Below are 57,671 nucleotides of genomic sequence, written 5' to 3'. Positions count from 1 at the left end.
TGGTCGGGGTCGCCGGTGCCGGGGATCGCCAGCACGTGCGGCCCGCGGTGCAAGGTCCACGCCAGCCGTACCTGCGCCGCGCTGACCCCGAGCTCGCGGGCGACGTGCAGCACCGCGTCGCTGTCGGCGCCGCTCGCACCCGCCTCCCGTCCGGCGGCGGCGATCGCGAAGAACGGCACGAAGGCCACTCCCTGCTCGCCGCAGGCGCGCACGAAGTCGTCCTGGCCGGGCCGGACGCCGATGCCGTAGGAGTTCTGGACGCACACCACCGGGGCGATGGCCTGGGCCTCGGCGAGCTGATCCGGGCCGACGGCGGACAGGCCCAGGTGGCGGATCAACCCGGCCTCGCGGAGCTCGGCCAGCGCGCCGAAGTGCTCGGCGATGGAGCCAGGACCGGTCACGCGCAGGTTGACCACGTCGAGGTGGTCGCGGCCGAGCTGGCGGAGGTTCTCCTCGACCTGGCCGCGCAGCTGTCCGGGGGTGGCGGGCGGCAGCCACTCGCCGGAGGAGTCCCGGGCGGGTCCGACCTTGGTGGCGATGACCAGATTGTCGGGGTACGGGGCGAGCGCGTGGTTGATGAGCTCGTTGGCCGAGCGCAGCGGCGAGAAGTAGAACGCCGCGGTGTCGATGTGGTTGACGCCCAGCTCCACCGCACGCCGCAGCACGGCGATCGCACGGGCGCGGTCCATCGGGACGGCGTCGGCCGTGAGCGCCTGGCCGTGCTGGGCCAGCCGCATGGCGCCCAGGCCGACGCGGTTGACCGTCAGGTCGCCCAGTTGCCAGGAGCCCGACGCCGCCGCGGTGATCTGTTCTGAGGACATCCAGGGATTATGGCCGCCCGGTGGCGGGTGTCGTCAGGCGGCGGGCGATGACGCGCAGGGCGAGCACCTCGTCGGCACCTTCGAAGATGGAGAGCACCCGGGCGTCCACGAACAGCCGCGAGACGCTGTACTCCTCCGCGTACCCGTAGCCGCCGTGCAGCTGCTGCGCCTCCCTGGTGACCCATTCGGCCGCCCGGCAGGCGAGCTGCTTCACCTGCGCGGCCTCCAGCTGGCCGTCGCCGTCCGCCACGGCGCGGGCCGCCGCGTACGTGAAGGCGCGGCAGGCGGCGATCGACGCGGCCATCCTGGCGATCTTGGCGCGGGTCAGCTGGTAGCCGGCGAGGGGGCGGCCGAAGACCGGCCGCTGCCGCGCGTAGCCGACGGCGAGCTCGAGCGCCGCCTGCATGACCCCCACGGCCCGGGCCGCGGTCTGCAGCCGCGCGTTGGCGAACGCCTGCATCTGCAGGTAGAACCCGCGCCCGAGGCCCTCCTCCAGGCCGATCAGGCCGGCGGCGGGGACGCGCCAGCGGTCGAAGCGGACCTCGAACGAGTGCATGCCCCGGTAGCCGAGGGTACGGATCGCGCGCCCCTCGACGGCTCCGCCGCCCTCCTGGGTGAGCCGCCATTCGTGACCGGTGAAGGACGGCTTCTCCACCACGAAGAGCGACAGGCCGCGGTGTCCGGACGGATCGGTACGGGCCAGGACCAGGAGGTAGTGCGCGCGGCCGGCGAAGGTGCACCAGGTCTTGACGCCGCTCAGCAGCCACTCGTCGCCGTCCCTGGTCGCGGCGGTGGTGATCGCGGCGACGTCGGAGCCGTGGTCCGGCTCGGTCACCGCGACCGCGCAGAGCCTCTCCCCCGAGGCGATCAGCGGCAGCCAGCGCCGCTTCTGCTCCTCGGTGCCGCCCCGGACGATCGCGGTGGCGATGATCTCGGGACGGGTGATGAGCGAGCCGGCGGCGCCGAGCGAGGCGCGGGAGAGCTCCTCGGTCACCACGACCATGCCGAGCAGGTCGCCGCCCTCGGCGGCGCCGCCGTACGCGGCCGGGACGGACAGCCCGAAGCACCCCATGTCCGCGAGCCCGTCGATGATGTCGGCAGGAATGTCCTCGTCGTCGCGGTGGATCCGGTCCGCGACCGGGACCACCCGGTCCTCGGCGAACGCGCGGCAGGCCGAGCGGAGCAGCCGCAGCTCGTCGGGCAGGTGCCGCGGCCCCGCCTCGCCGGTGGCCATGACCCGCTCGGCCACGCGTTCGAGGAAGGCGGGGTCGCGTCCGGCGGCGAGGTGGGCCTGCACGCCGTCCAGCGCCGTCCTGTCCACCCCCCACTGGGACTCCCGGCCGCTCATCCGGCCGGCGAGGTCCGCGGCGACGTCGGCGGCGTACAGCAGCGCCAGGTCCGCGTCGTGCTCCAGGAGTTCGGCGGCCGCCGCGACCGCCGACGAGATCGACGCCACGTCGTACGCCACGGCCTGATCCTGGTCCCCTGAGCTGAGGCGCGCCGCCGCCCCGGCGACGACGGAGCGCAGCACGTCGACGACGGCCCGCGCGCCGGTGGCCGCGTCAGCCATGGCCGGTGCCCTCCCGGTCGATCATCAAGGTGCTGTGGGGCTCGGGGTCCGGGCCGAACACGCCGAGGGTGAGGGGTTCGGCGTCCTCGACCCGTCGCAGCCGCGCGGGCCGACCGCAGAAGAGCGGCTTGCGGTGCCTGTGGCGCATGCGCCGGACCTGCCCGGCGTACCCCTCCAGGCGCAGCACCTCCGCCAGGGCGAGCGTCATCAGCGGGCCGTGCACCACCAGGCCCGGGTAGCCCTCCACGCGGGTGGCGTACGGCCAGTCGTAGTGGATGCGGTGCGGGTTGCACGTCGCCGCGCTGAACCGCAGCAACAGCGTGGGATCCGTGGCGAGATCCCAGGCCCACTCCCCGGCCCGGGTGAGGGGCGCGCCGGCCGGGTCCAGGACAGCCGGCTCCGCGGCGGGGGCGACGGCTCCGGCGTCGCGGTAGACGAGGTCCTGCCGCTCCTCGATCGCCAGCCGGCCGCTCTCGTCGTACAGGCTGGTGGCGACCACCACGACGACCAGCTTGCCCGAGCGCCCCGACTTCTCGGTGACCGACTCCACGGACGACTCGCGGCGTACCGTGCTCCCCACCGTGAGCGGCGCGTGGAAGACGACCTCGCCGCCCGCGAACATCCGCCGCGGCAGCTCCACCGGAGGCAGGAACGACCCGCGCGCCGGATGGCCGTCCACTCCGAGCGCGGACGAGAGCGGCCAGCGGGCCGACGCGAGCCAGTGCCACAGCGGCGGCAGGGCGTCCCCCGGGCCGGGCGCGGGCGTGCCGTCGTCGAAGAGGGCCGACAGCGCCGCGACGGGATGGGGGTCGAGCGTCTCGGTCGTGACGACGGTGTGCGGCGCCCAGCTCACATGAACCGCCCGCCGGTGACCTCCAGCACGGTGCCCGTCATGTAGGAGGACAGGCTGGAGGCCAGGAACAGCGCGACGGTGGCGACCTCGTGCGTCTCGCCCGCGCGCCGCATCGGGATCTCGGCCATCTTCTGATCCCACGCCTTCTGCGGCATCGCCTCGGTCATGGCCGTACGGATCAGGCCCGGCTGGATGACGTTGACCCGCACGCCGTGGTGCGCCAGCTCCTTGGCGGCGGCCTTGGACAGGCCGACGATGCCGGCCTTGGCGGCGGAGTAGTTGGTCTGGCCCACCAGGCCGACCTTGCCCGACAGGGAGGAGATGTTCACGATCGCGCCGCTGCCCTGCTCGCGCATGATCGCGGCCGCCTTGCGCGTGCCGTTCCAGGTGCCCTTGAGGTGTACGTCGATGACCTGGTCGAACTGCTCCTCGGTCATCGTCCGCATCGTCGCGTCGCGGGTGATCCCGGCGTTGTTGACCATGACGTCCAGCGAGCCGAAGGCCTCCAGCGCGGTCCCGATCAGGGCGTCCACGTCGGAGGCGTGCGTGACGTCGCACCGCACCGCGCGGGCCACCGCGGGACCGCCGAGCTCCTTGGCCGCCGCCTGCGCGGCGTCCAGGTTCAGGTCGCCGAGCACGACCTTCGCGCCTTCCTTGACGAAGACTTCCGCGATGGCCAGGCCGATGCCCTGGGCGCCGCCGGTGACGACCGCGGTCTTGTCGGCGAGTAGCGTCATGGATGATCAGCTTCTCTCGTTCGTGGGTCGCGATCCCGTTGATGCCCGTCTGGGTCCCCGATGACGCCGTTCTCGCGCAGCTTCGCGAGCTCGGCGGCGGAGAGCCCGAGCTCGGCGCGGAGCACCTCGCCGGTGTGCTCGCCGACCCGCGGTGACATCTCGGGCAGCGCCTGCTCCCCGTCCAGCACCACGGGCGATCCCGGCGCCCAGTGCTCGCCGACCCCGGGCTGCGTGACCTTCCCCATCAGCGGGCTCTCGGGCAGCAGGGCCGCCAGCTCGGCGAAGCTCCGGTACGCCGACCAGAGCACGCGGGTGGCGCGCAGCGCCGACTCGGCCTCGGCGCGCGTACGCGTCCCGAACCAGCCCGCGAGCAGGTCCCCGAGCAGCTTGCGGTGCCGGTGGCGGACCGACTCCTCGGCGAAGTCCACCCCGAGCGCGGCGGCCAGCGCGGCGACCACCTCGGTGAGGCCGGTCGCGGCGAGGAGGTCCTGCCAGTGCCGGGCGGTGAGCGCCACGACCATCAGCCGCCCGCCGTCGGCGGTGGCGAAGTCGCGGCCGAAGGTGCCGTAGACGTAGTTGCCGCAGCGCTCGCGCGGGGTGCCGCTCAGCTGCGCCTCGGCGAGGTAGCCGAGGTTCCCGGCGGTGGCCAGCGCGACGTCCTCCAGCGCGACGCGCACCTGCTGTCCCTCGCCCGTCAGCAGGCGGTGCCGCTCGGCGGCCAGCAGGCCGACCGTCACGTAGAGGCCGGCGGCCAGGTCCCAGGCGGGCACCACGCTGTTCACCGGCTGCGCCGCCTCCTCCGGGCCGGTCAGCAGGGGGAATCCGGTGGCCGCCTGTACGGTGTAGTCCACGGCGGTTTCGCCGTTCCTGCGGCCGGTGAGCAGCACGTGGATCACGTCGGGGCGGCGCTCGCGCAGCGCCTCGAAGGTCAGCTCAGGGTGCCGTGCGGAGTTGGTGACCACGATCCCGCCGCGCCGCCCTCCGCTGACGACCAGGTCGGCGACGAGCCGGCGGCCCCGCTCTGACGACAGGTCCACCTCGATGGCGCGCTTGCCCTTGTTGAGCCCGGACCAGTACAGGCTCGTCCCGCTCTCGGCCAGCGGCCACCGGGTGCGGTCGGGGGCGCCGCCGACGGGCTCGATCCGGATCACGTCCGCGCCCAGCTGCGCCAGGGTCATCCCGCTCAGCGGGGTGGCCACGTACGTCGAGATCTCGACGATCCGCAGGCCGCGCAGCGGCCGGGAGCGCCGCGGGCCGGTCGCATCCGCCACCGGCCCGGTCTCCTCCCCGAAGGCTTCGCTCTCCACCGTCGCTCTCCTGGCGTGGTCGTGGGCCGGTCAGCGGTCCCATCCGGGCGCGCGGCCCGGATCGGTGACCAATGCCATGATCCACCCGTATCCGGGGCTCAGGCCAGACCATGCCTCCGACGTGTGTCGGGCCTGCAGGAGAGGCCGGAGGCGGGTGGGAGCGCCTCCGGCCTGCGGTCCGGGTCGAGGTCAGAACGGCTGGTTGTCCAGCGTGTTGACCTTGACCGCGGTGATCTTCACCTGCTGCATCCGCACCTGCGCCGTGCCCGCGGGCTTGGTGCAGGCGAAGGTGAGCTGGCCCGTGCTCGTGAAGTTGTGCACGACGTTGACGAAGACGCCCTGCTTGCCGTTGGGCGGCAGGGTGACCTCGGCGACGTCGGTGTCGGCGCCGCCGGCCGCGCTGATCAGGCACGTGTAGGCGATCGCGGCGGAGCCGGTGTTCTGCGCGGTCAGCTTCGCGGTGATCGTGTACGCGCCCGAGGCCAGGAACATGCTGAAGCCGGGGCTGAGGGAGTTGGCGTGGATCAGCTCGTTGTTCCAGCGGCTGATCACCTCCGGCGGCACCGCCTCGGCCGACGTGGCGTTCCCCGCCAGCAGCGCGCCCGCCGCCATGGTAGCCACGGCGGCCAGCGCGGACAGGCGCAGGCCCGTGCGGCGGCGGACCGGAGTGGTCGATGGCATGGTCATACGGATCTCCAAGGTGTGAATCCGGCTCCCCGCGCGGGACTGCGCGGGGAGTGGCACGCCTGTCGCCGGCCGAGGCGGCGTGCGCCGGCTCACGTGCACCCGAGGAAGGTAGCTCCCGGCCGTCCTACGGCACCGCGCAGAAATACCGGCACCGGCTGTGCCCCGCGTCATCGCCCCCGGGCACGGGGGTCCCACGCCACCGCCGTGTCACGGTCGGGCACTCTGTCTCTCATGATTCAAGCCATCGCGAAGGTACGTGGCCTGCCGACGGCACTGGCCGCCTGCTCGTACGGGGCGGCGGTGCTGACGCTGACGTGGCTCACCCAGGAGGGTCACCTCGGCGATGCGATGTACGGGGGAATGAGCATGATCCTCATGGCCTTCCCTCTCGCCCTCCTCGGCGGCGGTGGCGGGGTGGACGCCGGCTGGGATTACGTCCTCATGGCGTGGCCGGGGATCGTCATGGCGCTCTTGCTGGCGTTCCTGACGGCATGGCGGCGCACTCGTACGGCGGGGCGGGTCTTGGGGTGGTTCCTGGCCGGGGCCGTCATCGTGGTGGGGGTGGCGACGGTCTCCGACGGCTGGGGGCCGCGCCGGCCGTACGGCTGGCCGTTCCTCGTCTACGGGCTGATCATGATCATCGCTTTGATCGCCGGCCGACGCCGCCGGCCCCTGGTGTGAGGCCGGCGCGGACGCCCGCACCGGCCTCATGACGTCACCAGGCGACCCAGACGTCCTGGAGCCCGCCCGACAGCAGTCCGGTGCGCAGGCGCAGCTCGTCGGCGCTGTCCCGCAGGCGCAGGGTGGGCAGCCGGCGCGTGAGCGTGCCGAGCACGACCTGCAGCTCCAGGCGGGCCAGCGGCTGGCCGAGGCAGTAGTGCGCGCCGACGCCGAAGCTCAGGTGCTGGGCGGCGTTCTCGCGGCGCGGGTCGAAGCGTTCGGGGTCGTCGAACTTGCGCGGGTCCCGGTTGGCCGCCGGCCGGCACGGGATCACGGTGCCGCCCGCGGGCACGACGGTGCCGCTGAGCTCGGTGTCCTCGGTGGCGACCCGGGGGAAGCCGATCACGCTGAGCGTGGTGTCGAGCCGCAGGACCTCCTCGACGGTGCCCGGGATGAGCTCGGGGTCGTCGATGACGGCCTGGTAGCGCTCCGGCTCCGCCAGGAGCATCGCCGCCATGATGGCGATCATGTTGGAGGTGGTCTCGTGCCCGGCCAGCAGGAGCGCCATCACGGTGGTGATGAGCTCTTCGTGGCTGAGCCTGCCGTCCTCGCTGTCGGAGATCTGGGTCAGCTCGCTGAGGAGGTCGTCGCCCGGGTTCGCCCGCTTCTCCTCGACCAGGGCCGAGACGTACGCGCCGAACTCCTCGTACGTCTGCCGCACCTCCTCCTGCGTGTAGCGCGTCAGCGTCAGCATGACCTGCGACCAGTGCGCGAACTTGTCCTGGTCCCGGCTGGGGGCGCCGACCAGGGCGCAGATGACCCGCACCGGCAGTGGCAGGCCCAGCTGGGCCGACAGGTTGGCCGGCGAGCCGGACTTCACCAGGTCGTCCACCAGCTCGTCGGCCATCTGCTGCACCCGGGGCCGCCAGGTCTCCATCTTCCGGATGGTGAAGGACTTGTTGAGCAGCCGCCGCCACCGCAGGTGGCCCTCGCCCTCCCTCATCCTCGAGTCGCTGTTGCGGGCGAAGATGCCGCCGTCCTCCGTCGTGGAGATCCGCGCCGCGCCCTCGCCGCCCCGCCGGAAGCGAGGGTCCGCGAGCACCGAACGGACGTCCTCGTAGCGGGTCAGCAGCTGGGCCGTGTCGCCGCTCGGCAGCCGGATGTGGGCCACGGGACAGCGCTCCTGTAACTCGGCCCACTCCTGCGGCGGCTCCAGGGCCTTGGCCCGGGAGAAGGGGTAATCGGGCATGGTCTCGGTCATGACGCCCCCTATGTAGTTGACAAGTCACCGCCAACCCTAAGGAGGCCGCCTTAGTAAGGCAAGGACCTTAAACCTGCCCGGCGCGGTAGTCGAACCAGTCGAAATCGGCGCTCCCTTCGGTGACGTACATGCCGATCACCCGTCCCGTGAAACCGGTCGCCACCTCCGTGGACAGGTACCGGCCGTCCAGCGAGGCCAGCAGGGCGCCGTCGGCGGAGAAGGCGATGGTGTCGGGTCCCCTGGCACCGACGCCGGTCGGCCCAGTAGTCGACTCCGCGACCGGCTCGATCACCGAGGGCGGCAGGACGTCGCGGGTGCGGATGTCGAGGGTGAGGGTGAGCGGCCCGGGCGGCACCGCCCGCTCGGCCACGCACTGACGCAGCGGGCCGATGCGCGCGATCACCCGTGCCCGCCCCTCGCTCACCTCCAGGTCGTAGTGGTGCGCCTCGTCCATGCGTACGGACAGCCCGGCCGTGCCGGAGCCGGGATCGAGGCGGGCGGCGACCCGGCAGTCGTGGTGCTGCTGGCGGCGCCCCACGAAGGTGTGGCCCGGCCGGTCGAGGGTCGGGCCGGTGGCGCGCAGGGTCAGCCAGCCGGGACGCTCGCCCAGCGACCAGGACCCGTCCGGGCGGCTGCGCGGCGAGATCCAGCACGGCGCGAGCGCGTCGGCGTCGAAGTCGTCGCGGTACGGCTCTTCGGGCAGCGGATGCCAGGCGGCGGGCGCGGGGTGGCGCTCCTCGACGGGACCCACGACGGGCCAGCCGTCCTCCCATCGCACGGGAGTGAGGAAGGTCTCCCGCCCGAGAACCTGGTACTCGGGCGAGTAGCCGCGCGGGCGGGCGCCGAGCAGCACCATCCACCAGGAGCCGTCCGCGGCCTGGACGAGGTCGGCGTGGCCGGTGCTCTGGATCGGCCGGTCCGTGCCGCGGTGCGTCAGGATGGGGTTGACCGGCCCGGGCTCGAAGGGACCGCGCGGCGAGCGGCCGCGGGCGATCGACACGGCGTGGGCGCGCTCGGTGCCGCCTTCGGACATGAGCAGGTACCACCAGCCGTCCACCTGATAGAGGTGCGGCGCCTCCGGATATTTCCCGCCGGTGCCCGACCAGATCGGGTACGGCCCCTCCAGGATCTTGCCGGTCGCCGGGTCGATGCGCGCCACCTGGTTGCCCGAGGTGGTGCACCAGCACGAGCCGTCCTCGTCCCAGGCCAGGTCGGGGTCGACGCCGGGCAGGTCGATCCAGACCGGGTCGGACCAGGGGCCTTCCGGGCGTTCGGCGGTGACGACGAAGTGGCCGCCCGCGCTCACACTGGTGGTGATCATGTAGAAGCGGCCGTCGTGATGGCGGATCGTCGGCGCGAAGACGCCGTCCGAGGCGACCACGTCCGCCGGCAGCTCCAGCTGCGAGGGCCGGTCGAGCACGTTGCCGATCTGGCGCCAGTGCACGAGGTCCCGGCTGTGGAAGATCGGCACGCCGGGGACGTACTCGAAGCTGGAGCAGACGAGGTAGTAGTCCTCGCCGACCCGGCACACGCTGGGGTCCGGGTGGAACCCGGGCACGACCGGGTTGTCGTAGACGTTCACGTTGAGCCTTTTCGAAAGGTCAGCCCTTGAAGGCGCCGTCCATGATGCCGGCCACCATCCTGCGGCCGACGAAGATGAACAGCACCAGCAGCGGCAGCGTGGCCAGGAACGAGCCCGACATGGCCAGACCGAGGTCGATGTCCAAGCTGTTCTGCAGGGCCTTGATGGCGATCTGCGCGGTGTACATCTCCGGCGACTTCAGCACGATGAACGGCCACAGGAAGTCGTTCCACGAGTAGACGAAGCCGAGCAGCCCGAGCACGAAGGCGGCCGGCCGCACCAGCGGGAACGCGATGCGCCAGTAGATCTGCCAGCTGTTCGCCCCGTCGATGCGGGCGGCCTGCAGGATCTCGTCACTGATCGTCGAGGACAGGTGCTGGCGCATCCAGAAGATGCCGAACGCGCTGGCCAGACCCGGGACGATGAGCGCCTGCAGGGTGTCCACCCAGTTCAGCGAGGAGATGATCATGTACTGCGGGATGACCGCGAGCTGCGTCGGCACGGTCATGGTCAGCACCACGATCAGGAAGAGCACGTTCCGGCCCGGGAAGCGCAGCTTGGCGAAGGCGAAGCCGGCCAGCGTGCAGAGCACCGCGTGCCCGACGCCGATCGTCCCGGCCACGATCAGGCTGTTGATGATCGAGCGCACGAACGGCACGGTCGAGAACACCAGCCCCGCCAGCTCGAAGAAGTTGCCGCCGGGCACGATCTCGGGCGGCAGCTGGGTGGCCGTCGCCGAGTCGGTGGTGGCCACCACGAACATCCAGTACAGCGGGAACAGGCAGACGAGCGTGGCCAGGCCGATCAGCAGGTAGGTCCACCAGCGGATCCGATCGTTCATGACTTCCCCGGGCGCATGCGGGTGGACAGGACGTAGTTGAGCGCGGCGAACAGGATGATCAGGACGAACAGCGCCACGCCGATGGCGGCGCCGTAGCCGAACTGGAACTGGCCGAACGCCTGCTCGTAGAGGAACAACGTGAGCGTCTGGCACTGCCGGATCGCCCCGCAGGTCGTGGAGCGGGACATCAGCAGGGGCTCGGTGAAGATCTGCAGGCCGCCGATCGTCGAGGTCACGATCGTGAAGACGATGACCGGGCGCAGCGACGGGAGGGAGATGTGGCGGAACTGCTTCCACCCGCCCGCGCCGTCCACCGCCGCCGCCTCGTAGATCGCCCGCGGGATCGCCTGCAGCGAGGCCAGGTAGAGCAGCGTCGTGTAGCCGAACCAGCGCCACGTCACCATGACGGCGATCATCAGGTGGCTGCCCCACACCGTCTGCTTGAAGTCGATCGGCCCGATGCCCGCGAAGCCCAGCAGCCAGTTGAGCAGGCCGTAGTCACGGTCGAACATCTGGGCGAAGACGATCGCGGTGGCCGCCACCGAGGTGATGTACGGCACCAGCATCGACATCCGGAAGAACACCGCCAGCCGCAGCCGGGCGTGGTTGAGCAGGTGCGCCACGCCCAGCGCGAGCACCAGCTGCGGGAGAGTGGACAGCAGCCAGATGCTGAGGGTGTTCCACAGGGCGTTCGTGAACCGGGCATCCCCGAACAGGCGGGTGAAGTTGTCGAAGCCGACGAAGACGTGCTCGCCGATGGGGTTCCAGTCGAACAGCGCCACGTAGAACGTGAACAGCAGGGGGACGAGCCCGAACACCGCGAAGATCAGGAAGAACGGCGCGATGTAGACGTAGGGGGCGATGCGCTCGCCGACGCTCTGGCGGACCCGTGTCGTGATGGGGGGCGCGTCCGCGACCCTGTCGAGAGTCGCGGTCACTTGCCGATCGCCGTCTTGATGTTGGCCAGCGCCGTGTCCCAAGCCTTGGCGGGGTCACCCTTGCCCTGCTCGACGCTGGTGATGGCGTTCAGGAACTCCTGGCCGATGGCCGCGCTGTCCGGGCCGATGTAGAACGGCTTGAGCCCGAGCAGCGACTCGGTGTAGATCTTCCCGATCGGCGCGTCGGAGAAGAACTCGTCCTTCTTCGCAATGAGCTTGGGGTCCTGGTAGACCGACGGGGTCGTGGGCAGCGAGCCGGAGTCCAGGAAGTGCGTGAGCTGGCCCTGCGGCGACTGCATCTTGCTGATGTAGTCCCAGGCGGCCTTGGCGTTCTTGGCGCCCTTGGGGATGGCCAGGTAGCTGCCGCCCCAGTTGCCGGCTCCGCCGGGGATCTTGGCGATGTCCCACTTGCCCTTGGTGTCGGGGGCGTTCCTGCGGATCTGGCCCAGGAGCCACGACGGCGCGGAGATCACCGCGAACTGCCCCTTGCCCATGCCCGCGCTCCAGCCCTCGGTGAACGAGGTCTGCTTGGCGCTGATCCCGGCCGCCACGGCCTTGAGCGACAGGTCGAAGGCCGTCTTGACCTGCGGGCTGGTGCTGTAGACGACGTTGCCCTGGGGGTCGTAGTACTTCTGCGGACCCTGGTTGACCGCCTGGTAGAACACGCTGGTCTCGGCGTTGTCGATGAACGCCTTGCCGGTCTTTTCGACGTACTTCTTGCCGGTCTCGATGAACGCGTCCCACGTGGGCCAGAGCTTGCCGACCTCCTCCCGGTCGGTCGGCAGCCCGGCCTCCTTGAACAGGTCCGTCCGGTACGCGATGGCCATGCCGCCCACGTCGGTCGGGATGCCGATGATCGAGCCGTCCTTGGCAGTGCTCTGGCTCATGACCCAGTCGAGGTAGTCGCCCTTGATCTTGTCCGCGCCGAGCTGCCGCAGATCGTAGAAGTTCTGCGGCTGCTGCACGAACTTGGGCAGGTCGTCGCCCTGGATGAGCACCAGGTCGGGCACCTTGCCGCCGGCCAGCGCCGTCGTCAGCGCCTGCGCCGTCTCGGTCGAGCCGCCCACCTCGGTGAGCTTCACCTGCACGTTCGGGTTGACCTTGTGGTACTCGTCGACCGAGGCCTTCTGGTTGATCCCGGAGAAGGACCAGAACTCGAACGACTTGCCGTCACCCGACGGCTGCGACGGCGTGCTGCCGGAGCCGCCTCCGCAGGCGGTGGCGGTCAGGGCGATGGCCGCGAGGAGCGCGGCTGGGGTTGCGATACGGAAATTCACGGCTGTTCTCTTCCGGGGTGGGGGTCAGGAGCGGAGCGCGGTGGCGGGCGGGGTGCACGCTGCGCTCCTTGGGTAGGGTCCGCAGCTTGCCTGAAACTTTCGGTTCCAGGCCCGATCGTTAATCGGGGACTCTAAGCAGGCATGAGGAAACCCGTCAAGAACACAGGCGTAAGATCCCCGAAATCAATCGGGCTAGACTGCGCCCCATGACCGCGACCGAGCAGCCGTTCGACGCCGACACCCCGCCCGCCCGGCCGCTGACCATCACCGAGCTGGCCGAGCTGGCCGGCGTGTCCACCGCGACCGTCTCCAAAGTGGTCAACGGCCGCTCCGAGGTCGCCCCCGAGACGCGCGCCCTCGTCGAGGGGCTCATCCGCCGGCACGGCTACCGCAGGCAGCGGCGGCGCGTCAGCCCCGCCGCCCTGGTGGAGGTGGTCTTCCACGCGCTGGGAGGCGACTACACGGTCGAGATCATCAAGGGGGTCGGGCAGGTCGCGCGCGAGCACAACCTGGCCGTGGTGATCTCCGACGCACCGGACCGCGAAACCCCGGGTCGCGGTTGGATCGAGGGCGTGCTGAGCCGCCGCCCCAGCGGGGTGATCGGGGTGTTCTACGGGCTGACCGACGACCAGCGCGAGCAGCTCGTCACCCGCGACATCCCCATCGTCCTGCTCGACCCGTCCGGCGACCCCGGCCCGGGGTACCCCTCGGTCGGCGCGGGCAACTGGAGCGGCGGCCTGTCGGCCACCCGCCATCTGCTCGACCTCGGCCATCGCCGCATCGCCGTCATCACCGGCCCCGACTCGGCGCTGCCCAGCAGGGCCCGCCTCGACGGCTACCGCACCGCGCTCGACCTGGCCGGGGTGCCCGCCGACCCCGAGCTCATCGGTTCTGGGGACTTCCTCGTCGAGAGCGGCCTCGCCCAGGCGCACCGGCTGCTACGCCTGCCCGACCCGCCGACCGCGATCTTCGCCTGCAACGACGTGCAGGCCACCGGCGTCTACCGCGCCGCCCACGAGCTGGGCCTGCGCATCCCCCACGACCTGAGCGTCGTCGGCTTCGACGACCTGCCCTCGGTCGAGTGGATGAACCCGCCGCTCACCACGGTCCGCCAGCCGCTCTGCGAGATGGCCGCCGCGGCCACCGGCATGCTCGTGAAGCTCGCGCAGGGCGAGCCGCTGCCGCAGAGCCGGGTGGAGCTCGGGGCCGAGTTGATCATCCGGGGCAGCACCGCGCCCCCTGCCGGCTGACCGAAACTTTCTGGACTATTGCCGTACGTATCGAGAGTTGACAGCCCTCTCCCAGCTGCCTAACGTGGCGCGAATCGCGGCCGCCGTCAGCCTCGAGAACGAAATGTTAGCGTTAACAATTGCAAGAGGGAGAGGACGCCGATGCCATCCCGCGGCTCCTTGCAGGCGTACGACCGCGTCGTCCTGCCACCGGTCCTGGTCTCGGGCACGTCCGTCGGGCCGGACGCGATGCTGAGCACCGGCCATCCGGACCTCGAGGTGCGCGAGGGCGTGATCAGGAGCCGGTCGGCCGGCGCCGTCCGGGCGACGATCTCCGTGGCGGGCGCCGAAAGCTTCGCGGTGACAGTGCTCCCCGAGGCGTCGGCCTCCCATGTGGTGAGCTACACGCGCGAACCCGACCCTGATCCGGCGGTGTACAGTGCGCCCCTCGCGTTCAGCATGCACCTCGCCCTGTCAGCAGCGGGGTCGCTACCGGGCGGCGAGCCCGCGCCGCTCAACGACGACCGCGGCGTGCTCTTCCCGCGCGCCGTCATGACGGACGTCCTGGACGTGCGGCGCATCCGCACGCTGGCCGATCCCCACCTCTTCCACACGCCGGCCGGGTACGCCGTCGTGGCCACCTCGTGCCTGCCGGACGGGACCCCGGAGCCGTACGTTCTGATCTTCACGACGCCCGACCTCGTCCACTACGAGGAGCTGGGCGTGGTGGATCCCGGCACGGACGGCGGCGTCTCCCGGCCCCGGGCGGTCTATGACGGCGCCCGCGACGAGTACGTGCTGTGGTGGACGGACGGCGCCGGCGAGCGGCTGTTCACCACCATGAAGACGCTCGACGCCGAACCGCTGCCCGCCCGGCCCGGAGCCCCGCTCGTGCCTGGCTCCGAACCGCCCGCGCTCGGCGAAGGCCGCCGGGCCGCCTCCTGCCTGCCGGTGGACGAGAGGACGGCCGACCGGCTCGCCCGCCGGTTCCAGCGGGTCAGGAACGTGGCGGTCGTCGTGCCCGAGCTGCGGGTGAACGCCGGCGAACGTACGGATCCGCCCGCGGCGCGCCTGTCGTACTCCGACGGCTCGACCGCCGACCTGCCCGTCGACTGGGACACCGATGGCGTGGACTGGGACACGCCCGGGGAGTACCCGATCACCGGCCGCGTCCGGCAGCGGGAGTACGCCTTCCCCTTCATCCCCGAACGCGCCGACCCGACCGTGCTGCCCTACCAGGGGCGCTACTATTTCATCGCCACCGACGACACCGGCGGCGACTGCGTCAACACCACGCGCCTGCTGATCCGGGTCGCGGACACCATCCAGGACCTGGCCACCGCGGCGGACCACACCATCCTCACCGTGGGGCAGGCGGGGATCGGCGGCTGCTTCTGGGCGCCGGAGCTCCACGTGCTCGACGGCCGCCTGCACTGCTTCTTCTCCCCCAGCGTCGGCGCGGCGAGCTGGGACCGCGTGCAGAGCCATGTCATGCGGCTGCGCGCGGACGGCGACCCCGTGCTCGCCTCGGACTGGGAGCCGCCCCGGCCGGTCCTCAAGGCCGACGGCGGCCCGCTCCAACTGGACCGGGAGCACCCCGGCATCTCCCTCGACATGACCTACTTCGAGGATGCCGGCCGCGGCTACGTCGCCTGGTCCCAGCGCTACATCACGGAGCACGTGGGCGACGCGGAGATCTGGATCGCCACCGTCGATCCCGCCGACCCCTGGCGGCTGACCAGCGATCCCGTCCTGCTGATCAGCGCCGAGTACGGCTGGGACCTCAACGACGGGAACGTGGCCGAGGGCCCCTTCGTGGTGCGGCACGGCGACCGGGTCGTCATGACCTACTCCGGCTCCGCCGTCGGCCCCACGTACGTCATGGGCCTGGCCACCGCCGCGTCCGGCCGCGACCTGCTCGACCCGGCGAACTGGACCAAGCTCAACGCCCCCGTCCTCACCACCGACCCCCGCACCGGGGAGTGGGGGCCGGGACACAACACGTTCAGCCACGACGAGGACGGCCTGCCGCTCGTCGTCTACCACGCCCTCACCGCGCCGGCCGCGAAGGGCAGGAGCACCGCGATCCGCCGGGTGCACTGGGCTGCCGACGGGCGTCCCGTTCTCGACATGCGGCCGGACGAGGAGGTCGCCCCTCATCTCAGGACCGTCTCCACCAGCGTCCGGGTCTCACGGAGTGCCGACCCACTATCCCTGTAGGTAAAGTAGGCAACCTCAGGCGCACCGTGAGGAGAATGTCATGTCCGAACCAGATCCAACCACTCCGCCCCCCTTACCGACGGCGTCGCCCACTCCTACCCCCACGGGCACACCCAGCCCGACCCCGACGTCGCCGAGCCCCACGCCGAGCCCGACGTCGCCAAGCCCTTCACCCACCACGCCCTCCCCCAGCCCGACGCCCACCAGCCCGCCTCAGCCGTCACCGACTCCTTCCGCTCCCGCCTATCCCACTCCCACGTATCCGGCTCCCACGTATCCGGCTCCCACCTATCCCGCCCCCACGTATCCGGCTCCCACGTATCCCGCTCCCACCCCTTCGCCGGCCTCACCTGGTCTCCCACGCCCGGGCATGCCGACCACAGAGGTCCATGGGAGCACCTTCACGAGCGCGGCCGGCGGATTCGTCACCGAGCACGAGGAGCTGGCGAGGGACGCCGGCCGGATTCTCGACGCCATCGCCGCACTGGGCGATTTCGCCGGCACGGACGAGACGGGGACCACGTTCAGGCAGGGCTATTCCACCGCGCTGAAGAAGACCGAGACGTACGTCAACGCGCTACGTGACGTCTATCCCGGCGTCGCCGAACGGCTGGCCGGCATGAAGACCAGCTTCGACGTCGCGAACTGGGCCACCATCGAATCCCTGCCGAAAGTGTCCGACCCACCCGAGTACTCGGACGGGAAGCTCACATCCTGACGTCTTCTGGAGACCACATGACCACACCGGACGACGGCGCGCCCTTCCTCGACGAGGAGATGCGCCGCTTTCTCGCCGAGTTCCAGGCCGACACCCGGCCGCTGGAACAGTTGCAGGAGGGCCTCAACGCCGTCCGCGGCCGAGGTGAGGCGGCCAACGGCCAGGTGACGGCCGAGGTGCTGCCGAGCGGCGCGCTCGGCGGCCTGCGCATCGACCCGAGGGCGATGCGGCTCGGCGCGGACGCGCTGGCAGCGGCGGTGCTCGCGGCCGCGAACGCCGCCGCCGCGGACCTGACCACGCAGCTGGCCAGGATGATGACGGACGGCCTGACCCCGTTCGCCGACGAGGTCAGACGTTTCAGCCAGGGCTGAGCCACCCGCTCCCCGGCGGTCAGAGCCCGCGCCAGCGCCTGAACTGGTCCTGACCGGCGGCGACACCCAGCTTGGCGAGCATCTGCTCCCAGGTGGGCAACAGACTGGCCGGATCGTCGATCACGTCGCCGGGCCGGTTGAGCGCATTGGCCGTGGTGCTGAAGATGGTGGACCCGGTCAGGAACACGAGCGCGTTCCGCGCCGCATCGTTCTTCGGCAGCAGGTTCGCGGCCTTGCCGAAATTGGCTGGGTCCACGTGGTAGAAGACCATGGCCGCCGCGAAGTTCTTCACCATGTACTCGCCGCGGTCGCCCCACGACCCCAGATCCTCGCCCCTCGCCAGCTTGACGCCGTCGATGAGCACCTGGTCGAGGGCCGTGTAAGCGAGGCTGCCCCCCACGGCGTAGATGAACCGCTTCCCCACCGCGTGTTCGAACATCTTGATCAGCAGCCGAGCCTGCGACTTGCGCATCGCCCAGTTGATCATCACCTGGACCTTCTTGTCGATCGCCGGCCAGCAGAAGAACATCAGCAGCTCGAGCCACTGGATCATGGCCATGGTCCGGAGCGCGTGCTGGGTCTGCTCCAGCATGTCCGCGTAGTCCTCGACCGCGTCGGCCAGCCCGCGGATGTACGCGGACACGTGCGGCGGATAGGGCGCGACCTCGTCGTTGAAGTATGTCCTGAAGGCGTCGATGCCCGCGCCTGAGCTGGGCGGCCGCCACACCCGGCTCGCGACCTCCTCCACGTCCTCCAGGCTGCCGTCCACCCGCCTGGCCAGCTGCCGCAGCAGCTCCGCGGCCTCGCGTGCCTTGGCCGGGTCGCCATCGGGGTAGGCGACGGCCAGCATCTGCATGACCACGGCGCCGACACCGACGGCGGAGAACATGAACCCCGCGATCGGAAGGGGCTTGGGGGACGGACTCACGTAGCAGACCCTTTCTCTTCCACTGTCAACTGCCACGTTAGCCCCAAAGCCAACGGAAATCCCCCAATTTTTGGTCGGTTATGCCGGAGGAGGAGCGGTGGAGCGGCGGGTGACCAGGGTGGGCGTGACCGAGAAGCGGACCGCGGACGTGCGCCCCTCGATGATGCGTTCGAGCAGCAGCCGCCCCGCCGTCTTGCCCATGATGGCCCCGTCCTGGTCCACGCTCGTCAGCGAGATGTGCGCGAGCGCGGTCACGCGGGCGTTGTCGTAGCCGGCCACCGACACGTCGCCGGGCACGGCGAGCCCGGCCTCGTGGATGGCCGCGAGCGCGCCGTAGGCGGCCTGGTCGGAGCCGGCGAAGATCGCGGTGGGACGGGGGGTACGGGCCAGCAGCTCGCGCGTGGCCTGGTAGCCGCCCTCCTCGGTGTAGGAGGTGGCGACGACGGCGACGTGCTCGGCCAGGCCGTGCTCGGCCATCACCCGCTCGTACGTCCTGGCCCTGATGGTGTGCAGCCACGCGACGGAGCGGGACGGGCCGCTGTCCTTCTGCGAGGTGTGCGCGATGCGGCGGTGGCCGAGCGCGATGAGGTGCTCGACGGCGAGCTCGGCGCCCACCTCGTCGTCGTCGAGCACGGAGTCGTAGACCGCCGAGCGGTCGTGGCGGCCGAGCACGACAGTGGGCGTGCTCCTGGCCGTCTCCTCGAGCCGGGACCTGGCGAGGACCGGGGCGACGACGAAGATGCCGTCCACCTGCCGATCCACCAGGGCGTCGATCGCGCGGCCCTCGGAGTCGGGGTCCATGGTGCCGCCCTGGACGATGATGGCCTGGTAGCCGGCGCCGGCGATCTGCTCGTCGAGGCCGTCGAGGATGTCGGCGAAGAACGGATTCCTGATGTGCGGCAGCACCACGCCGATGGTGAACGTGCGCCCCCGCATGGCCCGCGCCGCGGCGTGCGGGCGGTAGCCCAGCTCGTCGATGGCCGCCTGCACCTTGGCGCGCATCGCCTCGCTGACGCCGTAGGCGTTGCGCAGCACCTTCGACACCGCGGTGGTGGAGACCTGGGCGTGGCTGGCCACATCGCTGATCGTCACCCGCCGCCGCCCGTCACGCGTGACCATCTGGCGCACCTCGTTCGACTAGACGCGACCCGATTGTACGAGCTCAGGCCCGCTTCCGCGATGGATAACGATACCCATCCCAAAGGTCGGACGATCCGTCGATCGGGGGCTCCACGTGGATCACGATTGGGGACCGTTCCTCAAATCGAGCCTTGACGCCGTACCACGTAACGCCTACGTTAACTGGCATCGGGGGGCGTTAAAACGATTCAACGGACCCGGAGGGGCGTTGTGAAGACCTCTCACCGCACACTGGGAGCGGCACTGGCCGTTCTCACCATGACTGCCCTGACCTCCTGCGGCTCGGGCTCCGAGCCGGCCGCCGACGGCACGGTGACCCTGAAGTTCCTCATCGACAACGGACAGGGCGCCGTCGACTCGGCCAAGGCCATGACGGAAGCGTTCATGCAGGCCAACCCCAAGATCAAGATCGAGACCGAGACGCGCCCGGCCGGCAGCGAGGGCGACAACATCGTCAAGACCAAGCTCTCGACCGGCGACATGGACGATGTGTTCCTGTACAACTCCGGGTCGCTGCTCCAAGCACTCAACCCGTCCCAGACCCTGGTCGACCTCACCGGCGACCCGGTGCTGCAGAACGTCCAGAAGGACTTCCTGCCGGTGGTGACCCAGGGCGACCACGCGTTCGGCGTGCCCTTCGGCTCCGCCATGGGCGGCGGCATCCTCTACAACCGCAAGGTCTACGAGAAGCTCGGCCTGCAGGTGCCCAAGACCTGGGACGAGTTCATGGCCAACAACGCGAAGATCAAGGCGGCGGGGGTCAGTCCGGTGATCTCCACGTTCAAGGACACCTGGACCTCCCAGCTCTTCGTGCTGGGCGACTTCTACAACGTCCAGGCCGCCGTGCCGAACTTCGCCGCCGACTACACCGCGGGCAAGGCCAAGTTCGCCACCACGCCGGCCGCCACGGCCGGGTTCCAGCATCTCGCCGACGTGCACGCCAAGGGCTACCTCAACGAGGGCTTCGGCTCGGCCACCGCCGACCAGGGCATGAAGATGCTGGTGGAGGGGAAGGGCGCGCACTATCCGATGCTCAGCGCCCAGTTGCCGCCCCTGGTGGCCTCGATGCCGCAGGCCGCCACCGACGTCGGCTTCTTCGGGATCCCGGGCACCGACCCCGCCAAGAACGGCGCGACGCTCTGGGAGCCGGGCGCCGTCTACATCCCCAAGACCACCAAGAACCTCGACGCGGCCAAGAAGTTCCTGGCCTTCGTCGCCTCGCCGGCGGCGGCCGACGCGGTGAGCAAGGCCGTGCAGCCGGCCGGGCCGTACCGGATCACCGGCGCCAAGCTGCCCGACAACGCCATCCAGGCCGCCAAGGACCTGCAGGCGTACATCGACAAGGGCGCCACGGCGCCGGCGCTGGAGTTCGTCTCCCCGGTCAAGGGCCCGTCGCTGGAGCAGATCACGGTCGCGGTCGGCTCCGGGCTGACACCGCCCGCCGAGGGCGCCGCCCAGTACGACAAGGACGTGGAGAAGCAGGCCAAGCAGTTGGGGCTCGCGGGGTGGTGACCAGGCAGGCGGCCAAGCCACGGCAAGGAGCCCGCGTCACGCCCGAGCCGGGGGCCGCCCGCCCGGCCAGGCGCAAGTCCGCCTACCCGTACGCGCTCTACCTGCCGGCCGCCGTCGTGTACCTCGTCATCTTCCTGGTGCCGACGGTCATGGCCTTCTACTTCGCGCTCACCCGCTGGACCCTGTTCGACAGCACCTTCGTCGGCCTGGACAACTTCCGCGACTTCCTGGCCGAGCAGAACCTGCGCATCGGCTTCGTCAACACCCTCTTCTACGCGGTCGTCACCAGCGGCCTGAAGGTCGTCCTCGGGCTGCTGCTCGGCGTGCTGCTCACCTCGAGACTGCGGCTGCGCGGCTTCCTGCGCTCGGTGGTGTTCTTCCCCGTCCTCGTCTCCACGGTCGCGGTCGGCATCACCTTCAGCGCGCTGCTGCGGCCCGACACCGGCCTGGTCAACAAGGCCCTGGCCCTGGTCGGGATCGACGGGCCCGACTGGCTCGGCGACGCGAGCACCGCCCTGCTCTCGGTCGCCCTCGTCGACGTGTGGAAGGGCGTCGGCATCGCCACCGTCATCTACATCGCCGGCATCCTGTCCATCCCCCGCGACTACTACCAGGCGGTGGCGGTGGACGGCGGCGGCGCCTGGCACCGCTTCCGCCACGTCACGCTGCCGCTGTCCTGGCCCGCCACGTACTCGGTGATCATCCTGTCGTTCATCGGAGGGCTGCGCTCGTTCGACCTCATCTGGACGATGACGCGCGGCGGGCCCGGCTTCACCAGCGACACCATCGCCTCGATCATCTACAAGCAGTACCAGGCCGGCTTCTTCGGCCTGTCCACGGCGGGCAACGTGCTGCTGTTCGTCGTGGTCACCGCCATCGTCGTCCCGCTCAACTACTTCCTCGGCAGAAGGCAGGTGGCCGCATGACAGTCCTGCGCAGGCTCGGCGCCGAGGCCGTCGCGCTGGCCCTGGCGGCCGTGATCTTCCTCGTCCCGTTCGCCCTCATGCTGCTCACCGCGGTCAAGGACCAGACCCAGGCCACCGACCTCGACTTCGCCTGGCCGGCGAACTGGCCCGTCGTCCAGAACCTGACCGAGGTGATCGAGGCCCGCGACTTCGTGCTCCTGCGCGCGTATGTCAACAGCACGATCCTGACCGTGGCGTCGGTGGCGCTGATCGTCGTCTTCGCCGCGATGGCCGCGTTCGTGCTGCAGCGCCGCGCGGGCCGGCTCGGCTCGGTGGCGGGCTTCCTGGTGCTGTCCGGGCTGATCATCCCGCCCGCGATCGTGCCCACGATCTGGCTGCTGCAGGCGCTCGGCCTGTTCAAGACCCTCCCCGGGCTGATCCTGATCGAGGTGGCCTTCAACCTGGCGTACGCGGTGCTGCTCTTTCGGGCGTTCATCGCGGCCATCCCGCGCGAGCTGGACGAGGCCGCCATGATCGACGGCTGCACCGGGCTCACGCTGTTCTTCCGGGTGATCTTCCCCTTGCTCCGGCCGGTCACCATCACCGTGATCCTGACCACGTCGGTGGCCATCTTCAACGACTTCGTCAACCCGCTCTACTTCACCCCGGGCGACGAGAACGCCACCGTGCAGGTCACCCTCTACAACTTCCAGAGCCAGTACAACACCCAGTGGAACCTGCTCTTCATGGACATCGTGCTCATCACGATCCCACCGTTGCTGCTCTTCATCTTCTTCAATCGCAAGATCGTCGCCGGGATGACCGCCGGCGCCATCAAGGGCTAGGAGACCCGTGACCCTCGTGCATGTAGAAGCGCCCGCCTTCGAACACCATCGTGACCCCCTCGGCATCGGCGAAAGCGCTCCCCGCCTGTCCTGGACCGTCACGACCGACCTCCCCGGCTGGCAGCAGGAGGCGTACGAGATCGAGCTCAGCGACGGCACGGCCACCGGCCGGGTCGAGTCGGCGGAGTCGGTGCTCGTCCCCTGGCCGGGGGGCGAGCTGAGCTCGCGCGAGCGCCGGGGCGCCCGGGTGCGCGTGCACGGCCGCGACGGCTCGGCCAGCGACTGGAGCCCCTGGTCGTGGGTGGAGGCCGGCCTGCTGGACCCGTCCGACTGGCAGGCGGGCACGGCCGCGCCGCCGCTGGAGCTGCTGGGCGTGCCCGACGGCCCCGCGCTGCTGCTGCGCCGCGACTTCACCGCGCGCGGCCCGATCCGGCAGGCCCGTCTGTACGTCACCGCGCACGGCATCCACGAGACGGAGATCAACGGCCGGGTCGTCGGCGACGACGTGCTGGCCCCCGGCTGGACCAGCTACGGCCACCGGCTGCGCTACCGCACGCACGACGTCACCGAGCTCCTGGCCGAGGGCGCCAACGCGATCGGCGCCACGCTCTCCGACGGCTGGTACCGGGGGCGGATCGGCTTCGCGGGCGGCAAGACCGCCGTCTACGGCGACCGTACCGCGCTCATCGCCCAGCTCGAGATCACCTACGCGGACGGCACGACCGACGTGGTCGTCACGGACGGGAGCTGGCGCTGCGCGAGCGGCCCTGTCACGGCGGCCAGCCTGTACGACGGCGAGAAGCATGACGCCCGGCTGCTGCCGTCCGGCTGGTCGGAGCCCGGCTTCGACGACGCCTCGTGGCTGCCCGCCGACGCGCTGCCGCACGACCCGGCCCTGCTCGTCGCGCCGGTCGGCCCGCCGGTCCGCCGGGTGGAGACGCTGTCCCCGGCGGAGGTGCTGACCGGGCCGGACGGGGAGACGATCCTCGACTTCGGCCAGAACATCGCCGGCCGGCTCCGCATCCGCGTCCAGGGCCCGGCCGGGCACACCGTCACGCTCCGGCACGCCGAGGTCCTCGAGAACGGCGCGCTCTCTCTGCGGCCACTGCGTCACGCGGCCGCGCTCGACGAGTACACGCTGCGCGGCGACGGCACGCCCGAGGAGTGGGAGCCGCGCTTCACCGTGCACGGCTTCCGCTACGCGCAGGTGGACAACTGGCCGGGCGAGCTGGACCCGGCCGACGTCCAGGCCGTGGTCTGCCACACCGACATGCGGCCGACCGGCGATTTCCGCTGCTCGGAGCCGCTGCTGAACCGCCTGCACGACAACGTCCGGTGGAGCATGCGCGGCAACTACGTGGACCTGCCCACCGACTGTCCCCAGCGTGACGAGCGGCTCGGCTGGACCGGCGACATCCAGGTCTTCGCCCCGGCCGCCGCGTTCCTGTACGACTGCGCGGGCCCGCTGTCGTCCTGGCTGGCCGACCTCTCCGCCGAGCAGGCCGAGCAGGGCACGGTGCCGCACTACGTGCCGTGGGTGGAGGTGATGTTCGGCACCTCCCCCACCGCGGCCTGGGGCGATGCCGCGGTGATCGTGCCGTGGACGCTCTACCAGCGCTTCGGCGACCTCGGGCTGCTGCGGCAGCAGTACCCGAGCATGAAGGCGTGGGTGGACGAGATCGCCGGGCTGACCGGCGACGACCATCTGTGGGACGAGGGCTTCCAGTTCGGCGACTGGCTGGACCCGGCGGCGCCGCCGGACGACCCCGGCAAGGCCCGTACCGACCACGCGCTCGTCGCCACCGCCTACCACGCATGGACCGCCGGCATCCTGGCCGAGACGGCGGCCCTGCTGGGGCACTCCGCCGACGCCGGCCACTATGCCGCGCTGGCGGAGTCGGTGCGCGAGGCGTTCCGCCGCGAGTTCGTCACGCCGTCGGGGCGGCTGGCCTGCGACACCCAGACCGCCTACGCCCTGGCTCTGACGTGCGACCTGCTCGACGGGCCCGCGCAGCGCGAGCGGGCCGGGCGGCGCCTGGTCGAGCTGGTCGCGGGCGACGACCACCGCATCGGCACCGGCTTCGTCGGCACCCCCCTCATCTGCGACGCGCTCTGCTCGGTCGGCGCGTACGACACGGCGTACGCGCTGCTGCTCCAGCGCAACTGCCCGTCCTGGCTGTACCCCGTGACGATGGGCGCCACCACCATCTGGGAGCGGTGGGACAGCCTGCTGCCCGACGGCTCGGTGAACCCCGGCGAGATGACCTCCTTCAACCACTACGCGCTCGGGGCGGTGGCCGACTGGCTGCACCGCACCGTGGCCGGCCTCGCCCCGGCCGCCCCCGGCTACCGCCGCCTGCGCATCGCTCCCCGGCCGGGCGGGGACCTGACCCACGCCTCGGCCGACCTCGACACCCCGTACGGCCGGGCGTCGGTCTCCTGGACCAGGGACGGCGGGACGCTCACGGTCACCGCGTCCGTGCCGCCGGGCACGGTGGCCGAGGTGGACCTTCCGGGGGCGGCCCTCCAGGAGGTGAGCTCCGGCACCCACACGTTCACCACGACGATGTGATCCGCTCTCCCGGCCCGCCGAGTCTGTCCGGCGGGCCGGGCGCGATCAGGGACGCTTGGCCGGCTTGCGGTAGGTGATGGCCTTGTCGCCGGGCGCCGGATAGGCCATGATCAGCAGCCGCTGGATGCCTTCCTCCTCACCCTTCCGCGGGAACCAGGCGTAGTGCACGCGGAGGCGGTAGTGCCCCTTGCGGCCGTGCAGCGACAGGTCGGGCAGCCGGCTGCCGCCCAGGCCGTCCGAGAGCACCAGCTGGCCGGTCGCGCTCTCGTACCCGACCTCGACCACGTGCTCCCAGCCCTTGGTCTCGACGGGAGGGCGGCGCGGGTAGGTCTCCAGAGCGACGCACACGGAATAGTCGGGGTCCGGCATCACGACCAGGTGGCCGGGGTCGGCCGCGACCAGGCCGTCGGCCAGGCTCCTGTCGAAGGCCCCGTCTTCGGCGGGGTCCGCGCCGCTCTCGTCGTACAGCTCCCACCCGATCTCGGGCCACTCCGGCTCCTCGAGCACGGTCGACCTGGCGGGCTTGATGAGGGGGCGGTGGTGGGGGGCCGTGTCGCATTTCTGCAGCTCCTCCGCCTGCTCCTCCGCGAATTCGCGTGCCTGCGCGGCGCGCATGACCTTGACCGCCGCGTCGGCGCTCGGGCAGATGCCCGCGAGCGTCCAGGCCAGGCCGCGGGCGTCCAAGCCAAGGCGGGCCAGCTCCTCCGGGTCGTTGCGGGTGTAGACGGCGCACAGGCGGCGTCCGTGGGCGAGCAGCACCTGGTCGGGAGTGGTGGCGGCGAACCCGAGCAGCCGGCTCGTGCGGACCGCGCACACGTACGCCCGCCGGCCCGCGGGCTGCTCGTTCCGGCCGTACCGGGGGCACTCCTCCGCCGTGGTGACCGGGCCGCGGGCCAGGTCGGCCGCCGGGATGAAGCACAACGCCACGGCCACCGCGAACAGGTAGTGGGGGCGGCGGCGGGCGGGGGCGGCGGCGTACAGGAGGAACAGGACGAGGGCGGACCCGGCGAGCCCGAAGCTGTACCACAGGGGTGAGATGCCGAAGAGGAGCCGGCCGTCCTCGCCCTCGGTGAGCAGCCACTCCGGATGGATGTGCGCGCCGAAGGTCACGAAGTCCGGGTCGTACACGCGGTCCGTGCCGGGCGTATACGTGAGAGCGGAGACGGCACCGGCTACGGCGGCCAGGCTCAGGGCCGTCATGGTGAGGCGCAGCAGGCGCCGGGTCCTGCGCACGACCGCCACCAGGACCAGCACGGCCGGAGCGCCCACTCCGACGAGCACGTCGAGGGCTACCCAGGCCACGATCGCCGGATCGCTCGTCCGCTCCCGGACGAAGCTCTCCACCGCGCCCCTCGGGCCGATCCACAGCGGCATCCGCTGCGCGAGGTTGACCACCGCCGGGATCAGCGGGAGCGCGACGGCCACGGCGGCGAGCGTCCAGGAGCGCGCCGGCGCCCGCTCGGACGCCACCCGGACCGAGGCTCCCGCCGGGACGGAGTTGGCGAGCTCGTGGGCGGAACGGGCCTCCCACACGATCCCGAAGACGCTTATCAAGCTCAGGAACGTGTTGAACAGCACGCTGTAGTTGATATCGCCGTACATCTCGATGGAGATGCTGCCGGAGGGCGTCAGGAAGCAGAGCGCCGCCGACAGGGCGCCGATCCACACGGTGCTCCTGCTCCAGCGGGCATCTCTGGCCTGGCCCACCAGGGTCAGCACGAGCCACAGCATCCAGGCCGTGCCGTCCAGCCCGGCGGCATCGCCGATCTTTTCGAGGAAGGGCAGCTCGAGCCCGTAGCCCACGCTGCCGACGATCCCCGCCACGGCGCTGAGCGTGCCCGCCGCCAGCGCGAGGAGCCGCCACCAGTGGGACAGGACCCCGGCGAGGACGGGGAAGTACAGCCACACGATGACCAGCTGGATGGCGGAGCCGAACAGGCTCTGCCACCACGCATACGGGATCGGGAGCCGGAGAAGCAGCGAGCAGGCGACGCTCGCGTACAGGGCCGCCCTCAGCAGCGCCACCCGCCTGCCCCCACCGGCCGGCTCTCCGATGGCGCGCCCACGCAGCACCTGCCACAGGGCCCAGCCCTGCACCGTGCCGATCGCCACCCTGACGAGATGGAGCCACCACACATGGGTCCCGAAGAAGCCCCACTCCCCCGCCACGAGCGTCAGCAGCTTGGGGTTACGGGTGGCGAGCGCGACGACGCCGACCGCGATGACCACGGCCACATAGGCTGCGGCGAGCAGTGCGGCGATCCTGCCGAAACGGTAGCGACGCACGGGACATCCTCGGGGACGACTCGGATCGGGCAAAGGCGCCCAACCCTAGCGAGCCGCCCCGAAGATGATCAAGACTCGTTCGGGTAACGGCCGGGCGGTCGTCTCACGGTTCCTCGACGATGTCGATCGCCCGTTCCGGGCAGTTGGCGACGGCCAGGCGCGCCGCCTTCTCCTCCTCCGGCGGCACGACGCCCTCGCCGATCACCTGCCCGTAGCCCTCGTCGTCCTCGGCGAACAGGCCGGGAGCCAGGTCGTAGCAGCGGCCGTGTCCCTGGCAGCGCTCGGGATCGATGCGTACGTTCAACGCGGGTGCTCCGCTTCCGTGTGCGGTGCCGCCGGTGGGGCGAGGGCGGCCACGACGCGGGTGAGCACCGCCGACCACTCCTCGTCGTCCACCGCGTGCAGGTTGGGCGTGATGAGCGCGCTGCCCATGGAGAGCAGCAGGCAGAAATGGGCCAGCGCGTCCGGGGACAGCGCGGGATCCAGCTCGCCGCCGGCCTGGCCGGCGCGCACCAGGTCGGCGAGCCAGTCGGCCCGCTCGCCCAGGTAGTCGCGCATCGGGCGGGCGACGTCCTGGTCGCGGCGGGCCGCGACCAGCGCCTCGACGATCAGGTGGCCAGGAGACCCCTCGCGGCGCGGCAGCCAGCGGCCGACGATGAGGAGCAGCTCCGCGACCGACCGGTCGGGGGCGGCGGCGAGCAGCTTGGCCAGCATCAGCGGCCCGTGCGCCTTCAGCGCGGACACGAGCAGGTCGGCCTTGGAGCTGAAGTGCGCGTACAGCGCGCCGTTGCTGACGCCGGCCGCCGCGGCGATGTCGGCGACGCGCGTGCCGTCATAGCCGCGCTCGGCGAACACCTCGGCGGCCGCCTGCAGCAACCGTTCACGCGTCTCAGCTGCGGTGACGCCCGCTATGCGGCCCATGGAGGGAATTTAAAGTCGGTTCATTTCGTACGTCAAGGCCGACGCCGCTCTCGTCTGCCACGGCTTTCCGTAGTTCGCCGACGGCGCGGCGAAGGTCGGCCGGGTCGGGGCGGGTCGGCCGGGTCGGCCGGCGGCAGCCACCGGCCGGAGTCGCGGGCCGAGCGGCGCGGTGTTCTGTCGGTGGTGGCGCGTAGCGTGCCGTCCATGGCGACGCTTCTGGACAATCTGGTGGACCTCTCCGACTTCGCCTGGCAGCGCCTGCGCAACCGGCTGGCAGGCCTGACCAACGAGGAATACCTCTGGGAGCCGGTGCCCGAGTGCTGGACGGTCCGTCCCAGCACAGGCGGCTCGTACGAGGCCGACGGGGTGCGGCTGCCGCCCGAGCCGCCGCCGTTCACCACGGTGGCCTGGCGCGTCACGCACCTGATCGACGTGCTGCAGGCCGAGCGGACGGCGACCTGGTTCGGGCACCGGCCGTCACCACAGGACGGGCTGCCCGGAGTGCCGGGCACCGCCGCCGACGCGCTGCGGGCACTGGAGCACGCCTACGCCGTGTGGCGGCGGCGGTTGGCCGGCCTGAGCGAGGACGATCTGAGCCGGCCCATGGGTCCGATCGCGGGGCCGTACGCCGAGCGGGACGGCACCGCCTTCGCCCTGCACATCCTCGACGAGCTCATTCACCACGGGGCCGAGATCGGCGTCGTGCGCGACCTTTACCGTCAGCTGGGCCCGCAGGACCCCTTCGTGCTCACCTGTCTGCGCGGCGACCGGGCGGAGATCGACGCCCTGCTCGAGAAGGACCCCGCGCTGCTCGAGCGCACGCGTGCAGAGCGCCCCGCCCTGCTGGTCGAGGCGGCCGCGCTGCAGCGCTGGGGCGCGGTGGAAGTGCTCGTCGAGCTGGGCTTCGACGTCGACGCCCGCTCCGCGTCCGGCCGTGTCCCGGCCCACTACGCCGCTGCCACCGGCCACGTCGAGATTCTGCGGCTACTGGTCGGGCACGGCGCCGATCTGACGGTCACCGATGCGATGTACCAGGTCACCCCGCTCGGCTGGGCCCAGTGGTTCGGCCAGGAAGAGGCCGCCGACTACCTGCAGCGGCAGCAGACCGCCGGCCCGGCCTGACACCGAAACCCGCTCTGCGCGCCCGTGCTGGTTGAGTAGCCCCTTACTCAGGCGCGATTCGCGCCACCCCGGCGACTCTGAGGCAATCGAGTCGTGTGACGGGGAGGTGCAAGTGTGAGCAGTTTACGCAGAATGCGGCTCTGCGCGGAGTCGCTGGCGGTGACGCTCCTGGTGCTGGCGGGAGTGGCGCTCGTCGGCGTCGCTCCCGCCCAGGCGGATACCCACAAGGTCACCGTGAGCCTCTACAGGGTGGTCGAGCTGTCCTGCAACGAGGGTGACGGCGAGTCCTGCGGGAACGACTATTATCCGAAGTTCAACATCGACAACCAGGGCCTGTTCGACGGCAGAGACGACTACTGCTGCGCCCACGGGACGGACTTCACCACCAACTGGGTCCACCAGGCCACCGTGGACGAGTCGCACAACCGGATCGCCATCCACCTGGAGCTGTGGGACCAGGACGACCTGACCGCGGACGACGTCATCCACTGGGTCAAGGGCAGGGACTACCTCGATCTCGAGTTCGACCTGTTCACGTGCGTGTTCACGGGCAGCGGCCTGACCACGCAGCAGGGCGCGAACCTGCCGACGCTCGCCGGGGAGAGCGAGGGCACCGGTGACGACTCGGCCCGGGCGTACTTCACCATCAGCACCCCGCACTGCAAGGACGTGCTCAACGAGACCGACACCGACGGCGACGGCATCATGAACGGCTGGGAGACGCCCGCGGGCGGTCTCGACGTCAACGGCGACGCGCTGATGGACCTGCCCCTGGGCAGAGCGCCGTACAACGCTCTGCCGTACCGCAAGGACCTGTTCGTCGAGGCGGACTACATGAAGGGATTCGAGCCGCAGAACGGGGCGCTGGACGACGTCGTCAAGGCGTTCGCCGCCGCGCCGGTCGATCCTGATCCCGATTCGCCGGGCGGATTCCGCGGAGTCACGCTTCACGCGATGAAGGGCGAAGAGGTGCCGCTGGTGCACGACATCCTGTTCAAGTCCGACGGCGGTGGCACGCAGGACGACTTCAACGACCTCAAGGGACGCCACCAGGTGCCCGGTGAGTGCCCGGGCTTCTTCGGCACCCCCGACGACCGCAAGAGCCCGAACTGCGCGAACATCCTGAACGCCAAGCGGCAGGTGTTCCGCTACATGATCTTCGGTGACACCTTCAAAGAGAACACCGAGTCCTCCGGCACCTCCGAGTTCGACACAGCGGCCCGCATAGGCGGCAACGACTTCATCGTCACGATGGGCGCGCTCAGCTCCACGACCATCAACAGAGCAGGCGGCCGGCGCAACGCCGAGGCCGCGACCTTCATGCACGAGCTCGGCCACACGCTGAGCCTGGGCCACGGCGGCGGCGACTCCATCAACTGCAAGCCGAACTACCTCAGCGTGATGAACTACACCCTGCAGTTCGCCAACATGGACTCCTCGCGTCCGCTGGACTACTCCAGCGCGGTCAGGGGCACCGCTCTCACCACGCCGCTCAAAGAGAGCGGCCTCGACGAGAACAGGGGCGTGTACGGGACACCCGCCAACCCCAGCCGCAACATCGTGTACGGCCTCAAGGGCAAGCCCAAGGTCTGGCCCGCCAACGACGGCCGCGTCGACTGGAACGGCGAGAACGGCGACAAGGAGAGCGGCATCCCGGCTGACATCAACCTGATCGACTCGATCAAGAACTGCGACGCCGCGAGCCCCGGGGAGCCCCTGGTCGGGTTCGACGACTGGGCCAACATCCAGTACAACCCGCGGCTCAACACCAAGGACTTCGCGGACGGCGCGCGACCCAACATCTCGGACGAGCTGACGGAGCAGACGATCCTGGCCATGACGCAGCGGGCCGACCTGCGGGTCACGAACGCGGCCGACCAGACCGAGGCCGCCGGCGGCGACACCGTGAGCTACACGGTGGAGGTGACCGACCTCGGCCCCGGCACGGCGACCGCCGTCTCGGTGACCGACACGCTGCCCGACGGCACCACGCAGCAGCGCTCGCTGCCCGACCTGGCCAACGGCGCCGTCCACACCGTCGCGCCCAAGTTCACGTACCAGGTGCCGTGCGACACGGCCGACGGCACGGTGCTCACCGACCGCGTCACCGTCGCCGGCAAGGACACCGACGGCGTGCCCGACCCGTACACCAGGGACAACGCCGCGCAGGCCACGACCACCGTCCGCGCGCCCGTGCTGACGGCCGGCATGGCGGCGACGGCCGCGGTGAACGCCGGCGAGGCGATCACCTACACCGTCACGTACGCCAACACAGGCGGCGGCGCGGCCTCGAACGTCACCGTCACCGGCACGCTGCCGGCCGGCGTCTACTACAGCCAGGCGCTCGACCAGGGCGCCGGGCCGAAGCCGGACTCGGTGACGCTCAACGCCGACGGCACCAGGACGCTGGTCTGGAAGGCAGGCACCCTGGCCGCCGCCTCCGGCGAGAAGAGGATCGTCTTCACGGCGCGGCCGACGCTGCTGGCCACCGCGGGCGCCACGTACACCGGCAAGGTCTCCGTGACGTACCGGAACGCCGGCGGGGCCTGCGGGTTCGCACCGGTCACGGCCGCGGCGGCGACCTCGGTGACGGTGGTCGCGCCCAGCAGGACGCCGCTGCTCTCCACGGTGTGGGCGCTCCGGCAGGACCTGCGCACCGCGGAGGTGCTGGCCCGCGTCCAGGCCACCGACACCCGCTTCGACGGCGCCGACGGCTCCACGCCCGACGGCGCGCTGTCCCAGCAGGAGGCGTCGGCGGTGCTGGCGCTGCCGGTGACGCAGCCGCGCACGCTCCAGGCGGAGCTGCTGGCCACGGCGTTCAACCTGGCCACCCGCCGGATCAACGCGGGCACCGCGGTGGACACGATCACCATCCACCGGCTGGGCCTGAACACGACCGGCGACGCCGTCCGGTACGCCCAGGCGACCCTGGCCCAGCCGCCCGGCCTGGGCAACCTCGTCCGCTACACCGACACCACGCTGGCCCTCACCGAGATCAACTCGGGCGTGGCCGAGCGCTACTAGGGAACCGCTGAGCGCCGCTCGGCTCCCGGGCGGCGCTTGGCTGAGCCGTCAGACCCACTTCGCGGAGTCGGCGAACGGCATGTGCTCGCCGGCCACGTACGCCGGGAACGGCTGGTACACGTTGACGCCCGGCCGCCCGCGCAGCAGCAGGGCGGAGACGAACGGCTGCTGCTCGCTCGTGATCCGGGTCGAGGTCGGGATGTAGCGGATGGTCAGGCCGCAGCGGCGGCGCGGCGAGGTGTTGGCGTTGGAGGCGTGCAGGATGTTGGGGTGGTGCACCTCCACGTCGCCGGGCGCGAGGACGAGGTCCACGGCCTGCGACTCGTCCACGGTCACCGCGCTCTCCGAGCCGAGCACGTTGTCGATGTCGTCGCGCTGCCGCAGCTCGTGCAGGTCCTGCCGGTGGGAGCCGGGGATCACGCGCAGGCAGCCGTTCTCCGGTGTGGCCTCGTCCACGGCCAGCCAGAGCGTGACGACGCGCATCGGCTCCAGCGGCCAGTACGCGCCGTCCTGGTGCCACAGGACCGGCTTGCCGGAGAAGGCCGGCTTGCTGATGTAGTGCGAGGCGAACAGCGCGATGTCCGGGCCGACGAAGAGCTCGGCGAGGTCGAGCAGCCGGTCGTCGCTGACCAGCCGCACCCAGAAGGGGTCGCCGGCGACCAGCTCGGTGGCCAGGTCCTCGCCGAGCCGGTCCGGGTGCTTGGCCTGGAGCCAGGCGACGTGCTCGCTCGCCTCGGCGATCAGGCCGGGGTCGAGGACGTCGCGGAAGATCGTGTAGCCGTCGCGGTCGTAGTCCTGGAGGGTCCGGTCGACTTCCGTGATCACCATGTGCTCCTTGTGCGAGGTGGGCGTCGATCCGGATTCTTCGGTCTTCGGGCCGCGAGTTACTAGTACTCGCCGCTCCACAAGTATTAATTTCCTGACATGCCGACCGTCCTGCGCTGGGCCGAGTTCGCGGCCGGCCTGCCGTACCACGCGGCCCTGGTGCCGGTGCGGGGCAGCCGCAGGGACCGGCCGGAACCGCACAGTCACGCGGACTTCCACGAGCTGGTCCTCGTGACCGCGGGGACGGGCGCGCAGCGGGTCGGCGAGGTGGAGCTGCCGCTGCGCGCGGGCGACGTGGTGCTGGTACGCCCGCACGACCGCCACGAGTTCTCCTCGAACGACGGCATGCGCTTCGTCAACATCGCCTTCCCGAGCGAGCGCTGGCGCGCCTTCGCCGACCTGGCCGGGCTGGCGGGGCCGGCGGACTGGGATCGCCGGGAGTTCCCGCCGTCGGCGCGCGCCGAGCTCGACGGGCCGGTGGCGGCGGAGTTCGGCCGCGTGCTGGCCGCCTATCCGGGCGTGCCCCGCGTTCTCGACCTGGTCGGGCTCTGGACGGCGGTCGTCCCCCTGCTGGAACGCGCCGACGGCACGGCCGTGGACCCGCGGCCCGGCTGGCTGGTGTCGGCCTGCGCCGCGATGAGCCTTGAGGAGAACCTGCGCGAGGGCCTGCCCAGGCTGCTGGCGATGGCCGCGGTCAGCTCCGGCCATCTGGCCCGCTCGATGCGCCGGCACTACGGGTGCACGCCGATCGCCTTCGTGGCCGGGCGCCGGCTGGAGCACGCCGCCCTGCTGCTGGCCACGACCACGGAGGGCATCGGCCGGATCGCCCAGCGCTGCGGCTTCTCCGGCCAGTCGTACTTCGGCCGGCTCTTCCAGGAGCGCTACGGTATGGCGCCCAGACGTTACCGGGAGGTTACGCGGCGGGCGGTCGTCCCTATGGACAGCCAAGATATCAAGTGATTAGATGACTCAACCCCCCGAAAGATCGAAGAGGAGGCCGGGCATGATCCGGTCACTTGGTATCGCCGCCGCCGTCTGCCTCGCTCTCACCGCCTGCTCCTCCGGCGGGTCCACCCCGAAGCAGGCCGCAGGCAAGACGGAGCTGAAGCTCTACAACGACAAGGGCGCCTGGAGCAAGTACTTCGACGAGATGGGCACTCTGTCCAAGCAGCAGATCGGCCTGTCGATGAAGCCCGTGGGCTACACCGACGAGCCGACGTACCAGGCGTTCATCAAGGCGTCCTTCCGCACGGACGTGAAGCCCGACCTGTTCACCTGGACGACGGGCGGCCGGCTGGCGGAGATCGTCGCCCAGAAGCAGGTGTCGGAGACGACGCCGATCTGGCAGGAGGCGATCAGGAACGGCGACCTCTCGGCGGATCTGGCCAAGTACTACACGGTGGGCGGCAAGCAGTACTGCGTGCCGCTGAACGCGGCGTACTGGGGCATGTTCTACAACAAGTCGATCTTCGACAAGTACCAGCTCAAGCCTCCGGCCACGTGGGACGAGCTGATCAAGGTCGCCGACACGCTGAAGAAGAACGGGGTGACCGCGTTCTACCACACGTCAGTGCTCTTCTCCTTCGTCTGGTTCGAGCAGCTCCTCGCCGGCACCGACCCCGACCTCTACGACCGTCTCGCGACCGGCCAGGCGAAGTACACCGATCCCGGCGTGGTGGACGTGATGAAGCGGTGGAAGTGGATGATCGACGCCGGTTACTTCAACAACCCGGGTGACAAGACCGACCCCGGCGACGTGCTCAAGACCGGCAAGGCGGCGATGGTGTCGTTCGGCACGTGGTTCAACACGAGCATGACGCAGCGCGACCTCAAGGCGGGCACCGACTACGGCTTCTTCGTCATCCCGAACGTCAACGCGGCCCTGCCCAAGACCTCGATGATCTTCGAGAGCGGCCCGCTCTGCTCGCTGGCCAAGGCGCCCGACCCCGACGCCAGCACGAAGTACCTGAAGTGGTGGGTCGGCTCGGCCGCGCAGGAGAAGTGGGCCACCGCCAGGGGCGACGTGTCGGCCAACCCGAAGGTGGCCATCGCCGACCAGGCCATCGCCGAGGTCAGCAAGGCGGCGGGGAGCGGGGAGTATCGCCTGGTCAACCGCTATTTCGAGGCCACGCCGCCGCCCGTGCTCACCGCCGCCCTGGACGGCTTCGGCGCCTTCGTCGTCAAGCCGGACACCTATCAGAAGGTCCTCACGGACATCCAGGCCGCCGCCGACGAGTACTGGAGCACCCACCAGCAGGGCAACTGAACCACCTTGATCGCCGGCTGGCGGCGGCTCCGGCTCAGGACGGCTCGCGGGCGGTCCAGCCCGCGGTGCCCTCGACGATCCTGACGGCGGCGCGGGCCAGCGGCTCCAGCCCCGCCACGTCCACCTTGTCGAGGGTGTCGGCCGAGTCGAACAGGTACATCGGCGCGGACAGGAAGTGCACCAGCGGCACGCCCTCCGGGTGGAAGTAGGCGCCGTCGGTCGGCGGCATCGGGGAGAACACATCGGGCGGGAGCACGAACGAGCGCCGCAGGTCCTCGGCGACCAGCGCCTCGTGGACGAGCCTCTCCAGCCGCGGCCGCCTGGAGGTGAACCACCAGCGCGGCTCCGGATCGCCGGTCGGCACCAGCTCGCCGTCCACGCCGACGCATCGGAGTGCGGCGTGCTCCAGGTGGAGCTGGAGCACGACGTCCGGGAGCAGGGCCCGGTGCTCCTCGATGAACGCCCTCGTCCCGGCGGCCAGCGCCATGTGACCGGCGGTGAGCAGGAAGATCAGGTTGTGCGGGCGCTCGCGGGCGGGCACGGAGGCCCAGTGGCGGGCGGCGGCCAGCACGAGCGCGACGCCGGTGGCGTCCTCCACGGCCGAGGCCCAGGGCGCGTCGTGGTGCGAGCCGACGATCACCCACTGATCCGACGCGCCCGGCAGGGTCCCGATGACGTTGTGCGAGACGGCGGGGCCGGTCTCCGCCTCGACGGTGAGCACGCCGGTGCGCGGCCCCTCGTCCATCAGCGCGAGCACCTGCCGGGCGTCGCGACCTGACAGCCACACGGCCGGGATGTCCCTGGGCTCGGCGTCGTAGGGGGCGTAGTAGTCGCGGGTCTCCCACGGCACCCCGGTCAGCCCGCCCGCGAACCCCGCCGCGCCGTCCCGCATCGCGCCGTGCAGCACGTCCAGGTAGTCGAGCTGGAACGGCAGCACCTGTGTGAGCGAGTCGAACACGCCTTCCGGGTCGTGCCAGGCGGTCGCCAGGTCCCTGACGTAGGACTGCGGCAGCTCCGTGAACGCCGTCTCGGCCACCAGGATGGCCCCCGGCGCGACCTCCCTGCTCAGCGGCGCCCGCACCTGGGCCTTCGCCTTCGTGTACGGCAGCGCGAACGCCTCGAACTCGGGCCCGCCCTCCACCGCGAGGGTGGCCCTGACCGGCTTCCAGTACGGCAGCTCGACCGGCGCCAGCCGCACACCCTCCAGCCCGAATTCCTCGAGACGCGCGGCGGCCCACGCGGCGGCCCAGTCGTCGGCCGGATAGCCGGGGCGCCTGATGCCCCGCTCGGTGATGGCCTCGATCCACGCCACCATCTCAGCCGCACTCGGAATCATCGCCCCGCCTTCCATGGCCCGCTCCACCTGCGCCTCCTCCTAGCCCAGGTTCTTGAGGGCCTGGTTCTGCCAGGCGGTGTTGGTGGGCAGTTCGGGTGCGGAGCCCGCGAAGGCGCCGCGGGCGAGCGCGTCGTCGCGTAACCGGTACATGAGCCAGGCGGTCAGGTAGCCGAGGAAGCCGCCGCCGCCGTTCTGGATGTCATTGTGGCCGGCGCCCTTGAGCAGGGCCTTGCCCGCCGCGCCCGGCACCTGGTCGTAGTAGCCCTGGACGGCGGCGGCCGAGGAGATGAGCCAGTCGTTCGCGCCGCTGAGGAAGAGCACGGGGCAGGTCAGCGCCGCGACGGAGAACTCGTCCCCCGCGCCGACCCAGACCTGGGCCGGCAGCGCGATCGGCACCACCGTCGTGATCAGCCCGGCCGAGTGGTTGGTGGCGTTGACCGAACCGCCCGCGCCCTGGGAGTGGCCCACCGCCGCGACCCTGGTCACGTCGAGCTTGCCGGCGAAGACGCTGCCGGAGTCGGAGTTGAGCCCGGCGAGGTGCTGGGCGGCGGCCAGGATCTCGGCTCCGGTGCCCGTGGTCGTGTCGGTCGAGGCGACGACGGCGAAGCCCCAGGAGGCGAGCTGGTTGAGCACGCCGGGGTAGTTGTCGGGGGTGGCGTTGGTGCCGTTGCCCCAGGTGACGATCGGGTGCGCGAACCCGCCCGCGCCCAGGTCGGCCGGGTAGTAGAGCCGGTGGCCGCCGGAGGTGCCGGTGGCGACCGCATGCGGGCCACGGGCCGCGAAGTGCGACTCGACGGCGCTCTCCGCCTCAGCGGACGTCGTACGGGCCAGGACGCCCGCCGCCAGGAGGCCCGCGATGCCCGTTCGAAGCGCGCGCCGCCGACTGATGTGTTCCATGGTCACCTCGCGGGGAAGGATTTGGAGACATGAACGTCTCCTAACCGAAGGGAAGTACGATCGGTGAGCGATGTCAAGGGATCAACAGAACGAAGTTCCGATCGCTGAGCCGCTTCCCCGGGGGCGGCACGGGCTCTCGCCGGAGACCGTGCGGAGCTCGCAGCGGGAGCGGCTGATCGAGGCGATGCTGCAGCTCGTGGCGCGGCGCGGCTACGCCGCCACGACCGTGCCCGACGTGATCGCGGCGGCCCGGGTCTCACGCAACGCCTTCTACCAGCAGTTCGCCGACAAGGAGGCCTGCTTCCTCGCCCTGTGCGAACGCGACCTTCCTGAGCTGATCGAGGAGATCCGCACCGCCGCCGCCTCGCCGGAGGACTGGCGGGCCGCCAACCTGCGCGGGCTGCGGGCGTATCTGCGCTGGTGGCAGGAGCGCCCGGCGTACGCGCAGGCGTACTTCGTGGAGGTGCCACGCGCGGGCGAGCGCGCGGTGGCCCAGCGCGACCGCGCCTACCGCCCGTTCATCGACATGGTCGCCGCCATGGCCGCCAGGGCCAGGAAGGCGGAGCCCGCGCTGCCGCCGCTGCCCGCCACGACCGTGCGGCTGATCGTGTACGGGGTCACGGCGTTCGTCGAGGCCGAGGTACGCGAGGGCAGGGTCGCCGGCCTGCTGTCGTGGGCCGACGACCTGCAGGACTACATGGTCACGCTGCTCACCGCCCGCACGGCCGATCCCGGCTCATGAGGAGATCGGTGCGTGCGGCCCGCCAGGCGAGAGCAGCGGGCCGCACGGGACGAGAGCGTCAGTTCTGGTCGAGGAAGCGCTGGGCCAGCGTGCGGCCCAGGGTCACCGCCTGGGAGTGGTTCTCGATGGTCTGGACCTTGGTGTCGGAGCCGGTGAAGACGATGTAGGTGACGCCGCTGTCGGTGCCGCCGTTGCTCGGGTCGGGGTTGATGCCGAGGTCGGCGGCCGTCCGGTAGGAGGCCTCGCCGATGATGCCGCTCGGCCCCGTGTCGCCCATCACCGCGTACTCCACCTGCCCGTTGTAGACGATCGCCACCACGGTGCCGCAGCCGATGCCCTTGGTCCGGTAGTCCCAGATGGAGCTGGAGCTCGGCACCACCATGTACGCGAGCTGCGCCGCGTTGAGCGGCGAGTCGCCGCTGGTGTGGCAGAACGTGTCGGCCTGGAAGCAGCAGTCGGTGTTCTCGTTGCACTGCGACGTGCGGACTCCGTCGCAGTCGATGTCCATGTCGCCCTTCCAGAACACCGCGCCGGTCTTCTGGCACACCGCGACCGTCGCCGAGCTCACGTCGGAGTCCGTCTTGTACTTGCCGTTGGAGATCTGGCTGCACGACGTCACCTTCGCCAGGAGCTGGTCGGCCGTCGGGCCGGTGCCGCCGCCACCGCCGGTCGTGCCGCTGACCGCGGTGCTGTGCCCCGACTCGTTGCCGGCCGCGTCGAACGCGGTGACCGTGTACGTGTGCGTGGACCCGGCGGCGAGCCCGCCGATCGTGGCGCCCGCGGTCGGCGTCGTGGTGACCACGGTCGTCCCCTCGTAGACGCGGTAGCCGGTGACGGCCACGTTGTCGCTGGAGTCGGTCCAGGCCAGCGAGATGCTGGAGGCCGAGGTTCCGGTGACGCGGACGCTCGCGGGCACGGTCGGCGCCTGCCCGTCGGGACCGCCGGGGCCGCTGACCGAGAGCCGGTCCACGTTGGGGCCGCCGTTGGCGGTGGTGGCGGTCGCGCGGACGGTGTTGACGCCGGCGTTCAGCGTGGCGGTGATCTGGGCGTCCGCCCAGGTGTCCCAGTTGGCGGTGGCGGGGAAGTCCCGCGTGGTGGCCGTGCCGTTGGCGCTGATGCTCATCGGGCGGTTGGTCGACGTCCCGTTGGCGTAGCGGATGGTGAGCGTGTGCGAGCCGGAGTCGGCCACGTTGACGGTCCACTCGATGTAGCCGCCGGTCGTGTTGACGTAGTCGACGAAGCCGGAGCCGGTGTAGCCGGTGTGGTTGGTCGCCACCGCGGCCTGTGACAGCGTGGCGGCCTCCGCCTGGTACTCGGTCGCGGGCGCGTCGGCCACGGTGACCTCGAGATAGTCGAGGTTGGGGTTGCCGCCCGAGTTCACGGCCGTCAGACGGATGGTGTTGTCGCCCGCGTTGAGCGTCGCGGTGAGGGTCGAGGTGGCCCACGTGGTCCAGGCCCCGGTGGGAGCGAACGAGCGGCCGGCCGAGACGACCGTGCCGTTCACCGAGACGTCCGCGGTGCGGGCGCTGGTCGTGCCGTTGGCGTAGCGGATGGCCAGCGTGGCGGTGCCCGCCACGGGCGCGTTGACCGTCCATTCCGTGTACGGGCCGGAGGCGTTGTCGCTGTTGACGAAGCCCGTGCCGGAGAACCCGGCGTGGTTCGACTCGACGACGCCCTGCGAGATCGTCGCGTTCTCGGCCTCGTAGCGGGCGATCGCCGCCCGGGCGGGGAGCGCGACCAGCGCGGTGACGGCGAGGCAGGCGGCGGCCAGGACGATCAGGGGGCGTAAGGGCGCGAAACGGGGTAAGCACAGGCGTGGGGGGTGCATGGGGCGCTCCTTCCGGTCAGGAGACGTCGAGGTAGTCGACGTTGGGGCCGCCGTTGGCGGTGGTGGCGGTGGCTCGGACGGTGTTGGCGCCGGCCTGCAGGGACACGGCGAACGTGGCGTCCGCCCAGGTGTCCCAGTCGCCGGTGCCGGGGAAGTCCCGCGTCATGGTGGTGCCGTTGACGTCGATGGTCATCGGGCGGTTGGTCGACGTTCCGTTGGCGTAACGCAGGGTGAGTGTGGCGGGACCGGCCGCGGCGGCGTTCACCGTGAACTCCACGTACGAGCCCGCCACGTTGTCGCCGTTGACGAAGCCCGTCCCCGAGTAGCCCGCGTGGTTGGACTCGGCGGCGCCCTGCGAGATCGTCGCGTTCTCGGCCTCGTACCGCTGTCCCGCGGCCGGCCGTGCCCGGATGAGGCGGGTCTCGCCGGGCCGTAACGTGGCGCTGAAGGAGGAGCTCACGGTGCCCTCCGACGCGCCGGACCACAGGTTCGTGACCGCGGCCGGTCCGGTGAAGCCCACTTGCGACCAGGTGACGCTCACCGTGGAGTTGCCCGACGTTCCGGTGTTGTAGAGCGCGACGATGTAGTCGCCGTTCGACTCCCGCTTGCGCCACACCTGGTTGACGCCGCTGTTGACGACGCGCTGCGCGGCGACGCCGTCCTGGTCGACCGCGATCAGCCGGTCGTTCTTCAACATCGCCAGGTCGACCGAGGTGAGCGCGGTCAGGTCGGTGCCGAGCAGCAGCGGGCTCGCGGCCATCGCCCAGTGCGTCATGTGCGCGCGGCGCTGGTCGGCGGTGAGCCCGACCTGGTCGCCGTTGCCGATCTGCAGCGAGTCGTAGTCGTTCCACCCGCCGGGGCCGGCGTACTGCTGCCAGGAGGCGGCCGAGTTGAACCGGCTCACGACGTGCGACCAGTCGGTCAGCGGGTAGCCGCTGCCGTTCGGCCCCGAGCCGCAGTAGCACTCGACGTCGCCCTGGGTGCGCCAGCTGTTGGCCAGCCGCTTCCAGGTGGTGGCCTGGGCGATCGGCAGGTTGTTGGAGAGCGCGAAGTTGATCGGCCGGCCGGTCTGGCGCAGCGCCTTGTCCCACGCCTCCACGTCGGCGACCGTGGTCGCGTCCACGCCGTCGATCTTGAGATAGTCCACGCCCCACGAGGCCATCTGGTCGGCCCACGAGTTGATGAACGCCTGCGCGCCCGGGTGGGAGTGCTTGAGCCGGTACATGTTCTTGCAGTTGTAGTTCTTGTGCGTCTGCGTCGTGTCCGCGATGTCCTGCGCGTGGTACGACGTGCCCTCGATCGGCTTGTTGGCGGTGACGGCGTTCTTCGCGATGCCGGGGGTGACGTAGAAGCCGAACTTCAGCCCTCTGGCGTGCACGTAGTCGGCCAGCGCCTTGATCCCCGACGGGAACTTGGTGCTGTCGACCGCCCATCGGCCGTAATTGTCGACGACGAAGCCGTTGGAGTCGCACTTCTGGTAGAAGTCGTCGAGGTTGACGTAGACGTAGCCCTTGTCGGCGAGGCCACTGCTGACCAGCGCGTCCGCCTGCGCCTTCATCTTGGTCTCGTCGGGCCAGCGGCGGACGAAGCTCCAGCTGCTCCAGCCCATCGCCGGCCTGATCGACAGCCCGTTGTCCGAGGCGGCGGCCGGAGCGGCGCCGGCGGGGACGGCCAGGCACGCGGCGACGAGCGCCAGGCCCGCGAGCGCGCCTTTCATGAGGCACCTCCCGTGGTGACGTCGATGTAGTCGAGGTTCGGGTTGCCGCCGTCCGTCGTGGCGCTCACCCGCAGCGTGTTGGCCCCGGCATTGAGCGGGACGGTGAACGTGTCGGTCGTCCAGGTGGTCCAGGCGCCGGTGCCGGCATAGTCGCGGGTCTGGGCGGCGCCGCCGTTCACGGTGATGGCCGCCGGCCGGTTGGTCGACGTCCCGTTGGCGTAACGCAGCGCGATCGTGGCAGTTCCGGCCGCGGGCGCGTTCACGGAGAACTCCACGTACGAGCCCGCCACGTTGTCGCCGTTGACGAAGCCCGTCCCCGAGTACCCCGCGTGGTTGGACTCGGCGACGCCCTGCGAGATCGTCGCGTTCTCGGCCTCGTAGCGCGTGCCGGACGGGGCGCTGCCGCCCGCGTACTGGCCGCCGACCCACGCCTCGTCCACCCGCCAGCGGGCGACGCCGTGGTGCCCAGTCTTGGTGAGCCGGACATAGCGGGCGGTGACCGCGTTCAGGTCGATGAACTGCACGCCGCGCGCGTTCGGCACGGTCCCGGTCTTGACCGCGCTCCCCCAGTTCGAGCCGTCGTCGCTGACGTGCACCTGGTAGCCGGAGATCCGCGCGGAGCCGGACGACGGGTAGACGGTGGAGTCCTCCCGCTGGTTGAAGGCGAGGTACTGGATGCGCTTGGCAGAGCCCAGGTCGAAGGTGAGCCGCGCGGGCTCGGCGGCGTTGCTGTCCCAGTAGGTCAGATAGTCGCCGTCGCCCGCCGCCGCCGCGCCGTGGCCGCTGGTGGACGAGCTCGCCGAGAGCGTGACGCCGGTGTGGATCCCCTGGCGGCCGCTCGAGATCACCTTGAAGACCGTGTCGTACGTGTCCCAGCTGCTGATCCCGCTCAGCGTCAGCGTCCCGCCCGACTGCGTGAACGCGACGGGCGCGCCGGTGCGCAGGTTCGTCACCGAGGTGATCCGGTAGCCGTTGTCCCGCAGCGACAGCGTGCTGCCGGACGGCGGCGTGAGCACGTGGACGTAGTGCCGGTCGGGGTCGTTCTTGGCGATCGTGGTCACGCCGTGCGCGCCGTTGTTCCAGAAGCCCGGCTTGAGCCCGCCGAACATGTAGCCGCCGCCCTCGGTGCCGCCGAGCGACTCCCAGATGGCCGAGAGGTAGGTGTTCGCGAAGTTGTTGAAGTCGGCCTGCTGGGCGGGGAAGCGGCCGTTGACCATGGCGGTCTCGGCCATGAGCGCCTTGACCGACGAGCCGGCGTTCGTGATGAGCCGGCCGAGCGTGAGCTTGCGGTCCACGGCCTGGTCGGAGCCGCCGTACCACCAGGGCCCGCCGGTGGGCAGCTTGAAGTCGGCCTCGATCAGCCGCGGCAGCGCCGTGTAGACCGCCTGCGGGTAGTCGTACGACGGCGTCATGCCGGTCTTCTGCTCGTTGCTGATCATGTCCATGATCGGCGTGTCTTCGTTGTTGTTCGAGATCGTCATGTCGGGGCGCTGCTGGTAGATCTTGGCGTAGAGGTCGTTGCGCTCCCAGTAGGCGTTGTCGTTGTCGATCCAGAACCCGGCCAGCTTCGGATAGCGCTTCATCTGCTCGAAGAACTGCAGGTAGCTGAACTCGCCGAACCCGTCGCGGGTGGTCAGGTCCACGCTGTGGCCGACGTAGCCGGAGAAGGCCGAGGAGTTGAGCCAGTCGCCGGAGCTGAGCCCCTCGTTGTGCCACTGCGGGTCGTCGGTCATGTAGTTGATGACCTTCAGTCCCTGCGCGTCCGCGGCGTCGATCAACTCGCCGAGGAAGTCCCGCGTGGTGCGGCAGGAGCCGGGGATCTCGCTCGGGTACGGGCGGGCGTACCCGAGCCTGCTGTGGAAGGTGGCCAGCACGATGTACTGGGCGTGCAGCTTCTTGGCCTCGTTCACCCAGTAGGAGGCGCTCCAGCCGCCGTTGGTGACGTCGGCCTCCCACGCGCTGCAGCTGGTGTGCTGCGGCGAGGTCCGCTCGCCCCAGTGGAGGAAGAGCCCGGCGATCGAGTTGCGCAGGAAAGCCTGGCGCGGATGCTGCAGGTCGGCCCGCGCCGGAGCGGCGGTGAGCAGGCCGAGCAGGAGTGCCAAGACGGCGAGCGTCGCCGTGCGTTTCATGGATGCGCCTCCTTAGGACGCTGGGGTGAACGCGGGGTCGCTGGAGAGGGCCACCCGATCCAGCCGGGCGCCGTCCTCGCGGTAGGCGAAGGTGATCGTGCGCGCTCCGGCCGCCAGGTCGTACGTGACGGGCAGCTTGGCCCAGTGCCAGGAGGTGCCGATCGGGATGTTGTTCCAGTTGCTCCACGTTCCCGTGCCGGAGCGCACCCAGAACGAGTCGTCTCCGTCGTTGGCGGCGATCACCCTGGCCCAGACGGCGAAGGTGCCGCCGCGCGGGAGGTCGAACGCGAGCGTGGCCCAGCCGGTGGCGGGCGCGCTGGACTTGCTGTTGTTGCCCGCGGCCACCGTCACGTACGAGCCGCCGGACGCGGCGGTGTCGGCCGCCGTCTGCATGGGTGCGGTGATCGTGCCGGACTCCGCCTCGGCGTAGCGGGTGACCGGGTCCTCCCCGATGGGCGTGGAGCCGGTGGCCCGCACCCGCAGCGCGCCGCCCGCGGTGTCGGCGCTGTCGCGCACGGCGTAGCCGTTGACGCCGCTGAACCCGACGTCGTACGCGCTGCCACTGCCGCGCTGCGCGACGACGCCGTTCAGTTGCACGTTGGAGGCGTCGTCGGCGATGGCGTACGGCCGGTTGTCGTTCTCCTGGAACCGGGTCTCGCCGTTGAGCGTGATGCCGGTGGCGTGCCTGATCCAGTAGCCGTACGAGGGGCGCGCGCCGTAGTCGCGCGGCGGGTACGTGGTGAGGTACTCGCCCGGCACCCTGCTCGCCTCCGAGGCGGGGTGCCCGCCGGGGACCGTGAGGTCGACGTTCTGGAACGTGATGCCGGGGCCGAGGTCCACGGACGGCGTGCCGGTCAGCGTGCTGGTGTAGTCGGACGCGCCGACCGTGCCGGTGACCACGGGCGCGGTCAGGTCGGTCCCGGTGACGTTCGAGATCGTGATGTTCCGGATCCGTCCGGCGGGCGGCGAGCCGGGGCAGCGCTTCCGCTCACCGATCTTGAAGAAGAAGGGCGACGTGGTCTTGGTGAGCGTCACGTTGTCGTAGTGGACGTCCTCGATGATCGCGCCGTCCATGGAGACGATGCCGATGCCGGCCTTGCCCGCGCCCAGCACGGTGATGTTCTCGAACCGGAAGTCGCGGAAGCTGCCGCAGGTCTCCGAGCCGAACTGCAGCGCGTTGTTCTCGTGCGAGTAGACGGTGGTGCCGCGCACGCGGACGTTCTGGCTGGTGTAGGTGTGGCCGAGGGCGTAGTCGCTCTTGAACACCAGGGCGTCGTCGCTCGCCTCGATGCGGCTGTCGGTGACGGTGACGTTCCAGCTGTTGATCAGGTTGATGCCGTCGCGCACGCCGCTGCTCGCGTAGACCGTCTTCAGGTTGTCGATCGTGATGTCGTGGCAGCCGTTGATCAGGGCGCCGAAGTGGCCGCCGCGCCGGAACGTGACCCCGGTCAGGCTGATGTCGGAGCACTCGGTGAGCGTGAGCGCCTTGTCGGCCTCGCCGGAGTCCGGGTTGCCGGTGATCAGGTTGCCGTCGCCGTCGATCGTGCCGGTGCCCGTGATGTGGAAGTCGGTGATGCCGCTGCCCCACATGAGCGAGTTGTGGAAGTGGCTGTGGCCGTAGTCCTGGTAGTCGTCGTTCGGGTTGGACTCGGGCGCGTCCATGCCGCTGCCCGCGGCCAGGAGGGTGGCGCCGGCGTCGAGCCTGAGCGTGACGTGCGACTTCAGGTGGATCGTGCGGGACCGGTAGCGGCCGGACGGGAAGACCACGGTGCCGCCCGGGGCGGCGCTCGCGGCGTTGATGGCGCGGTCGATGGCGTCGTCGTCATTGGTCGAGCCGCTGCCCGTGGCGCCGTAGTCGCGCACGTTGAACTCCGCGAGCACGCCCGCGGCCTGGGACGCCGCACTCACGGGTCGGGGCGACCGGCCGAGTCCAGGAGTCGCGCTCGCGGCGCTCGCGAGCTGGGATGACAGGCTGGGCTCGGGAGTCGCGCTCGCGGGCTGGGGTGACAGGACGAGCAGGGCCGCGGCGCACACCGGCAGGGCTCGGCGGAGAGCGGTCATGGCTGCAGCTCCACGTAGTCGAGGTTGGGCAGGCCGCCGGCCGTGGTGGCGGTGAGCCGGACGGTGTTGGCGCCGGAGACGAGGGGCACGGTGACGGAGGCGGAGGTCCAGGTCGTCCAGGCGCCGGTGCCGGGAGCGTTGACGGCGGAGCCGACCGCGCTCCCGTTGACCGTGACCGCGAAGGGCCGGGCGGTGCTCGTGCCGTTGGCGTACCTGATGGTGAGAGGCCTGCTGCCGGCCGCCGCCGCGCTCACCGCGAACTCGACGTAGGCCCCGGCCACGTTGTCGGTGTTGACGAACCCGGTGCCGGAGTAGCCGGCGTGGTTCGACTCGACGGCGCCCTGCGAGATCACGGCGTCCTCGGCCTCGTAGCGCGTCCCGGCCGGCGGCCGGGTGGTGGAGATGTCCTTGCCGTTGACGAAGACGCCGGACAGCACCAGGTTGTCGACGTTCGACGCGGTGGGCGTGGCCGTCGAGATGCCGGTGAACGTGCTGTTGGAGATCGTGACGTTCTTGATGTGGTCCGTCGAGCGGCCGTCCAGGTCGTACGCCTGCGCCGCGCCGTCGATGGTGAGCCTGTCCGCGGTGAAGTTCTGGACGACGGGTGGCAGGGAGCCCGAGGTCTCGTAGTCGAGCGTCACGTAGAGGGCGCTGCGCTCCAGGTCGTGGCCGGTGATGCGGCGCAGGTGGACGCCGTCCACGTAGCCGCCTCGATTGAAGCTGGTCTTGACGTAGAGGGCGTACTTGACCGGGTAGCGGCCGGGGAAGTCCGGCGCGTTGCACTCGCAGTCCTCGGCGAACACGTCCCGCACGCCGCCGGACATCTCGCTGCCGATGGTCACGCCGCCCCACCGGCCGCTGAACTTGCAGTTCTGGACCACGATGTTCTGCGAGGGGCGGCCGACCCGGCGACCGTCGCGGTCGCGGCCCGACTTGACGGGCACGCAGTCGTCGTTGGTGTTGAACCGGCAGCCGGTGATCAGCACGTCGGTGCACGAGTCGGGGTCGCAGCCGTCGCCCTGGGAGTTGGTCGAGTAGAAGGTGACGTTCCTGACGGTGACGTTCGTGCAGTAGACCGGGTGGAGCGTCCACATCGCGGGGTTGCGCAGGTTGACGCCTTCGACGAGCACCGCGGTGCAGTTGTAGAGGCCGATCAGGTTGGGCCGCAGCTTGTGGCCGTCGCCGAACTGGCGCTGCGCCACCGGATGGTCGTTCGCGCCCCACTCGCGGAGCTGGTCGCGGTCGGCGCCGCCGCTCCCCCACGACGACCAGTCACCGGCGGGCGCGTTGCCGTCGATGGTGCCGGTTCCGGTGATCGCGATGTTGGTCCGGCCGTTGGCGTAGATGAAGGGCGAGTAGTTGTAGCACTCGATCCCCTCCCAGCGGGTGAAGACGGCCGGCAGGTACGAGCCGGGGTCCGTGCGGAACCTGATGGTGCCGTTCACCTGGAGGTTGACGTTCGACAGCAGGTGGATCTTGCCGGTGCGGAACGTCCCGGACGGCACCACCACCCGGCCGCCGCCCGCCGCGTTGCACGCGGCGACGGCGTCGCGGAACGCGGCCGTGCAGTCGGTGCTGCCGTCGCCGACGGCGCCGTACGAGGTGATCGGGAAGGCGCGGTCGGGAAAGGACGGCGGGACGATCCGCGACAGGATCTCGGGCACACGGTCCCAGGGCGAGGCGGCCGAGCCCGCCGCGCCCGCGGCGACGGGCCCGGCGTCCGTGAGCCCGCCGGCGGCGACTGATCCAGCGTGCGCGGCGACCCGACCGGCATGCGTGGCCCCGCTCGCCGCGCGGGCCATGGCGGAGGACGCGAGCAGGGCGCCGCCCGCCACGCCTCCGGCCTTGAGGAGGTCGCGACGGGAGATCGTCATTGGAGCACCTCCAGGTAGTCGAGATTGGGGCACCCGCCCGCCGTGGTGGCGGTGAGGCGGATGGTGTTGGCGCCGGCGGCGAGGTCGGCGACCACGCTCCGGGAGGTCCACGAGGTCCAGGCGCCGGTGCTGGGGAAGGACAGGCCGGAGGCCACCACCCGGCCGTTGACGGCCAGGTCCGCGGGGCGGTTCGCGCTCGTGCCGTTGGCGTAGCGGACGGCGAGCGTGACGGGGCCGGCCGCGGCGGCGTCGTGCCGCCACTCCACGTAGGCGCCCGCGACGTTGTCGGAGTTGACGAACCCGGTGCCGGAGAACCCGGCGTGGTTGGACTCGACGACGCCCTGCGAGATCGTGGCGTTCTCCGCCTCGTACCGGTTGCCGGGGGACGGCCCGTACAGGACGCCGTTGATGCGGACGTTTCGCAGCACGACGCCGTCCGCGTTGGAGAGCTGCGGCGCGGGCGTGTCGATCTGGGTGAAGGTGCTGTTGGCGATCGTCACGTTGCGGATGTGGCCGGCGGACGAGCCCGACAGCTTGATCGCGAACGGCGAGCCGGCGATGTCCAGGCCGTCCACGGTGATGTTCTGGATGACCGGGTTGACGATCGGGCCCTGCCCGGGGCCGGTCAGGCTGTAGTTCATGTCGACGAAGAAGCCGCCCCGGTCGCACGGGCCGCCCGTCAGGTCGCGGACGTGCACGCCGTCCACCGTCCCGCCGCGCCGGTTGTTGGTCTTCAGGTAGAGCGCGTAGAACGAGTGGTACGAGGAGCCCGCGAGGATGCGGTTGTTCTCCGCGAAGACGTTGCGGACGCCGCCGGACATCTCGCTGCCGACCGTGATCGCGCCCCAGCGGCCGTAGTAGGTGTTGCCGCGGATGACGATGTCGGTGGACGGCACGCCCACGCGGCGGCCGTCGGTGTCGCGGCCCGACTTGATGACCGTGCCGTCGTCGCCGGTGTCGAACGTGCAGCCCTCGATGAGCACGTCGGACGAGCACTCGGGGTCGACGCCGTCCACCATCGCGCCCCGGCTGTAGATTTTGACCCGCCTTATCATGATATTTCGGGATAAGACGGGGTGGATGGTCCACATCGCAGGGTTCCGGATGTCCAAGTCCTCGACGAGGATGTTCCGGCAGCCGTAGAACTGGATCATGCTCGGCTTGAGATAGTGGCCGTCGCCGAACTGCCGCTGCTCGACCGGCACGCCGTCCACCGCCAGCTGCTGCAACCGGTCCCAGTCGGGGCCGCGCCGGTCGTCGAAGCCGGACCACGGCCCGGCCGCCGCGTTCCCGTCGATCGTGCCGGTCCCGGTCAGGGCGATGTCGCTCTGGTTCCGGGCGTAGATGAAGGGCGAGTAGTTGTAGCACTCGATCCCCTGCCAGCGGGTGTAGACGTTCGGCAGGTACGAGCCCGCGTCCGACCTGAACCGGATCGTGCCGCCGGCCTCGACGTGCAGCCGCACGCCGGACAGCAGGTGGATCTGGCCGGTGCGGAACTTGCCGGTGCCGGGGACGAGCACGGTGCCGCCGCCGGCCGCGTTGCAGGCGGCGATGGCGGAGCGGAAGGCGGGCGTGCAGTCGGTGGAGTTGTCCGGCTTGGCGCCGTAGTCGGTGATCGGGAACGTGCGGTCGGGGAAGGCCGGCGGCACGATCCTGGCCAGGATCGCCGGCACTTGATCCCACGGGGAGTCGAGTACCGAGTTCAAAGCGGTGGCCGTGGCGGGCGCCGGCGGCAGCACGGCGCCCGCCTGCACGGGGGCGAGCAGCGCTCCTTTGAGCACGGCCCTTCTGGAGGGATGCATGGGGAGGCTCCGGGGGGGTGCTGGATCCGGCGGCCGCGCTGCTGCGCGACCGCCGGCGTCGAGGGGTGACTACTGGATGGCGGAGCGCCGGATCGTGTCGGCCGAGCCGTCGCCGTTGTTGTCGGAGTTGGTGGAGCCGAACCAGATGGCGTTGGCCCCGGGCACCTTCTCGACCGCGCGGAGCCGGCCGTACGTGCCGTTGAAGTACGAGTTGACGGTCGAGACGTTCTCGCCGTTCAGCACGATGCGCCAGAGCCGCTGGCCGCGCAGCGCCGCCATGAAGACCGTGTTGTTGACGATGGCGATGCCGCTCGGCGAGGCCTCCGAGACGCTCCAGGTGTACTTCGGGTTCGTCATGCCGGAGGTGCTGCAGGTGCCCTCGCAGGTGGGCCAGCCGTAGTTCTTGCCCGGCTGGATGAGGTTGAGCTCGTCACGCGAGGAGTTGCCCAGCTCCGACGACCACAGGCGGCCGGCCGAGTCCCAGGCCAGGCCCTGCGGGTTGCGGTGGCCGTAGCTGTAGACGCGGGTGCCGAACGGGTTGCCGGGTGCGGCGGCGCCGGTCTTGGTGATGCGCAGGATCTTGCCGTTGAGCGAGTCGAGGTCGGGCGCGTTGCTCGAGGACTGCGCGTCGCCGGTGGTGACGTACAGGTAGCCGTCGGGGCCGAACCTGATCCGGCCGCCGTTGTGGTACCGGTTCTTGTCGATGCCCTGCAGGATGCTCGCGTACCCGCTGAGCGCGGTGCCGTTGAAGTTCATCTTCGCGACCCGGTTGCCCTCGGAGGCGGTGTGCATGAAGAACACCTCCTGGTCGGTCGTGCCGTTCCAGGTGGGCGAGAAGTCCAGGCCCATGAGGCCGCCCTCGCCGCCGGTGGTCTGCACGTTGGGCACGGTGCCGACCTGCGTCTTGGTGCCCGACGGCGTCACCTTGAACACCTTGAACGTGTCGCGCTCCGTCACCAGCGCGTACGAGCCGTCCGGCGCCCAGGAGATGTCCCACGGCACGTCCCAGCCGCCGGCGACGCTGGTCGGCGTCTGCGGCACGGTGCCGCAGCCACCCGTGGTGAACGACGCGGACGGCGCGCTCGGCGTGGAGAGCTGGTTGGCCGTGTCACGCGCGACGACGTGCACCTGGTACGTGTGCGCGCACTCGAGCGGCACACTGGCCGTGGTGGCGGGCGGGGTCCCGGTGACCGTGGCGAGCACGGCGTTGGTGGCGTTGTCCCGCACCAGGTAGGCGCGCACCCCGTTGTCGTCCGTGGAGGCGCCCCAGGTCACGGTCGCCGAGGTGGCCTGCACGCCGCTGACGGTGGGCTGCCCCGGCCGCGACGGCGGGTTGTCGGCGGGCGCGGGCAGCGTCTGGCAGTTCGCCTCGGGGCTGCTCAGCGAGACGTTGCCGGAGGCGTCTCGGGCGAACACCGACAGCTGGTAGGAGAAGTTCGGGTTGAGCCCGGTCAGCCGGTACGGAGCCACGGTCGCGGTCGCGATCTGCTGGCCCTGGTGGTAGATGTCGTACGCGACGACGCCGATGTTGTCGGTGGACGGCGGCCAGTCCAGTGTCAGGGCGTTGTAGGAGATGTCGGAGCACGTCGGCTGCCCCGGCGAGGTCGGCTTCTCGGTGTCACCCGGGCCGCTGACCCGCAGCCGGTCGAGGTTGGGCCCGCCGTTGTCGGTGGTGGCGGTGGCTCTGACCGTGTTGCCGCCCGCGTTGAGCGGCGCGTCGACGGTGATCTCCTGCCAGGTGGTCCAGGCGCCGGTGCCGGGGAAGGAGCGGGCGGTGGCCACGGCGGTGCCGTTGACGGTGATGGTCATCGGCCGGTCGGTGGTGGTGCCGTTGGCGAAGCGGAAGGTCAGGCTCTGGGTGCCCGCGCCGGCCGCGCTGACGGCGAACTCGACGTACGAGCCGGTGATGTTGTCGTAGTTGACGAAGCCGGAGCCGGTGAAGCCGGCGTGGTTCGACTCGACGACGCCCTGCGCGATCGTCGCGGACTCCGCCTGGTAGTCGGTGAAGGCCGACGACTGGACCTCGGCGTCGAGGTAGTCCCAGTTCGGGTTGCCGCCCGCGCTCGTGGCGGTGGCCCTGATCTTGTTCGCACCCGCCGTGAGCTGGGCGGTCAGCGTGACCGTGGTCCAGGTGGTCCAGGCGCCGGTGGCGGGGAACGACCGGGCGGCGGCGACGGTCGTGCCGTTGACGGCGATGTCGCTCGGCCGGTCGGCGCCCGTGCCGTTGGCGTAGCGGAAGGCCAGCGTGGCGGTGCCCGCGGCGGGCGCGTTGACGGTCCATTCGGTGTACGAGCCGGCGACGTTGTCCCCGTTGACGAAGCCGGAGCCGGAGTAGCCGGCGTGGTTGGACTCGACGACGCCCTGGGAGATCGTCGCGTTCTCGGCTTCGTACCGGGTGGACGCCGCGTCGGCCGGGACAGCTGTCATTCCCAGGGCGAGCAAGCAGGCGATGACGCAGGCCCGGGACTTGCTGAAGTTCATCGGGCGCTCCTGGCTGAGAGTGATGCCTCGAGTAAGGGGAGGGAGCTTTCCAAACGATTGTCACAAACCGCGGTGGGCGTCAATACTTGGAACGGTCCATATTTTAGGAAACTTTCCTAACTCTTTGTTTTCGATACATCGGATGAAAGTGACCGGTAGACAGGGGCGAGGTCGGGATGTATGCCTGAAATGCGCCTCAGGAGATCGGAGCCATACGCCGATGGATGCGTACATCTGAAACCGGCAGCACGGCATCACCGCTCGTCAGACCCGGAGTGATACATGGGACGTCTTCGCGCGACCAGCGCCGCCGCACTCGGCGCGCTCTTGTTTCTGCAACCGGTTGCCGCCGCTCCGGCCGCGGCTGCCACCCTCTACGAGGCCGAGAACGGAACGATCTCGCAGGGCGTCGTCGAGTCGAACCACGCCGGCTTCACCGGCTCCGGCTTCGTCAACTTCGACAACGTGGCGGGTTCGTCCGTCGAGTGGACGGTGAACGGGCCGGGAACCGTCACGCTCGCCTTCCGCTACGCCAACGGCACGGGCGCCGACCGGCCGATGAGCATCACGGCCGGCGGCACGACCGCGACGCTCTCCTTCCCCGGCACCGGCTCCTGGACCACCTGGCGGACGGTGACGGTCCGGGCCGAGCTGGCGGCCGGCGCGAACGCGGTCAGGGCCGCGGCCACCACCGCCAACGGCGGCCCGAACCTCGACTCGCTGAGCGTGGACTCCTCGACGGGCACCGACTGGTCCAGGGCGATGGTCGACTCGACGATGGCCCGCTTCTCCCCCAGCTCTCTCGGCGGCTGGAGCTACCCGCAGGGCCTCTACCTCTGGGGGCAGTACCTCGTGTACCGGCGCACGGGAGAGCCCCGCTACCTGCAGTACATCAAGGACTGGGCCGACCGGTTCGTGGACTCCTCCGGCGGCATCTCCCAGAGCTTCAACAACCTCGACAGCATGCAGGCCGGCAACGTCCTGCTCGCCCTCTACCGGGAGACCGGCCAGGCCCGTTACCGCACGGCCGCGGCCAAGATCAGGACCCGGCTGAACACGTACCCGCGCACCTCCGACGGCGGCTGGTGGCACTCCACGTCCAGCTCGCGCGAGGGCCAGCTCTGGGGCGACGGCGTCTACATGGTGGACCCGTTCCTCGCCCGGTACGGCGCCTGGGTGGCGGCCGACTCCTTCACCGGCGCCGAGCCCGCCAAGCAGCTCGAGATCTACTGGAGCCACCTGCGCCGCACCTCGGGCCAGGCCGCCGGGCTGCTGTACCACGCCTACGACGAGCCGGGCGGCCCCACCGCGTCCTGGGTCAAACCCTCACTGGGCAACACGAACGGGATCTCGTGGTGCCGGGCGATGGGCTGGTTCGGGATGGCCGTGACCGACATCCTCGAGCTGATCCCGGCCGACCATCCGCGCCGGGCCGCGCTGATCGACATCCTGCGCGAGCTCGTGCCCGCGTACGCCCGCTGGCAGGACCCGGCCACGGGCCGCTGGTGGCAGGTGGTCACCGAGCCGTCCAACCCGTCGAACTGGACGGAGACGTCGTGCTCGGCGATGTACACGTACACGATCTCGCGGGCGGTCGAGCGCGGGTACGTGGACGCCTCCTACCGCGTGAACGCGGAGCGCGGCTACCAGGGCGTGCTGGCCCAGGTGTCACTCGGCTCCGACGGGCGGACCAACCTCGTGGGCGTCAGCGAGGGCACCAACGCCAGCGACTCGCTCAGCTTCTACTTCGGGCGGGCCCGGCCGGTCAACGACTTCCACGGACTGGGGGCGTTCCTCATCATGAACGAGCAGCTCAGCCGCTAGGGGCCGGGCCCATCCAGAATCCCGGCGGTCAGGCCTGGCGGAGGCAGAGCTCGAGCAGTTCCCCCGCCCGGGGCGTGCGGTCGATCCACACCTCGCGGCCCCTGCGCTCGCGGGCGATGAGCCGCGCCGCGACCAGCCGGTCGCAGTGGAACGTGAGGCTGCTCGGCGCGATGTTCATCCCGCCGGCCAGCATGGTCATGGTCATGGGCCGGTCGAGCGTGCGGAGCACCGCCGCCCGCACCGGCCCCAGCAGCTCCGACAGCTCGTCGGAGTCCGTCCGCCACAACCTCTCCATCGCGGGAACGGGATACGCGATCCACACGGCCCCCGGGTCGTCCAGCCCCACGAACAGCGCGTCCTTGCCCGCCAGCATCGGCACCAGCACCAGCGACCGGTCGCCGAGCTCGTGCACGCCGGCCCCGGCGCCCTCGACGACCAGGCCGTTCTCGTCACGCACGAGCCGCTCGGCGACCGAGCCGAGCAGCTCGTCGAAGCCGCCCCGCACACTCGCCACGCCCACGCGCGCGATCTCCCTGTCGAGCAGCGGACTGGCCCGGCTCCACAGAGGCTCGGCCGTGGCCCAGACGTCGGCGAACGCGCCGGCGTACCCGTGCAGCCAGGAGCCGGGTCGCTCGGCGGCCGTCCGCCAGTGCGCGGGCAACCGCCCGAACGCCTGCTCGAGGTCCTTGAGCAGGGTGTCGGGCGGCAGGTCGTGCAGGAGGTCGATCTGCTCCTGCACGGAGTCGTCGCGAACCGGCGCGCGCGGCACGACGCTGTCGGGCGCCACGGAGCAGCCCGGGGCGCCCAGCGGCCGTACGATCTCGTGCGACCGGCGGCTCGCCCCCGACTGGACCGCGCTCCTCCACGCTTGGGGCAGGCCGCGGTGACGGCCCGCGAGCGCGTCCGTGATCATGGCGAGGACGGTCACACTCGGCGAGAGCACCATCGAAACTCGCGGCGCCGAGGTTATTCGAATTTCCGTCCGTTGTCGCGTGCTGAATATGCCGACTCCCGCAATCACTCGTACCGGAGACTGCAGTGTGCCGAGGCGGCCTTGCAGGGTTCGTGAGGATTCCTTGAATCCCCTGCTCACCTGCGGTCCGGGCGCCGGACGATCTCCGGGGAAGAAGTGCGCGGCGGTGTCTAGGCGAAAGGCGGACGCCCGGATATGGTGCGATACGGACAAGCCACAGAATTCGCGATCGGTAGGCGTCGCATGCCGGATCTGTCGTTCGTCACTCAGAGGTTGCCGGGCGTGAGCGTGATCTCGGTGGCCGGCGAGGTCGACGCCGCCACCGCCGGGCAGCTCGATCGCTACATCCGGCGCAGCCGCCGGGTGCCGGGCGAGCACGTGGTGATCGATCTCAGCGAGGCGCAGTTCATGGGGAGTTCGGGCCTGCGCGTCCTGCTCAACACCCATGCCTACGCCCGCCAGCACGGCGGCAGCCTCCGTCTGGCCGCGCCCCCTCCGAAGCTCGCGAGGATCATGGAGATCACGCAGGCGCGTGCCGTCCTGCACGTGCACGCCACGGTGGAGCAGGCCGTACTCGCGGCGCTCGGCAACCCGGCCCCCGACTCGCTCGGCCCGCCGGCGGAGGACCGCGGCAGAGACGCGGTGTGAGCCCCACTTCCGATCAAGGACCTTCCAGATCCGGTCAAGGGCCTCCCAGCTCCAGGCGGATCGTGCTCGACTCCGCGAGCATGACGACCACGCCATGGTCGCGCCGCCAGTCGTCGGCGATGAGGAAGTAGCGGCCGCCGGTGTGGGCGAACAGGCGGAGGTTGCCGTAGCGGTACTTGTAGGCGGCCTTGCCGGTCGAGGCGGGCAGCGCGGACTCCTTGCCCGCTCCCAGGTACAGGCGCTCGGTGCTGTAGACGGTCACCCTCGTGAGATCGCTGACGACGAGGTTCTGCGCCAAGGAGACACCCTGGTAGATGGCCAGGTTGGTGGCGCCGTAGAAGAGCGACACGCACACGATGATCGAGGTGAACGTGTACAGCAGCGGCATGCCGTCGCGCGGGGAGGCGCCGGGCAGCAGGGTGCGGAGGTGCGTTCCGTACAAGGTGAGCAGGACGCCGGCGCCGATGCTGAACGGGAAGGCCAGGAACGAGGCCGTCCGCAGGACGAAGCCCAGCGCCCACATCGTGAGCGGCAGCACCAGCCAGGCGAGGGACAGGGCGCGGAGGGTCTGTCTGACCAGGCGGTCCTGGGTGCCGTGCTTCTTCGCGCGGGGAGCGAGCGCGTGGTCCACCTGCAGCCAGAGCAGCCCGGCCACGCCAATGATCATCAGCGGGTAGAGCACCGGGCCTACGCTCCGCAGCACGTAGTCCTTGGTCGACATGTCGAGGATGCTCTCGTCGATGCCGAGCTCGAACGCCTGCACGGCGCTGCGCTGCCAGCCGAAGTACACCAGCAGCGCGGTCATGACGGTGACGTTGGCCAGCACGGCCAGCGCCCACCGGAGCACTGGATGCCCGGCGGAGGCGGCGGGCTCGGCCGCCTCCATGAGGTCGTCGGACGAGGACTCGGCCGCCTCGACGGGGTCGTCACGCGAAGGATCGGCCTCGGGCGCGCGCTTCGGCGCAGGCGCGGACTCGAGCGCGCGCTTCGGCTCGGGCTTGGGCGCGGACTCGGGCTTGGGCGCGGGCTCGGGCTCGGGCCTGGGCTCGGGCGGCTCCTTGGGCTTCTCGACGGTGGGTTCGCTCGTCACGATCCCGATCCCGATCCCGATCCCGTGTCCGTGCCGGAGCCCGCGTCCGGAGTCTCGCCCGAGTCGGGGGTCTGTCCCGGATCAGGCGTGCTCTCCGTATCAGGGGTGCTCTCCGGATCAGGTGTACTGGCCGGGTCAGGAGACTCGGCAGGATCCGGACTGTCCTCCGGGCCCGGAGTCAGCGGCAGGACCGGCGGGCACCCGCCGAAGGCCGACTTCGGCTTCTGCTTGACGACGGTCCCCACCGCCCGATGCATCTCGCAGATGAACCAGATCTCCGACTCCGTCCACACCACCTTGGCGTACTCGGACTTGGCCGCGGCCACATCCTTCCGACACAGATAAACCCCGGCCTGGAAGAGCGGCACGTTGGCCTCCGGGTTCGAGAAATTCTCCTTGTTCTCGTCGAGGGCCGTCTGAGCACCCGAGCAGTCCCCGTCCGTCAGCTCGTCGTACACCGCCCCCTCGTGAACGTCCACCGCAGTGTTGCCGACGGGGAGGGTGAAGCCGTATTTGGTCCGCTGCTTCCCCGCCGGAGGGTCCTGCTGCCCCGCGCGGGTCGAGGCGCCGTCGGGCCGATCCCCCGCGTCCGGCCCTTCGAAGGTCCCACTCTTGCACGCCCCGATGGTGAGGCACATGGCGAGCACCGTCGCAACCGTCCTGGTCTTCATGCTCACGACGCTAAGCACGTGATCCGCGACGGTCTTGAGTATCCCCCTGCTCAAATCCAGCCGGGCCGGACAGGAGCAGGGGACGGCGGGTCAGACATCCCTGGACCTGGAATGTCAAGCGGCGAAGTCGTGTTGCCGGTGCGACCATGCGGTTGCTTGGTTGTAGGTGGTGTGGGTTTT

The 57,671-nt window shown here is 70.7% G+C and carries 45 protein-coding genes (1 of these 45 running past the window's edge); 16 read left to right on the top strand and 29 right to left on the bottom strand.

Going from position 1 to position 57,671, the window contains the following annotated elements; translation table 11 throughout:
* The 6 genes from AB0H84_RS39340 to AB0H84_RS39315 all read right to left on the bottom strand — a co-directional run.
* A protein-coding gene (locus AB0H84_RS39340; protein ID WP_357616430.1) for an oxidoreductase crosses the window boundary here: on the bottom strand, positions 1-821 show its 5' portion. Its footprint begins 85 nt before the window's first position; the window shows 821 of its 906 coding nt (coding positions 1-821); the start codon lies at positions 819-821; the stop codon falls past the left edge of the window.
* A 7-nt stretch (positions 822-828) separates the two neighbouring features.
* Entirely contained in the window at positions 829-2,391 is a 1,563-nt protein-coding gene (locus AB0H84_RS39335; protein ID WP_357616427.1) for an acyl-CoA dehydrogenase family protein, read from the bottom strand.
* On the bottom strand, positions 2,384-3,244 hold the full coding sequence (locus AB0H84_RS39330) for a MaoC family dehydratase N-terminal domain-containing protein (protein WP_357616424.1): 861 nt from the start codon (positions 3,242-3,244) through the stop codon (positions 2,384-2,386). Before AB0H84_RS39330 ends, AB0H84_RS39335 begins: the two co-directional genes overlap by 8 nt.
* A complete protein-coding gene (gene fabG / locus AB0H84_RS39325; protein WP_357616421.1) occupies positions 3,241-3,981 on the bottom strand; it encodes a 3-oxoacyl-ACP reductase FabG in 741 nt (246 codons plus the stop codon). Before fabG ends, AB0H84_RS39330 begins: the two co-directional genes overlap by 4 nt.
* Entirely contained in the window at positions 3,978-5,288 is a 1,311-nt protein-coding gene (locus tag AB0H84_RS39320) for a CoA transferase (RefSeq protein WP_357616418.1), read from the bottom strand. Before AB0H84_RS39320 ends, fabG begins: the two co-directional genes overlap by 4 nt.
* Positions 5,289-5,477: 189 nt before the next feature.
* A complete protein-coding gene (locus tag AB0H84_RS39315) occupies positions 5,478-5,975 on the bottom strand; it encodes a hypothetical protein (RefSeq protein WP_357616416.1) in 498 nt (165 codons plus the stop codon).
* A 231-nt stretch (positions 5,976-6,206) separates the two neighbouring features.
* Here AB0H84_RS39315 and AB0H84_RS39310 point away from each other — a divergent pair, with 231 nt between their 5' ends.
* Complete coding sequence (locus tag AB0H84_RS39310) at positions 6,207-6,656, top strand: hypothetical protein (protein ID WP_357616413.1); 450 nt, start codon at positions 6,207-6,209, stop codon at positions 6,654-6,656.
* 34 nt (positions 6,657-6,690) lie between these two features.
* Here the strand turns inward: AB0H84_RS39310 and AB0H84_RS39305 are convergent, their stop codons facing one another.
* The 5 genes from AB0H84_RS39305 to AB0H84_RS39285 form a co-directional block, all read right to left on the bottom strand.
* A complete protein-coding gene (locus AB0H84_RS39305; RefSeq protein ID WP_357616410.1) occupies positions 6,691-7,896 on the bottom strand; it encodes a cytochrome P450 in 1,206 nt (401 codons plus the stop codon).
* Between the two features lie 67 nt (positions 7,897-7,963).
* Positions 7,964-9,478: a glycoside hydrolase family 43 protein gene (locus AB0H84_RS39300; RefSeq protein ID WP_357616407.1), complete on the bottom strand. Its 1,515-nt coding sequence runs from the start codon at positions 9,476-9,478 to the stop codon at positions 7,964-7,966.
* Between the two features lie 19 nt (positions 9,479-9,497).
* Positions 9,498-10,319 carry a carbohydrate ABC transporter permease gene (locus AB0H84_RS39295; RefSeq protein WP_357616404.1) on the bottom strand — a complete coding sequence of 274 codons (822 nt, stop codon included), beginning with the start codon at positions 10,317-10,319 and terminating at the stop codon, positions 9,498-9,500.
* Positions 10,316-11,257: a sugar ABC transporter permease gene (locus AB0H84_RS39290; RefSeq protein WP_357616401.1), complete on the bottom strand. Its 942-nt coding sequence runs from the start codon at positions 11,255-11,257 to the stop codon at positions 10,316-10,318. Before AB0H84_RS39290 ends, AB0H84_RS39295 begins: the two co-directional genes overlap by 4 nt.
* Positions 11,254-12,534, bottom strand: a complete 1,281-nt coding sequence (locus tag AB0H84_RS39285) for an extracellular solute-binding protein (protein WP_357616398.1) — start codon at positions 12,532-12,534, stop codon at positions 11,254-11,256. Before AB0H84_RS39285 ends, AB0H84_RS39290 begins: the two co-directional genes overlap by 4 nt.
* 206 nt (positions 12,535-12,740) lie before the next feature.
* Between AB0H84_RS39285 and AB0H84_RS39280 the strand changes: the two genes are divergently transcribed.
* From AB0H84_RS39280 to AB0H84_RS39265, 4 genes are all read left to right on the top strand, one after another.
* Positions 12,741-13,784, top strand: a complete 1,044-nt coding sequence (locus AB0H84_RS39280; RefSeq protein WP_357616395.1) for a LacI family DNA-binding transcriptional regulator — start codon at positions 12,741-12,743, stop codon at positions 13,782-13,784.
* Between the two features lie 141 nt (positions 13,785-13,925).
* Positions 13,926-15,983, top strand: coding sequence for a family 43 glycosylhydrolase (locus AB0H84_RS39275; protein ID WP_357616392.1), 2,058 nt, complete (start codon positions 13,926-13,928; stop codon positions 15,981-15,983).
* A gap of 370 nt (positions 15,984-16,353) precedes the next feature.
* Positions 16,354-16,701, top strand: a complete 348-nt coding sequence (locus tag AB0H84_RS39270) for a hypothetical protein (protein ID WP_357616389.1) — start codon at positions 16,354-16,356, stop codon at positions 16,699-16,701.
* A 17-nt stretch (positions 16,702-16,718) separates the two neighbouring features.
* A complete protein-coding gene (locus tag AB0H84_RS39265; protein ID WP_357616386.1) occupies positions 16,719-17,072 on the top strand; it encodes a YbaB/EbfC family nucleoid-associated protein in 354 nt (117 codons plus the stop codon).
* 19 nt (positions 17,073-17,091) lie between these two features.
* On the opposite strand, the gene AB0H84_RS39260 is transcribed toward AB0H84_RS39265, so the two are convergent.
* Together AB0H84_RS39260 and AB0H84_RS39255 are read right to left on the bottom strand one after the other, a co-directional pair.
* Positions 17,092-18,000: a hypothetical protein gene (locus AB0H84_RS39260; RefSeq protein ID WP_357616383.1), complete on the bottom strand. Its 909-nt coding sequence runs from the start codon at positions 17,998-18,000 to the stop codon at positions 17,092-17,094.
* A 78-nt stretch (positions 18,001-18,078) separates the two neighbouring features.
* Entirely contained in the window at positions 18,079-19,119 is a 1,041-nt protein-coding gene (locus AB0H84_RS39255; RefSeq protein WP_357616380.1) for a LacI family DNA-binding transcriptional regulator, read from the bottom strand.
* Positions 19,120-19,398: 279 nt separating this feature from the next.
* On the opposite strand from AB0H84_RS39255, the gene AB0H84_RS39250 reads away from it, so the two are divergent.
* Genes AB0H84_RS39250 through AB0H84_RS39235 form a run of 4 tightly spaced genes read left to right on the top strand, consistent with a single transcriptional unit; the run spans position 19,399 to position 24,974 of the window.
* On the top strand, positions 19,399-20,652 hold the full coding sequence (locus AB0H84_RS39250; RefSeq protein ID WP_357616377.1) for an extracellular solute-binding protein: 1,254 nt from the start codon (positions 19,399-19,401) through the stop codon (positions 20,650-20,652).
* On the top strand, positions 20,646-21,578 hold the full coding sequence (locus AB0H84_RS39245; RefSeq protein WP_357616374.1) for a sugar ABC transporter permease: 933 nt from the start codon (positions 20,646-20,648) through the stop codon (positions 21,576-21,578). Before AB0H84_RS39250 ends, AB0H84_RS39245 begins: the two co-directional genes overlap by 7 nt.
* Positions 21,575-22,402 (top strand): carbohydrate ABC transporter permease, encoded by an 828-nt coding sequence (locus AB0H84_RS39240; protein ID WP_357616371.1) that lies wholly within the window; start codon positions 21,575-21,577, stop codon positions 22,400-22,402. The genes AB0H84_RS39245 and AB0H84_RS39240 overlap by 4 nt, the downstream gene beginning before the upstream one ends.
* Positions 22,403-22,409: 7 nt before the next feature.
* Positions 22,410-24,974 (top strand): glycoside hydrolase family 78 protein, encoded by a 2,565-nt coding sequence (locus tag AB0H84_RS39235; RefSeq protein WP_357616368.1) that lies wholly within the window; start codon positions 22,410-22,412, stop codon positions 24,972-24,974.
* Positions 24,975-25,019: 45 nt separating this feature from the next.
* Here AB0H84_RS39235 and AB0H84_RS39230 read toward each other — a convergent pair whose 3' ends face one another.
* The 3 genes from AB0H84_RS39230 to AB0H84_RS39220 form a co-directional block, all read right to left on the bottom strand.
* Positions 25,020-27,260 (bottom strand): hypothetical protein, encoded by a 2,241-nt coding sequence (locus AB0H84_RS39230; protein WP_357616365.1) that lies wholly within the window; start codon positions 27,258-27,260, stop codon positions 25,020-25,022.
* Between the two features lie 103 nt (positions 27,261-27,363).
* The gene (locus tag AB0H84_RS39225) at positions 27,364-27,564 is read right to left on the bottom strand and encodes a ferredoxin (RefSeq protein ID WP_357616362.1); all 201 of its coding nucleotides are present in this window, start codon (positions 27,562-27,564) and stop codon (positions 27,364-27,366) included.
* Entirely contained in the window at positions 27,561-28,181 is a 621-nt protein-coding gene (locus tag AB0H84_RS39220) for a helix-turn-helix domain-containing protein (protein WP_357616359.1), read from the bottom strand. Before AB0H84_RS39220 ends, AB0H84_RS39225 begins: the two co-directional genes overlap by 4 nt.
* A 204-nt stretch (positions 28,182-28,385) precedes the next feature.
* Between AB0H84_RS39220 and AB0H84_RS39215 the strand changes: the two genes are divergently transcribed.
* Complete coding sequence (locus AB0H84_RS39215) at positions 28,386-29,303, top strand: DinB family protein (protein ID WP_357616357.1); 918 nt, start codon at positions 28,386-28,388, stop codon at positions 29,301-29,303.
* 114 nt (positions 29,304-29,417) lie between these two features.
* Positions 29,418-32,327 (top strand): hypothetical protein, encoded by a 2,910-nt coding sequence (locus AB0H84_RS39210; protein ID WP_357616354.1) that lies wholly within the window; start codon positions 29,418-29,420, stop codon positions 32,325-32,327.
* A gap of 48 nt (positions 32,328-32,375) precedes the next feature.
* On the opposite strand, the gene AB0H84_RS39205 is transcribed toward AB0H84_RS39210, so the two are convergent.
* Positions 32,376-33,155, bottom strand: a complete 780-nt coding sequence (locus AB0H84_RS39205) for a phytanoyl-CoA dioxygenase family protein (protein ID WP_357616351.1) — start codon at positions 33,153-33,155, stop codon at positions 32,376-32,378.
* Between the two features lie 96 nt (positions 33,156-33,251).
* On the opposite strand from AB0H84_RS39205, the gene AB0H84_RS39200 reads away from it, so the two are divergent.
* Together AB0H84_RS39200 and AB0H84_RS39195 are read left to right on the top strand one after the other, a co-directional pair.
* Complete coding sequence (locus tag AB0H84_RS39200; protein ID WP_357616348.1) at positions 33,252-34,112, top strand: AraC family transcriptional regulator; 861 nt, start codon at positions 33,252-33,254, stop codon at positions 34,110-34,112.
* Positions 34,113-34,155: 43 nt separating this feature from the next.
* Positions 34,156-35,418, top strand: coding sequence for an ABC transporter substrate-binding protein (locus AB0H84_RS39195; protein WP_357616346.1), 1,263 nt, complete (start codon positions 34,156-34,158; stop codon positions 35,416-35,418).
* 34 nt (positions 35,419-35,452) lie between these two features.
* Here the strand turns inward: AB0H84_RS39195 and AB0H84_RS39190 are convergent, their stop codons facing one another.
* Complete coding sequence (locus AB0H84_RS39190) at positions 35,453-36,754, bottom strand: M28 family peptidase (protein ID WP_357616343.1); 1,302 nt, start codon at positions 36,752-36,754, stop codon at positions 35,453-35,455.
* 39 nt (positions 36,755-36,793) lie between these two features.
* A complete protein-coding gene (locus tag AB0H84_RS39185; protein WP_357616341.1) occupies positions 36,794-37,651 on the bottom strand; it encodes an alpha/beta hydrolase in 858 nt (285 codons plus the stop codon).
* A gap of 70 nt (positions 37,652-37,721) precedes the next feature.
* Between AB0H84_RS39185 and AB0H84_RS39180 the strand changes: the two genes are divergently transcribed.
* A complete protein-coding gene (locus tag AB0H84_RS39180; protein WP_357616338.1) occupies positions 37,722-38,393 on the top strand; it encodes a TetR/AcrR family transcriptional regulator in 672 nt (223 codons plus the stop codon).
* 58 nt (positions 38,394-38,451) lie between these two features.
* Here the strand turns inward: AB0H84_RS39180 and AB0H84_RS39175 are convergent, their stop codons facing one another.
* From AB0H84_RS39175 to AB0H84_RS39145, 7 genes are all read right to left on the bottom strand, one after another.
* Positions 38,452-40,221: a CBM35 domain-containing protein gene (locus AB0H84_RS39175; RefSeq protein WP_357616335.1), complete on the bottom strand. Its 1,770-nt coding sequence runs from the start codon at positions 40,219-40,221 to the stop codon at positions 38,452-38,454.
* Between the two features lie 16 nt (positions 40,222-40,237).
* Positions 40,238-41,938, bottom strand: coding sequence for a carbohydrate-binding protein (locus tag AB0H84_RS39170; protein ID WP_357616332.1), 1,701 nt, complete (start codon positions 41,936-41,938; stop codon positions 40,238-40,240).
* On the bottom strand, positions 41,935-44,067 hold the full coding sequence (locus AB0H84_RS39165) for a discoidin domain-containing protein (RefSeq protein WP_357616329.1): 2,133 nt from the start codon (positions 44,065-44,067) through the stop codon (positions 41,935-41,937). The genes AB0H84_RS39170 and AB0H84_RS39165 overlap by 4 nt, the downstream gene beginning before the upstream one ends.
* A 12-nt stretch (positions 44,068-44,079) precedes the next feature.
* Positions 44,080-46,128 (bottom strand): glycosyl hydrolase family 28 protein, encoded by a 2,049-nt coding sequence (locus AB0H84_RS39160; RefSeq protein WP_357616326.1) that lies wholly within the window; start codon positions 46,126-46,128, stop codon positions 44,080-44,082.
* A complete protein-coding gene (locus AB0H84_RS39155) occupies positions 46,125-48,002 on the bottom strand; it encodes a glycosyl hydrolase family 28 protein (protein ID WP_357616324.1) in 1,878 nt (625 codons plus the stop codon). Before AB0H84_RS39155 ends, AB0H84_RS39160 begins: the two co-directional genes overlap by 4 nt.
* Complete coding sequence (locus AB0H84_RS39150; protein ID WP_357616321.1) at positions 47,999-49,804, bottom strand: glycosyl hydrolase family 28 protein; 1,806 nt, start codon at positions 49,802-49,804, stop codon at positions 47,999-48,001. Before AB0H84_RS39150 ends, AB0H84_RS39155 begins: the two co-directional genes overlap by 4 nt.
* Before the next feature lie 69 nt (positions 49,805-49,873).
* Positions 49,874-52,285: a PQQ-dependent sugar dehydrogenase gene (locus tag AB0H84_RS39145; RefSeq protein WP_357616318.1), complete on the bottom strand. Its 2,412-nt coding sequence runs from the start codon at positions 52,283-52,285 to the stop codon at positions 49,874-49,876.
* A gap of 282 nt (positions 52,286-52,567) precedes the next feature.
* Here AB0H84_RS39145 and AB0H84_RS39140 point away from each other — a divergent pair, with 282 nt between their 5' ends.
* Positions 52,568-54,109, top strand: a complete 1,542-nt coding sequence (locus AB0H84_RS39140; RefSeq protein WP_357616315.1) for a glycoside hydrolase family 88 protein — start codon at positions 52,568-52,570, stop codon at positions 54,107-54,109.
* Between the two features lie 28 nt (positions 54,110-54,137).
* Here AB0H84_RS39140 and AB0H84_RS39135 read toward each other — a convergent pair whose 3' ends face one another.
* Positions 54,138-55,022 (bottom strand): hypothetical protein, encoded by an 885-nt coding sequence (locus tag AB0H84_RS39135; protein WP_357616312.1) that lies wholly within the window; start codon positions 55,020-55,022, stop codon positions 54,138-54,140.
* Positions 55,023-55,277: 255 nt separating this feature from the next.
* Between AB0H84_RS39135 and AB0H84_RS39130 the strand changes: the two genes are divergently transcribed.
* Positions 55,278-55,730, top strand: coding sequence for an STAS domain-containing protein (locus tag AB0H84_RS39130; protein ID WP_357616309.1), 453 nt, complete (start codon positions 55,278-55,280; stop codon positions 55,728-55,730).
* A 34-nt stretch (positions 55,731-55,764) separates the two neighbouring features.
* Here the strand turns inward: AB0H84_RS39130 and AB0H84_RS39125 are convergent, their stop codons facing one another.
* Both AB0H84_RS39125 and AB0H84_RS39120 read right to left on the bottom strand, forming a co-directional pair.
* Positions 55,765-56,820 (bottom strand): hypothetical protein, encoded by a 1,056-nt coding sequence (locus tag AB0H84_RS39125; protein WP_357616306.1) that lies wholly within the window; start codon positions 56,818-56,820, stop codon positions 55,765-55,767.
* Positions 56,817-57,491 carry a hypothetical protein gene (locus AB0H84_RS39120; RefSeq protein ID WP_357616303.1) on the bottom strand — a complete coding sequence of 225 codons (675 nt, stop codon included), beginning with the start codon at positions 57,489-57,491 and terminating at the stop codon, positions 56,817-56,819. The genes AB0H84_RS39125 and AB0H84_RS39120 overlap by 4 nt, the downstream gene beginning before the upstream one ends.
* Positions 57,492-57,671: the final 180 nt, after the last annotated feature.

Source organism: Nonomuraea sp. NPDC050786 (assembly GCF_040654115.1).
Classification (GTDB): domain Bacteria; phylum Actinomycetota; class Actinomycetes; order Streptosporangiales; family Streptosporangiaceae; genus Nonomuraea.
Note: the sequence above shows the minus strand (reverse complement) of the source record. Positions and strands in the feature narration are given on the sequence as shown.

What these genes read in the sequence shown, in the direction of transcription:
- AB0H84_RS39335 (WP_357616427.1), bottom strand. Translation starts at nt 2,391, where the DNA reads ATGGCTGACGCGGCCACCGGCGCGCGGGCCGTCGTCGACGTGCTGCGC.
- fabG (WP_357616421.1), bottom strand. Translation starts at nt 3,981, where the DNA reads ATGACGCTACTCGCCGACAAGACCGCGGTCGTCACCGGCGGCGCCCAG.
- AB0H84_RS39315 (WP_357616416.1), bottom strand. Translation starts at nt 5,975, where the DNA reads ATGACCATGCCATCGACCACTCCGGTCCGCCGCCGCACGGGCCTGCGC.
- AB0H84_RS39310 (WP_357616413.1), top strand. Translation starts at nt 6,207, where the DNA reads ATGATTCAAGCCATCGCGAAGGTACGTGGCCTGCCGACGGCACTGGCC.
- AB0H84_RS39305 (WP_357616410.1), bottom strand. Translation starts at nt 7,896, where the DNA reads ATGACCGAGACCATGCCCGATTACCCCTTCTCCCGGGCCAAGGCCCTG.
- AB0H84_RS39295 (WP_357616404.1), bottom strand. Translation starts at nt 10,319, where the DNA reads ATGAACGATCGGATCCGCTGGTGGACCTACCTGCTGATCGGCCTGGCC.
- AB0H84_RS39280 (WP_357616395.1), top strand. Translation starts at nt 12,741, where the DNA reads ATGACCGCGACCGAGCAGCCGTTCGACGCCGACACCCCGCCCGCCCGG.
- AB0H84_RS39275 (WP_357616392.1), top strand. Translation starts at nt 13,926, where the DNA reads ATGCCATCCCGCGGCTCCTTGCAGGCGTACGACCGCGTCGTCCTGCCA.
- AB0H84_RS39270 (WP_357616389.1), top strand. Translation starts at nt 16,354, where the DNA reads ATGCCGACCACAGAGGTCCATGGGAGCACCTTCACGAGCGCGGCCGGC.
- AB0H84_RS39265 (WP_357616386.1), top strand. Translation starts at nt 16,719, where the DNA reads ATGACCACACCGGACGACGGCGCGCCCTTCCTCGACGAGGAGATGCGC.
- AB0H84_RS39255 (WP_357616380.1), bottom strand. Translation starts at nt 19,119, where the DNA reads ATGGTCACGCGTGACGGGCGGCGGCGGGTGACGATCAGCGATGTGGCC.
- AB0H84_RS39250 (WP_357616377.1), top strand. Translation starts at nt 19,399, where the DNA reads ATGACTGCCCTGACCTCCTGCGGCTCGGGCTCCGAGCCGGCCGCCGAC.
- AB0H84_RS39240 (WP_357616371.1), top strand. Translation starts at nt 21,575, where the DNA reads ATGACAGTCCTGCGCAGGCTCGGCGCCGAGGCCGTCGCGCTGGCCCTG.
- AB0H84_RS39220 (WP_357616359.1), bottom strand. Translation starts at nt 28,181, where the DNA reads ATGGGCCGCATAGCGGGCGTCACCGCAGCTGAGACGCGTGAACGGTTG.
- AB0H84_RS39215 (WP_357616357.1), top strand. Translation starts at nt 28,386, where the DNA reads ATGGCGACGCTTCTGGACAATCTGGTGGACCTCTCCGACTTCGCCTGG.
- AB0H84_RS39205 (WP_357616351.1), bottom strand. Translation starts at nt 33,155, where the DNA reads ATGGTGATCACGGAAGTCGACCGGACCCTCCAGGACTACGACCGCGAC.
- AB0H84_RS39200 (WP_357616348.1), top strand. Translation starts at nt 33,252, where the DNA reads ATGCCGACCGTCCTGCGCTGGGCCGAGTTCGCGGCCGGCCTGCCGTAC.
- AB0H84_RS39195 (WP_357616346.1), top strand. Translation starts at nt 34,156, where the DNA reads ATGATCCGGTCACTTGGTATCGCCGCCGCCGTCTGCCTCGCTCTCACC.
- AB0H84_RS39190 (WP_357616343.1), bottom strand. Translation starts at nt 36,754, where the DNA reads ATGATTCCGAGTGCGGCTGAGATGGTGGCGTGGATCGAGGCCATCACC.
- AB0H84_RS39185 (WP_357616341.1), bottom strand. Translation starts at nt 37,651, where the DNA reads ATGGAACACATCAGTCGGCGGCGCGCGCTTCGAACGGGCATCGCGGGC.
- AB0H84_RS39180 (WP_357616338.1), top strand. Translation starts at nt 37,722, where the DNA reads ATGTCAAGGGATCAACAGAACGAAGTTCCGATCGCTGAGCCGCTTCCC.
- AB0H84_RS39175 (WP_357616335.1), bottom strand. Translation starts at nt 40,221, where the DNA reads ATGCACCCCCCACGCCTGTGCTTACCCCGTTTCGCGCCCTTACGCCCC.
- AB0H84_RS39170 (WP_357616332.1), bottom strand. Translation starts at nt 41,938, where the DNA reads ATGAAAGGCGCGCTCGCGGGCCTGGCGCTCGTCGCCGCGTGCCTGGCC.
- AB0H84_RS39165 (WP_357616329.1), bottom strand. Translation starts at nt 44,067, where the DNA reads ATGAAACGCACGGCGACGCTCGCCGTCTTGGCACTCCTGCTCGGCCTG.
- AB0H84_RS39160 (WP_357616326.1), bottom strand. Translation starts at nt 46,128, where the DNA reads ATGACCGCTCTCCGCCGAGCCCTGCCGGTGTGCGCCGCGGCCCTGCTC.
- AB0H84_RS39155 (WP_357616324.1), bottom strand. Translation starts at nt 48,002, where the DNA reads ATGACGATCTCCCGTCGCGACCTCCTCAAGGCCGGAGGCGTGGCGGGC.
- AB0H84_RS39150 (WP_357616321.1), bottom strand. Translation starts at nt 49,804, where the DNA reads ATGCATCCCTCCAGAAGGGCCGTGCTCAAAGGAGCGCTGCTCGCCCCC.
- AB0H84_RS39145 (WP_357616318.1), bottom strand. Translation starts at nt 52,285, where the DNA reads ATGAACTTCAGCAAGTCCCGGGCCTGCGTCATCGCCTGCTTGCTCGCC.
- AB0H84_RS39140 (WP_357616315.1), top strand. Translation starts at nt 52,568, where the DNA reads ATGGGACGTCTTCGCGCGACCAGCGCCGCCGCACTCGGCGCGCTCTTG.
- AB0H84_RS39135 (WP_357616312.1), bottom strand. Translation starts at nt 55,022, where the DNA reads ATGATCACGGACGCGCTCGCGGGCCGTCACCGCGGCCTGCCCCAAGCG.
- AB0H84_RS39130 (WP_357616309.1), top strand. Translation starts at nt 55,278, where the DNA reads ATGGTGCGATACGGACAAGCCACAGAATTCGCGATCGGTAGGCGTCGC.
- AB0H84_RS39120 (WP_357616303.1), bottom strand. Translation starts at nt 57,491, where the DNA reads ATGAAGACCAGGACGGTTGCGACGGTGCTCGCCATGTGCCTCACCATC.